Raw genomic sequence first — 57,671 nt, forward strand, 5'->3', positions numbered from 1 at the left:
AACTCATCGGGGTACTTCTTCGGTGCCGCCACAGAAACTTCCTCCCCATGGCCATCAGACCATGACTACGAAGCTCCATCAAAGCGGGTAGCTCAAACCCGGGGCGGAACAATGTCTCCATCAAACCCGGTGCGGGATAGTAGGTCGTGCGTGCGGGACGTTGGGTTGGTTGGGTTGGTTGGGTTGGTTGGGTTGGTTGTTGGGGGTGTGGTTGTGATGGGTGTTGGTGTGGGGTGTGTGGAGTTTGGGTTGGGGTGGGTGCGGGCTGGGTTGTGGGTGGGTGTGGGGGGTGCGGGGGTGCCGGGGGTGGTGGTGGATGCGCCGCGGGTGGGGGGTGTGCATCAGGTTTTTGTGGATGAGGCGGTGGATTCGTCGGTGGTGGGTGGGGTGTTGGGGGAGCAGTGGGTGGGGGTGCGGGAGCGGTTGGTGTATGTGCCGGTTTCTGGTGGTGGGTTGGGGGTGGCGTTGGGGGTGGCGTTGGGTCGTGGGCGTGAGTTTGGTGTGCCGGTGTTGGTGTCGGGTGGTGGGTTGGGGGATGTGTGGGGGGAGCGGGTGGTGGCGTTTCCTGGTGGTGGGCAGGTGGTGTTGCCGCGGGAGTTTGTGGTGGAGGGTGGGCATATGGCGCAGGTGTTGCGGGCCGCTGTTGGGGTGGGTTCGCGTGGTGGTGAGGGGGAGGTGCCGCGGGTGTTGGTGGATGCGGTGCGGGGTTTCCCGGTGTGGGGTGGGGATGGGGATTGTGTGGTGCGGGCGGGTTGGGTGTTGACGGCGTTGGGTGTGGGTGGTGCTGCCGCGGATGCTCAGGGGTCGGGGGCGGGGTGGGGGTCGGTGGCGGCGGTGGCGGCGCGTTTGGGTGGGGTGTTCGCGGCGGCGTCGATGCAAGATGTGGCGCGGTTGGCGGTGGGGCATTCGACGGTGGTGTGGGTGCGTGATGTGGTGGTGCCGCAGCATGTGGTGGTGGTGCACCGTTCGCATGAGGATGCGTGGTGGTTGGTGCAGACGCAGGTGCGCGATGTCGCGGGTCGGGTGGTGCGGTTCGATCCTCGGGGGCGCGATGGTGGGGGGTTGGGGCGGTCGATTCTGGTGCCCGTGCAGGCCTCGGGTGGGTTGTTGAGCGTCGGTGCGGGTGGGCGGGTGTTCGTGGGTGATCCGGTGGTGGGTCCGGCGGGGGTGGACGCGCTTGTGGATCCGGCGCTCACGCCTCGGGCGGGCATGATGCCCACCCCGGCCTGGTCGGCGCCGCTGGCCGAGGTCCCTGCGATCAGTAGGCGCTCTCACCGCGGTCAGGTAGGCCATCCGTGGATGGTGTATGACGCGCCGTTCGGGTACTCGCCGCAGCACCTCGATCGGATGGTGATGCAGGACTTTGCCGCGTCTCCGGACTCACCGGCTCTGGTGAACTTCGCCTTCGCCGGCGAGCAGCAGATGCAGTGGGCCCTGGACCGAGGCATGTACGTGGTGTACTTAAAATTGGACACTCTCGAGACCGTGCTCGCGCATCAGAGCATGCGGGAGCAAGTCCTGGACGCCGCTTACTTCACGAACACGCTCCTTAATCTCGACGCGGTCACCGGTTTCATCGAGAGTCAGTGGTCCACCACGGCGACAAACACCCTCGACACCACCATGACCGACCTACTGACGGGCATCGCCGCACCCCACGGATCATTCGACCCGATGATCACCACGCCGGACCCGATGATGATGAATCTGGACCCGATGATGGCGGAACCGTCCTGGCAGCAGAGCGGCCAGAGCGACCCCTACCAGATGACCCACACGCCATGGCCAGGACAGAACCTGCTCTCCGGACAGTGGGCAACGCCTTCCACCGACACCACCTGGACCAGCGCCGACACCACCGGGGCGTGGGACGACCCCAGGTGGGCGCAGCTCACGGCGAACCCACCCACGGCGACCGCGAGCACCAGCACCGCACCCGAGACCACCACGCACCACCGCACCGACACACCGAACATCACCGGCCCCATGAGCATGTTCGAACACCAACCCCCCACCCACCACCTCCCCACCCACGACAACGAGGACCACGACTCCCTCTTCGACGGTGACGAGGACCACGACTTCCTCCCCGACAGCCACTCCGAGCATGACGAGGACCACGACTCCAGGCAACAACAACCCGCCCAAGCAACCGACGAGAAACGAAAATCCACCGCGGAGGAACGCGCTAACGTCATCAAACAATGGGTGGCGATAGACCCCACCAACCACCAAAACGCAATCCCCCCTATATCGGAGAAAGTGAATATCAACGGACAGAAATACTCCATCGGAAGGATTCTTCACACTCTGACTAAAATTGGACTATATCGCGACGAGCCGGTGGTTAGGCAAGCTCTGCGAGATGCCGGATTCGAGGTCTCCAACGACGGTAAGGGGCGTATGCACATCGTCGGCTTTCGGAGAATGACCGACGATGAGACGACAGATTTCCGGGCCGCCTACTTCGAGTGGGTCACCGAGATGAACGAGGAAGGCGAACTAGTCAATATCTCGAAGATGCCCCTGGCTACGCTGAAGCTGGACATTCCGAACAAGCCTGGCGAACAGGTTTATTTCGGCCAAATAATGCACAATATGAAAACACGAGGGCATCCTGATCCAAGTGGCGAGATCGCCCGGATGCTGCAAGAGATGAGCGGCTTCGTGCTCATCCACCGAACCGGTAGGGGATTTGACGGTTTCAAGGTGCCCGGAGCGCCGAAGCGAAACACCGGGAAGCTATCGCCCCAAAAGGAACAGGCTTTTAAGGAGAGGATCGAGGCGGTCGAGCTTTGGGTGGGGAACGGCGAAAACGCGGGCAAGGTTCCTACCAAGAGTGAAACGGTGTTGAACGAGGCGGGGAAAGAACACAAAGTCGGTCAAATGTTTGCCCGTTGGCGAGTCGAGGGGCTCGTGTTCCATGAGGGGCTGTTCAAAGTCCTGGAGGATAACGATTTCAAGCCCGAGCGCGATGGCTCCAAGATGTACCTCCCTCGCGACAAGGGCATGCTTGTCTCCACAGCCGAGAAGGCGGCGGGTGTCGAGGATCTTTTCGCCGCTTATGACCTCTGGGTTGAAGGTGACCCCAAACAAAGAGCGAAAAAGATCCCTGGACAAATGGTTAAGATCACGCTCCCGGGAGGGAGTATCCGCGTCAATCTCGGCAAGCGGATGGACACTCTCGTCCAAGAGGGTCTTGTGGATCCGGGGGGGACGATCGGTGAGCGTCTGCGTGAGCGTGGACTGCACACAGACACCCGGGGCGACAAGACTTTTCTTGTGCGTCTGGAGGGTGCGCCGGCCGAGGTAGGGTCGGTGTCCGCCGCGACGCAGGAGACCGCGGGTGTGGGGCGCTCGCTGCCGGTGTGGGCGCAGGCGTCGGGCTCGGGTATGCCACCGGTCGCGGTGCAGGAGCCGGTTGTCCTGCCGCCTGGTGTCACTCAGCGCGACGGTCAGCCCGGCTTGTACTGGGTGGGTCCCCTGTCCCAGGATTCGACGGCGGGAAAATGGCTAGCGGCCGCGGGCGACACAGTGCTCGAGGCCAACCCGCAGGCTCCGGTGATCATGCTGAGTCGCGCGCCCGAGGAACACAGACGCGACGAGGATCTGCGGGCGCTGCGGCGTCTGGTGCAGCAATTCACGTTGAAACAGCAGTCCACCCTGGTCATCACCACCGACCCCGTCACGGAACCACTCAAGCAGATCGCAGCCGCCTACAGTTTCGACATCCTGCACCTCGCCGCCGGCAGCACCACCCACGCCAGCACATCCACCACGCCCCGCGCGAACCTGGACACCATCTGGCGAACCACCACCACCGCCGGCACCACCACAGACGCGACCAAGAATTTCACCCAAGACCTGCTCACCCGCACGATCGGGGCCCTGCCCATCCCAGAGCCGGTGACACCCGCGCTCGCGAAACTCCTACTCACCCCCAAAGCGAAAGACAAAATCAGCCTCCTGCACGAATACCGCGCCCACCTACACACCTCACAGGTACGCGCCGAACTCGACACCATCATCACCACCAACGACAACGATCACTGGTTCAGCAGCACCAGACCACTGCTCAATCTCCTCGACACCCCCGAACACACCCCCGTGTTCCTGGCCTACCAAACCGCACCACCAGAGAACACCACGCAACGCCACCAGATCCTGCTCAGCCAGGCCGCCCGCGACATCCCTGTCCACGAACGCGTCACACTCATCCACGACACCGGACACCCCACCAGCAGCGCCGAAGCCGCCATGACAGCAGTCAACATCCTGTTCACCCACGGCGAAGACCACGCCCTGCGATACATCCACAACCACACCGCCGACCTCAACACCACCGCACGCTACAACTGGGTCGACGCCATCGCCGCCCTCCACACCCAACACCCCGACAAAACCGACCAACTCACCAACATCAGCGCCGCGATCTACAACTGCGGACCCCACCAAAACGATCCCCACTGACGAGATAATTGACGTGATCTCCACAAGAATCCGGTAGGTATCGGTATTCGAAATGGGTGAGGTGGAGAGCGGCGCGGACGACATCGCCGACCTGCCGTGGGCTGGCTGTGCGGTGACGCAGGGTCCGCCAGCGGCCGACGAGGATCGCGAAGCCGCGTTCTCCGAGGCACCGCATGGATCGGAGGACGGCGTTGTAGGCGCGGTTGTCGACGGCGAGCCGGCGGCCGGCGGCGGGTTGCTTGTGTGGGGTGTGGATGCCCTGGCCAGCGCCTTCGTAGCCGGAGTCGGGCCCCGAGGGTGGTCTTGTCCTCGCCCTTGCCGAACCACACCAACACCAGGATCGCCTGGTAGAAGCACGTCAGCGCCCGGGATCCCGGGAGGGTGCCCACCGCCCGACGCTCGGCACGAATCAGCCGCGCCACGTGCTGAACGAGTTCCCTGGGCACGTCGAGCCTGGCAGAATAGGCGATCACGTGGAGCCCTCTCGGAGACTGGATTCTGTCGCAAGAACCTGTCTACCGATGGCTCCACATCCATATCCAACACCGTCCGGTATGAACGTTACGCCCATGTCATCCCCACTCAGCCACCGAACCTTGCTGAGATCACCTCAATAGGGGTGGGTTAACTGCCCGTTCTCCGGTGAGCCATCTCCCCCGTCCTGCTTCTTCAGGCGATGATCGAAAGATACGGAATTACGGGGCAGGCGCGCTCCGCAGATTGCGCACCTCGTTTGGCGTTCAAGTAGCTCATTAAGCATAAGCAGATTCTTGGTCTCTTGTGAGGAGTTCCGCCCGTGCGGGCGGTCATCAGCCGTAACTTCTCTCAGAGATTTAAGCGTCGGCTCCGCCTTTAGGCGCTCAAGAATCGCTTGCTCCCCGCGTGGCCATAGGAAGAAGCGTTTTCTGCAACCTTTCTCTGGAAGAAACGTTGCATATCGAAGTACTTGCTCTCAAGGTAGTATCAGCGGGCTGGCGTACCGTCGATGACACAGGATTGCCTATAGCCATCGCCGCCGCCGCGAGGTAGGAGTGAAGCGATGCCCCCACGTGCAACTACAATCGTCGACCCTCGTTTCGCAGTTGAGCTGCGGCGACTTCGCGAGGCGGGGGGCCTGTCCCTCCGGCAGCTCGCCGCCGCCGTCATGCACGGCAAGAGCCTGATACACCAGTTAGAAGCCGGACAGACGAAGCCGACCGTCGCCGTGGCAGCTCGACTTGACGAGGCGCTGAAGGCGCGCGGCGCACTGGCGGGTCTCGTCATCGACGCACCCGACGGCGACGGCCGCTTGGCGTACACGGTGGCACACCCGCGTCGGGTCGATCGGGCTACCGCAGCGGCACTCGTTGGGCTGCTCGCTGGCTACCGCAGGTTGGAGGATGCCATCGGTTCGGGGTCGATTGTGGGGCCGGTCCGCGCTCATCTCGAAACCGTGACGAGCCTGTTGAGGGACGCGCCCCCCGATGTACGCCCGTGTCTTGTCGACGTCGCGGCACAGTGGGCGCAGTTCGCGGGCTGGCTGTGCACTGCCCGTGGTGAGGAGCGCGCGGCCACGATGTGGAACGCGAGAGCCCTGCATTGGGCCACCGAGGCCGATAACACGGATCTGATCGCGACCGTCCTGTCCTTTCAGGGGCACCAAGCGGAGTTGCGGCACGACCTCCCGGCCATGATCGAGCTGTCCCAGGAGTCACGTCGGGACCAGGCGGTGAACGCGGCTCTGCGCGCCTACTCCTCAGGCCAGGAGGCCAGAGGGCTGGCCATGGCCGGAGCGACCAGCGCCGATGTACTCACCCGCCTGTCGGAGGCATCGGATCTCCAAGCTCAGGCGGCCGAGGAACCGCTGTCGCCGTGGGGCTACTGGTACACGCCATCGTTCTTCGCGGTGCAACAGGGGAGTGTCCTGCGGTATCTCGGTGCCACCGACAGTCGCGCGAACGATCGCGCGCTGGAACTGCTGACGGCTGGCGTCGCGGGCGTCAGTGAGGAGGCCAGCGGCGCGGAGTGGCACGGCCGCGACCTGGTGCACCTCGCCGTTGCGCAGGCGCAGGCCGGGGACGCGGCGGCGGCTCGCGAAACCCTCGCGGCAGCAGACGCCATCGCCCTTGCCGCAGCCTCCCGGGAACTCGCTCGTGAAGTGGCCGAGACGGTCCACCACCTTCGCCTGTCCGCTACGCCATAACGGACGCGTTTCACCTGGTACGGCACCGAATGTTGCATCGACGATGACTGTGGGTGACGGCGTTAAATGTCTGATGCCGTGCCCACTGGTTGATGGAGGTGGGCATGCGAGGCGACGAGCAGTCGAGTAAGGGTGAACAGGCTGAAGCTGCCGAGCAGGAGGCTGCCAAGCAGCGCATTCTTGCTCAGGCCGAGGCCGAGCGCGTACCCGTGGACGACACGACCCGCGCGGTCCCGGACCGGCGGTGGCGGCGTGAGCAGCGATGACCTCCCCATCGGACGACGGGTGGCCGGCTGGCGAGTGCGGCGGTCGATGACGCAGCAGATGCTTGCCGACCGGTTGCGCGGGTCGAAGAGCTGGGTGGACAAAAACGAGCCGGGCGCCGTCGGGTGAGAGCACGGTCGGCTCCACCGTGGGCGGTGATCGGATGCGGGCAGGCCGTGGTGCCATTCGACAGATACCACTCTGAAACTACCTCAATCGTCATCAGACTCAGGTGGACGTCAGCTTCCGAGTGACCCGCCCGGACTACGTCGTTTCAGGTGCTTGACCTGTCAATTTTCCGCCGGTAGTTTAAATGCACAACGACATGCATCGATCAAAGAGTGGGTGAACCGTGCTGTTGAAATCCATCGCCATCGCCATCACCGCGTCCGTCGCAGGCGCGCTGGCCACCGCCCCCGCCGCCTCGGCGGCAGCACCTGGAGTGTCGGTACAAGGCTGGGGGTCCGGGAACTGCCCGCAGGGCATGCTCTGCATCTGGCCTAACTGGAATCACCCGCCGCAGGGTCCCGTGGAGACGCCGTCTCTGACGACCAGCAGCGAGTGGACCGGCAGCATCCAGGGATTCAACTTCTACAACGGCACAGGCCGCGACGCCGTAATATCCGGGTTCACTCTCGGCTCGTCGATTCCCTTCAAGAACTGCGCTCCTGCCGGCGGGACCGGGGGCGACCTGTATATACCGGTCAACGTGACGAAGGTGACTTGGCAGCTGACCCCCTGCTGATCCTCCACTGGGCCTTTCCGAGTGGTGGCTTGGAGTAGCTGGCTCGATCAGCGGCCCGGACGCGCCCGGATACGTTGCCCGCAGAACCCCGTATGAAGGTGGTCCTTCCCGGGATCACCGTCATCGAGGTTCTGCGTCGCTATGAGTGTCGTGGGCAATCGCCGACAACGGCCTCGTCGTGGGCTCCACCACCGATTCTCGACTGCGCCCAGCGAGTTGGACCGACTGCTGACAAGGCCGGCACCAGGGTCGAGCGCGCTGAACCATCAAGCGGAGCAGCGCTCGAGCGATTTCTCATTCAATTGACAGCGTTTGTCGAGGCGCGTGGTGTATTGCCTGCGAACGACGACGAGCAACCCTCCGTGGTGATGATCGGATGCCGGTCATCGGCGGATTCGGGGGCCGTGCGGGCACCAGTACGAGGCACTCGGCTGGCTCGTTCAGGTCATCCGGCAAACCCTAGCCAACTCTGACGATTGAGTTGGGCCAAGTGGAGATGAGCCTGCGACGCCTCTCGGGGCATTTAGCGGTATCACTTGGCTGCTGTCCTGGTCCTCTACCTGGGGGTGGGCGTAGGCATGGTGATGAAGCCGGACACCATTGGGGCCAGGGACGCCGCGCAGGGCGCGCGGTCGGCCGAGCTGCTGGTGCAGGCGTACCGGATTACCTCGTCGCTGCTGGTCAAGCTCGGCGAGGCCGATCTTGCCTGGTTGGCCGCCGACCGGGCGATGGGCGCCGCCGCCGACGACCCGGCGCTCGGGTCGAATACCTTGACGACTTCTGGGTGGCGCTGGAGGCCAGCAGCTAAATGGTTACCCCGGGCCATCAGTGGAGAGGGCGGGTCAGGCCGTCTGCAAGGTAGGTCGGAGCGCGTCGGTCACGGGCGTGCATTGCCGCACCAACGCGGACGGCGACGTTGCTAGGGAGGCGGTGCTCAGCCTCGTGGCACGAGAGGAAGGCGATATCCTCCAACTCACCTCCCGGCAGTTTAAAGCCGTCAAGGCCAGCAACGGACCCGCAGTCAAACGTGAAACTGACGATCGAACGAGGGCGCGGCCCGGCGGGCGGTGCCCAGTCGACTACGAGCAGAGCGCCCACCGGCAGCATGACGCCCAGCTCTTCTCGAATCTCGCGGGCGCAGGCGTCGTGCGGGTACTCGCCCTCGTCTACGTAGCCGCCGGGAAAGGCCCATTGGTCGCGGTACGTAGGTTTGACGAGCAGCACGTTACCGGCCGGGTCGGTGATAAACGCCGCAGCGGCAGCGTAGAAGGAAGCCAGGTTCGCGTACCAGGTGGCGGGCTCCGTCCAGGTCACCTCGGTAACGCTAGCGGACATGCCCAAGTGCGCTCTCGCTCTACGTGACTGGGGACGCGGCCGTCAGGGCATGCAGGACTTCGTTGACCTGGGGCGATGACTGCGGGCGGAGATTGCTAGTGAGTTCGCGGAGGCGCTGACGAAGACGCACCGACTGGACGCTCGCAACGTGCTGCACCAGCGTCCGGCTCCAGTCACACGCCGCATCGGTCTCGCCAGCGCGTGCATGAGTCAAAGCGACGAGGGCAGTGTGCAGGGCGCGTGTTCGCGTGTTCTGGCTGCCGAGGGCAAGCGCGTCGGGCGCGTGCCGCAGGGCCTGCGGGTACAGGCGCAGGTCGCCTAGGCATCTCAGGGCGGCCCCGGCCAGGTGGGCCGGCGTGAAGTAGCCGACCCAGCGCGGGCCAGGATCGGTACCCGTTTGGCCGAGAGAGCGCTCAGCCTTGTTGAGGGCGAGTTGGCAGGCCCGCCGCTCGCCTGCCTGTCCGTAGGCAGTGGCGACAGTGGCGTATAGCCGTGCCAGGACGGTGGCGGGGGCACGGCCAGCCCCGTCAATGGCAGCTTCGGCGAGCCGAGCAGCTTCCCGAGCGTGACCCAGGAACACGGCCTGAGTGGCAAGGTTCGCCAGCAGGTGAGCGCCGTAGAGGCGGTCGTCACCAGCCTTCGCAAGCCGCAGACCGAGGGTCACGTGATGTTGCGCCATGGCGTGTTCGCCCGCGTCGTAGGACATGAAGGCGAGTTGACCGGCGAGCGTTGCCGCCGCGCGCATGAGGTCGCGTCCGACCGCATCGGTGTAGGCCCCCCGCAACATCGGCCCGACCTGGCGAACAAGAAGATCGGCCATGACGGCACGGGTATGCGGAGAGCCGCTGCCGTGACGTCGGTCCAGGTCGGTGAAGTGGTCCGCCAGCGCGTACAGCGATTGAACATCTGTTGACGTCACCTGCTGCCTGCCCTGCCGACTGACCGTCTCGTCGGGTAGGTCATACCGCCAACCGAGTGCCGCCTGTAGGGCTTTGCCGCTGTCGAAGGTCCCGTCTGCCGGCCGGCCGAGGTGCTTGGCCAGCGTCGTCCAGATCTGCTCGGTGGCATCTATCGCCGCATCGACGGAAGCGGGGTAGACGCATCTTTGCGCGTTGGCGAGAGCGCCGAAGCCCAGCTCTGACGCGGAGATGGGACGTCCGAGCTTGCGAGTGAGGGTTTCGGTCATGGCGGCTTGAACGTTCTCCCCGGGCGTTCGACCGCGCAGCCACCAGTAGACGCTGGCCGCGTCGTACCGCCAGGCACCTTGCTCTCTGCCGGCGTAGTTGAGCTGGCGTGCGAATGCGGCGTGCGCATTCCCATAACCAGCGGCAGCCAGCAGCCCTTCGAATGCTGCATTGCTCACTGGTCGCGCCACGTTCAACCTCCAGCCATCACACAACTACCAACAGTGATGAGCCTATGGCTTGGCGACGTCCTATGGGGACCCGCGCAACCCCGCGCAAGCCGCGTCCTGACCAGCGCAACCGAGCACATCGTTCGCCATCTGGCCCGCCAGTTGGCGGACGGCTTCCCTGGTCGCAGGGAGTTCTCGGGGCGGCGACAGAGGCTGACTGTCGCGCCCTGGTAGACGGAGGTGGAGATGCCAGGCGACGGGTCGACGAGCCGGGGTGAGCAGGCTGAAGCTGCCGAGCGGGAGGCTGCCAAGCAGCGCATTCTCGCTCAGGCCGAGGCGGAACGCGTACCCGTGGAGGACACGACCCGTGCGGTCCCGGACCGGCGGTGGCGGCGTGGCCAGCGATGACATCCCTATCGGGCGACGGGTGGCGAGCTGGCGGGTACGGCGGCAGATGACCCAGCAGGTGCTGGCTGACCGGCTGCGCAGGTCGAAGAGCTGGGTCGACAAGATCGAGCGGGGCGTCCGCCCCCTGGATCGGTACTCGGTGATCCAGGAGGTGGCCCACGTCCTGCGGGTGGAGCCGGAGGCGCTGCTCGGCCAGCCGCGCAGCACTCCGGGGGGCACGCCGGACGGGGTGGACGACATCCGGGCCGTGCTCGCCCGCTACGACGTCCCGCAGGCTCCACCGCAGACGGACGAGTTGCGACGGCAGGTCGGGCACGCCTGGTTGTCCTACCAGCATGCGCACTACGCGCAGTTGGTGCGCCTGGTGCCCGGTCTGCTCGACGCCGCGCAGGGCGCGCGGTCGGCCGAGCTGCTGGTGCAGGCGTACCGGATTACCTCGTCGCTGCTGGTCAAGCTCGGCGAGGCCGATCTTGCCTGGTTGGCCGCCGACCGGGCGATGAGCGCCGCCGCCGACGACCCGGCGCTCGGGTCGACGGCGGCCATCTCGGTCAGCCAGGCGCTCCGCGCTGCCGGCCGCGAACCTCTGGCCCTGGCCGCGTCCCTCGCCGCCACGAACCGTGTCCGGCCGCAGCGGTCGGCGGGGGAGTGGGCCGTGGGTGGGACGTTGCTGGTGCAGGCCGCTCTGGCCGCCGCCGGCTGCGGCGAGCACCGCCGCGCCAACGAGATGGCCGACCGGGCCGCAGGCGTCGCCGCGAACCTTCGGGGGTACGACGATCAGCATCGCACCAGCTTCGGCCCGGTCGCCGTCGAGCTGGTACGGGTGCTGCTGGCCGCCGCGCGGGACAACTCGGTGGAGGCGCTACGGCGACACTCGATCGTGGTGCGGCGCGAGGGCTGGCGGTGGCTGCCGGCCGAGTATCGGGGCGCGTACCTGCTCGACGTCGCGCGGGTCTGCGTGTACGCCGGGGACCTGCGCGGGGCGGCGCGGGCGCTGGTCGACGCGGACAGTGTCGCGCCGGCCGAGGTTCGGGGGCGGCCTCTGGCGCGTACCCTCATCGCCGATTGTGCGCGGGCGCGGCCGGCGCCGGCCGGCGTGGCGCGACTGGCGACGCTGGTCGGCCTGACCCGGTGAAGCTGACGCGGCGGCTGTAGACCTTCGCGCTGCCACCCCGACCGTGAGTGTGGTCCGTCGCTTCCTCGCAGTGCCAGGGATGTTGCGGCATCCCCGGCCCAGGAATCAGCAAAATCCGGGAAGTTGCGCGAACCTTGGCGGTCGGCGAACCGCCCGCGCACGTGTTCTCCTGAATGGACGGGCCGTGAGGTCGTCGACACCGCCGGAGGTGCACGCAGTGGGCAGATGGTTCAACCGCAGCCGTAAACGCGACGACGAGCCACCGCGCGAGCCCAAACCGACCGGCCCGGTCATCGAGATCACCGTCAGCGGCGGCGGTCGTCCACCGGTGAGGCAGACGATCGGCGGTCCCACGGCCTTCGGGTTGCAGTACCACGCCTTCCACGAGCAGTACGGCGCGTCCGACCCGCGGACGTTGGAGGCGGGGTACCGCTACGCGCAGGAGTTGATGCGCACCAACGACATCGGCGATGCCGTGACCGTGTATCAGGAGGTCGTCGGGCTGCGCAGCTCGGCGCTGGGGCCGGAGCATCCCGACACCCTGCGCACCAAACACAGCCTGGCCTTCGCGCTGTGGCAGCTCGGCTCGCACGCCGAGGCGGAACGGGTGCAGCGGGACGTCTACGAGGCGCGCCGCCGGGTGCTCGGCGACGCCGACGCCGAGACGTTGCGCAGCGGCAACAACCTCGGCTGGTTGCTGATCGAGCTGCGTCGGATGGACGAGGCCGAACCGCTGCTGCGGCGGGTCGCCGACGGTATGGCGCGGACGCTGGGCAGGGACGACGCGGACACCCTGGCCTGCCAGATGAAACTGGCCGGCCTGCAACACCTACAGGGCAACAGCCAGCAGGCCGAGCGGGCCCTGCGGGACGTGGTCCGGCGGATGACCAGGACGTTGGGCCCCACCAGCCCGGTGACGATGCAGGCCCGCAGCAATCTGCTGGTCGTCCTGCTCGACTCCGGCCGGGCGGCCGAGGCGGTCGACCCGGCCCGGGCGCTCGCCGACGACGCCCGGCGTGTGCTCAGCACCACCGACGGTGTGTCGCTGCATGCTCGGCACTCGCTGGCCAGAGCGCTCGCCGGGGCGGGGCGGCAGGCTGAGGCGATCCGGTTGCTGGCCGACACGCTGCCGGACAGTGAGCGGGGCCGGGGTGTCGACCATCCCGGAACCCTGGAGATGTGCACGCTCTTCGCCCAACTGCTCATCGAGGCGGGTGACCGGCGGGCGGGCGGTGTGGCGCGCGCCGCGCTGGCCGGGTGCGAACGCGTGCACGGCCCGGGTCACCCCGACACGGAGAGGGCCCGGGCGCTGGTCCGGCGCACCCGCTGACACCGGCGGGCCGCGTCAGCCGCCGGTGTGGATGTGCGCCGCCCACAGCGTCGGCGCGAGGGGGTAGCGGTCCCGCAGCCGGCGCACCGCCGAGTGCAGCGCGTACGCGGCCGATCGGGTCGCGTCGTCGTGCTCGTAGAAGGCGTCGGTCAGGGCGAGGGAGACCGCGTCGTCGACCTCCCACAGGGTGCCGATGACGTGCCGGAACCCGGCGAGTTGGAAAGCGCCGGTGATGTGCAGCGCCTCGTCGACGAGGGTCGGCGGGGCCTGGGCGGTCGCGCAGGCCGACAGGAAGGCGAACTCCGCGTCGAGGTCGAGCCGGGACACGTCGGCCACGGTGAGTGGGCTGTCCTGGTGGTCGTGCAGGAGCAGCCGGCCCTGCGCCGCGTCGTGCGGGTCGGCCACGGCATGGCAGGCGAAGTGCGCGTAGGCCGAGTCGACCAACCGGTCCAGGACCTGTTCCCGGGTGGCCGTCGCGTCCAGCCCGGTCCACGCTCCGGGTAGCGCCCGCGCCGCCGACGCGGCCTCACGTTCGGCGCTGGGCAGCGCGCCCGGGCCGCCGGGGGTGGCCCGCATCGCCACCACGCAGGACCGGGCATCGCGCCGGGGCTGCCGCGGCGCGGTGCGCCTGCGGGCGAGCGCGGTCACCGTCGGGGTGTAGGAGGAGACCACCCCGTCGAGGGCGGACCGGCCGGCCTCGGCCTGCGCGGCGTGCAGCGGAAAGAACGCCAGCGGACCGACCGGGCACCACCAGACGCGCGGCAACTCGCCGCCCGCCTCCGGCGCGCCGATCGCGTCCAGCACCGGCCCGACAAGGGCAGACCACAACCATTCGAGTACGCCCCGGAGTACCGACTGGGCGCGCAGCCGGCTCCGCGCGTCCGTCATCGGGTCGGACGCCGTGGTGGTGGCCTCCTGGAGCAGCCGCAGCTGCGTCATGGCGTCGGTCAGCGACAGATCCGGCAGCGGCAGCACCGTGACGCGGTGCTCCCGCAGGATCAGCGCGTCGCAGCGCAACTCGCTCGCGATCGGCACGATTACTGTCCCGTCAACCTGGTCGAGCAGTTGCCGGGCGCTGGGAGTGCGCAGGAAGTCGCCCAGGCCGGGCAGCTCCCGGATCGTCGTCAGCAGCACGTTCCACTCGGTCTCCCGGTCCCGGCCGAAGGTGGTGGGCCGGGACGATTCGGGGGCGGGCGCTTCGAAGTCCCGGCGCATCCGTTGGAAGTCGGCCGCCAGTCGCCCGTCGGCGCGTTGGAGCGCCGCCCACTCGCCGTCCGCCGTCAACCGTTGGTGCAGCAGCAGGCCCCGGCCACACTCCAGCAGCTCCACGGCCCGCTCCGGCTGCCCCGCGCCGATCGCGCAGGAAGCGGCAGTCGCCGCCAGCCCGGCCGTCGAGCCGAGGTCGGCGTACTGGTCGTGCCGGGTACGCCCTCGGGAGGCCAACCGGGGCAGCAGCGTGATGGCCTCGTCGAAGGCATCCGTCGCCTCCTCCCACCGGCCCAACGTGGTCAGCGTGTAGGCCGCCTTGTCGAAGGCTTGGATCCGGACCGGCACGGCGCCGGACTCGATGCGGCCGGCGGCGAGCGCCCGTTCGGCGGCCTCGGTCAGGAGGGCGGGCTCACCGGTACGCAGGTAGGTCGCCCGCAACGCCTGGGCGATGGACAACCCGGTCTCGACACGCTGCGGATCGCGCGCGGGCAGGGACTCCAGCGCCTCCCGCAGCAGGACGAGCGACTCCTGGAGGTAGGCGGGCTCCCCGGTGGCGTCATAGAGCAACCGCAGGCTGTAACCCAACTGGTCCAGGTACAACGCGTGGTTGGCCTCGCCGCGTACGGACAGCGCGAGCGCCCGGCGCAGCAGGCCTATCGCGATCTCCAGGGCGGAGACGTCGCCCGTCAACTGGTGCGTCTTCATGCCGACGGTGGAGAGGCTGGCGAGCGCCATCCGATGGTGCGGATGCCGCTCTCCGACGGTGCCCAGCGCGCCGGCGAACTCCTCCCAGGCCTGGCCGAGCAGTTCGGCACGGCCGGTGCGGTCGACAAGGGTGAGCAGCGTCTGTCCGAGCAGGAAACGCGCGTCGATGCTCTGTGAGGTGTGGTCCCGCAGCACCGCGACGGCCCGTTCGACATCGGCGGTGTGGGTGGTCCCGGCCGCCCTGGCCAGCAGGCACCGGGCTCGCAGCATGACGATCTGGTCCCGGTTGGGCCCAGGGATGTCCACCGAGGACAGCAGGTCCAACGCCTCGTCGACGTAGTCCTCCACACCGGTGAGCTGGTAGGCGCGTAACAGCGCCTCGGCGTGGATGCCCCGCAACGCGGGCCGGTGCTCCTCGCTGATCCAGTTCTCGGCCATCTTGGCGATGGCCGTGAGCCGGTAGAGCGTGTCGACCGAGCCGTCGAAGTCGTGCCGGACCCGATAGACCTGGCACGTCTTGAGCATCAGCACCGCGCTGTTGCCCAGGTCGGCCGAGGCGTCCTGGGCGAACTGCAGATACTGCTCGGCGATGTCCAGGAGCTGCGGCTCACTCTCGATCCGGGCTCTGGCCAGCAGCACATCGGTGTACGTGACCAGCGCGCGGACACCGTGCGTCGTACCCAACTCGTCGGCCAGAAAGGAGTCGGCCATGGTGCGGATCGCGGCCTCCAGCACGACGGTGGCCTCGATCAGGTCCTGTCGTGCCTGGTCCGCGTGGTAGCGGTCGAGCAGCGCGGCCCCCAGCTCCACCTGGGCCTCGGCCCAGCGCCGGTCGCCACGCCGCTGCCCCGCCGCGACCCGGCGCCAGTCGTTGACGGCGTCCCTTGCGTAGCCACCCACCGGCACACCTTCCCGTCGCGGTTGCCCCCAGCCTGCCAGCCGTGCGCCACATCGACAGGGGATAATCAGCCGATGAGTCAATCGGTGCCGGACAGGCGACTCGACGACGACCGGGCGGCTCGACTGGCCCGGATCTGCGCGGACATCGCGCAGGTGGGCGACCTGCTCGGGCCGGAACCGGCCCGGGCCCTCACGCGGCTGCGGGATCGGTCACTGTCCGACCAGGGCGTGGACGCGGTGCTCGCCGAGGTGACCGAGTTGATGCGCGTCGGTGGCCTGGTCGGTGGTGACACCACCGTCCGGGGCGATCGTTACCTTCCGTTGGCCGGCATCCACGGCCGCCGCCCGGAGGTGGTCCAGGTGTGCCCCGCCGACCTGTGCGACCGGGTCGAGATCCCCCGGCCGGACGTCGGCCCGTCGCCGCACTGCGCCGTGTGGGACTGCCCACTGCCGACCTTCCGGATGGACCGGTGAACGCCGTCATCGCCTCGCTCGGCGGGAAGCTGGCCGAGCGGTGGCTCGCCGGGCTGGCGCTGCCCGGTGTGGTGTTCGTGGCGATGGTCGCCGCCACCGTGCGGCTCGGCCACACCCACTGGCGGGACCTGCGGCTGCTGCGCCAGGAGGTGGACCGGCTCGCCCTCGGACCGCCGGCCCGCGGCACCGGGTCCGCGCTGCTGATCGTCCTCGGTGTCGTGCTGGGCGCTGTCGTCGCCGCGATGGCCGCCCAGAGCCTGGAACGCCTGGTCGTGGCCCTGTGGACCCAGCCCTGGGGTCGGGCCGGCGAGGCCGTGACCCGCCGGCGGCGGCGCCGGTGGAACGCCGCCATGGACCGGTACGAGAACGCCCTGCGGGACAAGGCACGCCGGTTGCGATCCGCCGACGGCGACGCCGGACCACTACCGGACACCCAGGCGCTCGCCCGCGCCTGCGACCGGATCGCGTTGACCGAGCCGGACCGCCCGACCTGGATCGGTGACCGCATGCAGGCCACGGCGGTACGGGTGCGGGCCTGCTACGGCCTGGACCTGGCCGCCGCATGGCCCCGGCTGTGGCTGCTGCTGCCCGAGGAGACCAGAGGACCGCTCGCCCTCGCGCAGGCCGACTTCGCCGCCGCCGCCCGACGGGTGGGCTGGGGGCTGCTGTATCTGGCGCTCGGCCTGCTGTGGTGGCCCGCGGCGATCCTCGGCCTCGGCCTGTGCGTGGCGGGCTGGCGACAGGGCCGCGGCACGGTGTCCGTGCTGGCCGACCTGGTGGAGGCGGTGGTCGACCTGCACGTACGCGCCCTCGGCGCCGCGCTGGGCCATCCCACCGACGGCACCTTCGGCGCGGCCGACGGAGAGGCCGTGACCCTCCTGCTTCGCAAGGACCGGTGATCCCCAGGGTCAGGTGCCGGCGGCCGGGCGGGGTTTCCGGGAACGTGAAAACCGGGCATGTATCCCGGCACTGCTGGAAGGGGAGAGACAGCGATGCTGGTAACCGGTTATCTCGGCGCGGTGCTCATCGGCGCCCTCGTCGGCCTGCTCGGTCGGCTCATCCTGCCGGGGAGGCAGCGGATCGGCATCTTCGCCACGTTCGTCCTCGGCGTCGGCTCGGCGGTGCTGGGCACCGTCGTCGCCAGGGCGCTGCACGTCGACGACGACGCCGGCGTGCGGGTGTGGGTGCTGCGCTGGGACTGGATCGTGCTCGCGATCCAGGTCGGTCTCGCGATCATCGCCGTGGCGCTGGCGAACATGCTCACCTTCACCCGGCTTGCCGGCGGTGACGACACCCCTCGTCGGCGGGTCCGGCGCCGTAAGGCCAAGAGCGAATCCTGATCCCCGCCACGCTGATCCGCTCCCCAGATCCGCACAAGATCAGGCGGCGCTGCGCGTCCGGCGCGAGGACGCCCAGGTTGAGTCCCGCCGGATTGAGGGCGACCACGGCCGCTACGTCGGACTCCGGTGCCGTGCCGGACGGTGTCAGGGCCGCCAGCATCGCCAGGTGAGCGCCGGCCGAGCTGCCGCCCAAGGCCCGCTGCGACGCTTCGAGCCCGCGCGACGCGGCCAGTCGGCCGAACCGCGCGGCGGCATGCCGTCGTCCGGCTCGACGACCAGCAGAGGCAACCCGTCGGCGGCCCGATACGAGATCGAGGACGTACGCCAGGTCCCCGGCATGACGGCATCCGATCACCGACCGCGGACGACCGCAAGCTGCTGGGGCGCGGAGCCCTCCACTGTGGCTGCCCACCGTGTCGATGTACTCGTGAGCGATATACCTCAGAGGTATGAATATGACTCTGGGGAACGCCCGGGGTGGGTCGAAGTCAGGGGCGCGACTGGCTGCTGCCGGCGTCCAACTCGGTAGAGATGCGGGCTGGGACCGCCGACGTGACACCTGCACCCGGGTGCCACGTCGGCGGTCCTTGTCATGACGAGGCCGGCTCCTTCGGAGGGCACTTGAGGACGGCCGCGGAGAGTGCCTCGAGTTGCGTGGTGTGCTGCGGGATGTCGTTCGCTAGTGTGGCGATGGCATCGACCCACTGGCCCTTCTGCTCGACGGTGATCTTGGCCCGGTTGTCGGTGATGAACCTGTTGGCGTCGGAGAATCGCCCGTCCTTGATGTCGTCGATCATGTCGAGGATCGACACGGTCACGTTGGTGGCGTCGGTGGAGCCGTCGATGGCGGTGACCATGTCGGCGAGGTTGGCGGTGCTCAGCCCGCCATCGAGGCCGGTGCCGAGGTGCCCGGCGGCCTCGAGACGTCCCACGGCGTGCAGGAGGGTCTTCGGCCGGTCGGCCTCGACGGTGGCGTCGGCGTAGTCGAAGACGACATCGACGTGCTCGGTCGAACTGAACTCCAGCGCCGGGGCGAAGACCCGCAGATCGCGTTGATCGGGGACCCGTTCGATCATCTGCTCGACGTGCGCGCGGTGGGCCGTGACGTCCTGCGTCGACCAGGTCCTGCGGATCTGGTGGAAGAGCTGACGCCGGTCGGTGACCGGTGCCCAGATGAGGGCGCCGAGGGCGTCGTCGACGCGGGTGACGGCAGCGGTCGGGCGGGCCATCTGCGTCGCCGCGGCCAAGACGCCGGCATCGAGCTGGGGCCACAGGTCTGCGGAGGTCTCGGTGCGTCCATCCGCTCGGGCGACGGTGGCCTGCCAGCTCGGTTCGAGCTGCGCGAGGCCGCCGCCGGCCCCCTGCGGGGTCTGGTGCAGCACGGTCGCGCCGTACCGCTCGGTGACCCGCAGAAGGTCGAGATCAACGGCCCCACGCCGTACGACGATGGGCAGTTGGCCGCGTTGGGCGAACTGTTCGAGGAGATGGTTCAGCGAGCTGACGTCCTGCGCCCTGTCGGCCGCCCGTGTCGGACGCGGGGTGCCGAGCAGGACGACGGGGTGCTCGGCGTCGGCCAGGGCGGCCAACTGATCGACCGTGGCACGGGATACAGCTGCGTTGTTGCTCGAGATGACGTAGACGTTCGACTGCTGCTTAACGCCGTCGTCCAACCGCAGCGGCCACGACGGCGGCTGCGTCGGCTCGGCTGTCGCTGGTTCTTCTGCCTCCGTGCCAAGTTCGAACCCGTCGTCGGACGTCCGCGGCGTGAGCGGTTGGTGCGTCTGCGCCGTGGTGCCGGTGGGTGACATGGAGTCCGACCCGGCGGCGATCTGTTCCGGGCTGATGGTGACGGTTTCGGTGCCGTGGTAGCCGCCGAGGGCGTTGGGGGGGCCCACGAGTTTGTCGAGGACGTGGAGTTGTCGGGGTTGCAGGGCGCCCTGGGCGAGGTGCGAGTCGGGGTCCAGGGATCGGCCGTCAGAAGTGAGTGTGGGTACGCCCATGGTGTTGCCCGCGACCGGGTCGTCGGGAAGGCCGAGGTTGTGCAGGAGTTCGTGGACGTACGCCTCGGCGGGTGCGTCGGGCCACCAACGGAACTGGTTCATGGTGGCCGGTCCGGCGGTGGGCCGTGGAGTGAGTTCGGCGGGTAGGTGCGCGTCGGTTCCGGATTGGACTCGTTCGACGCGGAAGACCAGCCGGTCGCCGTTGGGCAGAACGTTGGTGGGGTTGGTGCTGAGTCTGTTCGCACCGGTGTGCAGTGCGGCGAAGACCCGGTCGCCGCCGTCCGGCGTGACCAGGCGCGGGTCGGTGACGGATACGCGGGTGGTGACTTCGGTGTACCAGGTGCCGTCGAGCTGGTAGCGGCGTACGTCGAAGGCCGAGCGGGTGACCTGGTGTGAGTGCGGGTGGACGGAGACGTGCTCGCGTACACCCACGGTGGCGTCGGTACGGGCTGCTTCGACGGCCGGGTCTGGCTGCGCCAGTACGGGTTTGCTCACCTCAACCGGCCAGACAGCCGCCCCGGTCAACTCGGGAACGCGAGGGATTTGCGGCAAGGCTCGTCGCCTTCGTGCCGGCTGTTGTGGTGCGGGTGCCGAGACCGGCGTGGGCGTAACCTCAAGCGACGCCATGAATCCGGCGACAACGTCGTCGTTCACCTCGAACGGACCCGAGTCCAGGCCATTCGCAGCCATGAAGCTCCGTAGCATAGGCTGCAAAGATTCCGTTGTGTAGTGCAGGCCGGCCGCCTCAACCGCTTCCACTACCCGCCCGAGCAACTGCCGGCGCGGAGCGGCGAGCTCGTCGAACGCTGGACCCGGGTTGGGAATGTACTGTATCGCGTCCTGGAGCGTTGCCCGCGGGATTAACTGGGTGCCTGGCCCGTCGGCCACGTACCACCGGCTCTGGTTGGTGTTCGGATCGAGACCGTTTAGCACGACGCCGCGCGGAGGGCGTTCTCCGAAACTCGAGGTGGGGATCGATTGATAGACACTTCGGGCGAAGCTTTCGATAGTGGCACGTTCGCCGTGGAGCCGAAGTATCAGGATGGGCGGCTCATAGTCGTCAGTACTCCAGAACCTACGGTCGTTGGCCAGTTGCTCCGGACTGATCTTGTTGAGGCCGTCCTGGAGCCGAGGCTTCTCGGGGCCACCTTGCACCACGCCGGTGACCGCAAATGTCCCCATAAGGAGGGGGAATTCTTTGTTCTGTTCGTGGATCTTTTGGTTCAAGGAAGAATTGTCGTACGCAAGATACTCCACAATCGCGCCGAGGGGATAGTGCAATTCGTCAGGTGCTGCGCGCCCCTTGCCATGCGCCCGGCGAGTCGTGGGAGCCCGGGCCGGGCCAGTCAGAATTTCTTCCCACCGCTTGTACAGATCATCTAGGCGCGCTCCGTCGAGCAGGACGGGTCCTCCGCTCCCAGCGGGGAACAGCTGCGTCCTGCCGCTTGGATCTGTGATCGACCATCCGGTCGGAGAGCTGAGGGTTAACTGACCCGACCAGTTCGCGATCACCTCGGTGTCAAGGTGAATCGGATGGGCGAGCCACAGGCGGAAGCCCGCTGCCACTTCGCCGAGGACTCGCTCGTCCTTACTGCCGCCGCGGGCCAGTACCAGGAAACCCTTCAGCTGCGTGGTCATCTGACGGGACGCGCCGCTCACGCTGTAACGGCGCCGCATCGGTTGTTCGATCCCGCTCGGCATCACTCTTCCCGGATCAGCTATGAAGACAGTGAGCTCGTCCGCTGTGACGTAAATTTCTGTAGCGGGCGCCTTGGCAACGGCAGGCGACATGTTCCGGGCCTGCGCGGTGACCGGCGGACGTGGCAGGTCGATGTGCGCCAGACTGCCGGCGCCATGGAAGTAAAGTTCAGCTTTACCGCTTCGAGTCTCGGCGGTCAGTGGGAATGTCGACGTCCCGCCCAGGTCGACAAGCGCGATTTCGGCCGGACGGTCACCAACGACTGCTATGAAGCCGATTTTTCCTAGTCGCACGGGAGTGACGGTATTCGGAGGCAGTCTCTCCAGTTGAGCCAATGTCGTCAACTGCCACGTCGCCGGATGATTCTTGGCCCACTGCTCGAAGGTCGTCGCACCCATCGGTTTGGTTAGTGGAATGATCGCGCGGAGGAACTCGTCCAGTGTTACTGTGCCGTTCGTTGCCAGAAGATTTCGTAGGTATGTCTGGACTTGTGCCACAGCGTCGCCGCTGCCTGGCTGCGAGACCGGCTTCGGCACCGCAATGGTGCCGTCCTGATCGAGCACGGCGTGCACGTCCGCTAGTGCGTCCAGGTCGACCACGAGATAGGGCTTCCCGCCGAAGGAAATTCGGCCCACATGCTCAGATGGCACCCGTAGTTCGACGAAGTTCGTTGCGGTTTCAGGTCGCTGTGCGCTGAGCGGCATGAGACCGCTGAAGAACAACCTCGCCAGCCCCGTGTCGACGGGGCCGTAGGGCACAGGTGGGGGAAGCCTCAGCCACCCGGTGCTCTGCGACCCGATGTCACCCTTCGTATCATTGATGGCGTCGCGCACCAGCTTTGCCTGCCCGAAGGTGAGCCTATCCCCCTTCAGCATACTTCCCAGTGCGTTGATAACGAACTCGATCGATTTGATATCGGCTGGCGGTGCCACGATGTGGCGGTCAGGCCTAGCCGCTCTGGTCGGGGCGGCCGCCTCTACGTGTGGCGCTGCGACGGCGACCAACTGCGGGGTTGGCGCGTCGTACGATGTGACGGCGACGTGGGTGGGTCCGGCGGCCGTGTGCGCTGGGATTTCCCACGGATTCCGCTCATCGGCGTACGTCGGCAGCGCATTACGCTCGTACCAGATCTTGACCGAACGGCGCTGGTCCTTGGTGGATCGCGGGTCGGTGTCTCCGAGGCGCCTGGTCTGGTTCCTTCCGCGGCTGATTTCCGTGATCTGCGTGCGCTTGACAATCGTCTCGAGTCCGAAAGCGGCCAGACGATGAGGCAACTGCTGCCTTAGTACGGTTCCTACCGCCTTCGCCCGTTCCAAGCCGGTGTCCCCTATTATGCTGTTGCCCCCACCCTCGACGTACACGATGTTCCGGTAGGTGTCGTCGGCCGCCACCGCGCGGGCGGTCGCTTGCGCGAGCTGATGCGCGATGGCCGCGACCCGGGCGACCTGGGACGGCCCGAGCGTCGACTCCCCGGAGTCGAAGTCGACCTGCCAGGGATGATGGCCACCGGATGGGTCGGGATGACGCGGGAGCGCACGGACCGCCGCGTCGAGGGACCGGACCTTCTCCTCAAGCCGGCCAATGTCCCGAATGGTCTTGTTTGCGTCGATACGCCCAGGGCTGTTGTAGCCGCGCAGCTCCTGCGGCGCCAACGGCAGCCCGTCGCGGGGGGTGAGCTCCGAAAAGTGAGTGGTGATGCCGAGCGCATGGAGCTGGTTGATCGGTTGATGACCCTGAGGGCGGGAAAGAAGGGCGTCGTCAAGGTAGTCGGCGAGCGTCAATCTGTTATGGAAAGCGGTTTTGTGATGGAGGAGATTCTTATACCGGGTCTGGCGGAACCACTCGTGGATCGCCTCGTCCCCCAGGGCGTGGTCCTGCGCGATGCTCCGGATTTTTGGCGCGTTCGTGTTGAGCCAATTCTGCACGTTAGCCGGCAGATACCGACGCATGTCGCCGGGTGCCACTCTCGACGCCACCAAGAGGTATTTCTTGGCCCAATCCCGCTCGCCGCCGCGCGCCGCGCGAACCGCTTCGCTCATCACCTGGGCGTAGACCGAGGCCAGGAACCCCCGTAACGACATGGCTTCGAAGTCTCGTTTAAGAGCAGCCTCATTTTTGTGTCCGGCGTAGTCAACCGTGATGGCGTCGGCGAAGGCCCGAGCTTGGCGGGACAAATCTATGGCGACAGACAATTCCGTGTTGGCATGTCGCTCGGCGTGCTCCATAAGGTCGTACAGGCTGGGAATAGGCACGCCCGCGGTGTACTGAAGATCGAGGCTCTGGGTGCTGTGGGGTGCGGCTATTCGATAATTTCCCGCACCGGGTCCGACCTTTAAATCGTCGTCTTCCTGGACCATTTCCGCCAGCGTGACCCCTGCACGGATCTTTTGCAACCGATTTAGTTCACGATGGAAACCTTTGATCACCTCCCCTTGATCTGTGAAGGCGGTTTCGCCGTCGAGAGTGTTGAAGGGCTTGGAGACCAGCTCGACGATCCACTTCCCACGCCGGGCGTGGAGCACGGCCATGATCGTTGGTGAGGTGTAGAGGACGCCGCCCGACATCGCCCGTCCCTCCCCGCGAATCTCCACTACCGCGGATGTCGCAGCCTCGAATCCGATAGCGCCGTAGCGACGGTCGGTAGCCGGATCGATCAACGCGTCGACCAGCGAGGGAGTGCGCGGCTGTGCCACCGGCACCTCTTGGCCGGTCTCGTCGAGGACAACCGCGGACGCGTGCGCCGGATTCAGCGCCGGCTTGCCCTCCAACACCCGCTCGCCCGGCACGCGTTGTAGATCGAAGTAGACGACGTCACCATTAGCGAATCGGTGCGCACCGAGCGCGTGACCCACCGCGGGGCGGCCCGCGACATCGTCCTTCCGCAGGACGCCGGAATTGCGCTGGACCAGAATCAGTGCCGTAGTCGGTCGGGACCCGGTGCCGGCCTGCTCAAGCCGCGACTCCAGTTCGTCCCAGGACGTGAAAGGAGCCAGGTCGACACCGCCGAGCAGATGACTGGTCTGTCGCCCCGACAGCACGGAGTCGTCAACCGTACGCGCCGCTTTCGGCGGTACGTGAGTGTCCGCGTCGAGTAGTCGCCGGTGCGGGAAGAGGTGTCCCATCGCTCGGTTCAACAACACGACGCACGACTCGAGATCGGCCAACGAATCGCGTCCGGTAACCGCATCCAGTCGCTGTGACAACTGATCCGTCGTAGTGACTGCTGTCAGTGCCGAGGCCCGAGATGGGCGATCGCCGGTCAGCGCGGAGCCGGCGACGAGGGCGGCCGCCTTCTTCGACACGTCCGCATGGGCGATGCTGAGAGAAACCGGACGTCGCGGCAGGGTCGCAGCCTTCACACCTGCCGAGGTGTCGCGCAGGAGCCCGACGCCACCGGGAAACTGCAGCGCCAGCACGCTGGTCACGTTCTTCTGGTCGCCGACCGTGATCAGTCGGGCCTCGCCCGGTTCCATGGGCGCCAGAGCACGCCACAGCCCGACCACTCCACCTGCGACCGGTGCCGCCTCCTTGACCGAGGTGGTGAGTTCGTCGATGCCGGCGAAGCCGCCAACCTTGTCGACGAGGAGGTCGATGACGGGCCGTACCAAGCCCAACTCGGCGCCGTCGGCCCCGACCCACCGGACCTGACCCGGCATCGGGGGACCAGTCAGCGCCTGTCGGGGGTTGTCACCGTGGACGGCCGGATGCTCGGTGAGCAGGTGAGGTTGCGGCAGGACCAGGACGTACTCGACGTCAGCCGGACCGTGTGCCGGACGACCCAGGGCGTCGATCGGCAACATCCGTTCGGAGGGATCAGCGGTGAGCGTGGCACCCGGGACGAGCACGGGCAGGCCCAGCTCGTCGGCGCGGGCAAGGGCACCGGCTTCGTCGAGCCCAGCGACGATCGACCTGGCCGACCCGTCCACCATCCGTGCCACCACGCTTGGCGGTTGCGCCAGCAGCACGTCGCGCACCAGCGCGGGGGCGACCCCCTTCAGGTCCACGTGGAGCAGAACCGTGCCGGGCAACGGCTGGGCGTCAAACACCTGAGACGGAATCGAGCCCTGCTCCGCACCCAGATGCATGTCCGACTTCGACACCCAGGTGACCAGGAATTCGAGGCAATCAGCCGTCATGCGCCGTTCTCCACCCTCTTCGCCCGTTGCTTCGACAACCAGTCGGCCCGTGAAAATCTAGCGCGCGCCATCGAGCTGTCCACAAGGGTGGTTTGTCGCCGAGTGTCCGAGCTCTTGAGCGCTGCCGTTCCGTCAGACCAGGTTGGCTGGGATGATTCCCGGGCAACTCTAAGCAGGGTCAGTGGACGATCACTGGTTTCGTCGGCAGGCAAGTCACGTTCAGTGAGCCATTTTCATCCTGCGTAGCGGTTGGCTTCGACGTGGTGCAGGACGAGGGTGGCTTGGACGATCGCGGTGTGGCCCTTGTCGGCGAAGGTCATGACGTCCGCGCTGGTGAGGGCAGCGATGGTGCCGTGATGGCGTGCGGCGCTCAGGTCGTGTACCGAACCGGGCAGTGCCGGTGATGCCCAGACGAGCCGGCCGGCCGCGTCAGCGATGACCTGCACGTTCACGCCGTGGCGTTTGTGTTTCCCGCTGTAGTAGGGCTTCTACTCGGCGACCCGGTCGATCGGGATCAGCGTGCCGTCCAGGATCGCGTACGCCAGCAGCTGGATGCGTCGCGTCGCGGTGCCTGCCACACCCGCCCTGAGCTGCAAGATCAGCTTGAAAACGGCTCAGTAGTCCCTCGGCTGGGCAGCTGCCCATCGCCGGAGCGAACGACGCCGCTGCGAGGCCCTGGTTACGGCAGCGGTCGCCGGCAGCACCGCTCCGGGCGGGGCCGCCCCAGACGTCTGCCGGACCGCTCAGTGAGAAGTATCACGGCCACCACCTACCCGCTGACGGCGCGGACTCCGCCGGGCGCGGGCGGGGTGAATCCGGGGGTACGCGCGTCAGCAGGCGCGGCGGCCTCGACGACGAGCACCGCGACGGCGATGACGGTGGTCAGTTTGCGCAGAAGGATAGGGCTCACAGGCGTGCTCCTCGCGGCGACGGGACGGTGTGAGCCGACGGTAACGGTCCGTCATTGATCTAAATCGGTCAATGTCATGATGCTGACTGAGGGCGCAGCGTGCACTGCGGGCGTCGGTGTTCTGCGCGAACCCGGCGCACAGTCCACAACTACCGCATACCGTCACCAGGGCGGACACCGCTACCCGCCGGACCGGCGGCGCCGCCTACCGGAAGGGACCGGACATGAGCCGAGTCGAGACCGTGCTCCTGCCGGAGTTGGACGGGCCGGCGTCGCCGATACTGCCGAGGGCCCTGGGCCTGCTGAGCCTTGCCCTGGGCGTGGGCGCGCTGGCCGCGCCGCGGCCCCTCGCACGACTGGCCGGGGTGGACGACTCCCCGGCGGCGCAGGCGGTCATCGGGGCCGTCGGCGCACGCGAACTGGTGCACGGCGTCGGTCTGCTCAGCGGCCGCCGCCCCGTCGGCTGGGCCTGGACCCGCGTGGCCGGTGACGCGCTCGACCTCACCCTGCTGGGCCGGGCGATGGCCGACCGTCGGGGTGAACGACGTCGCCGCCTGGCCCTGACCACCGCCGCGATCGCCGGCGTCGCCGCCCTCGACGTCGCCACCGCCGTCGCCACCGGACGGGCGCGCCGGGCTCGGGCACGGATGATCCGGATGGAGATCGCGGTGACGGTGAACCGGTCCCCCGCCGAGGCGTACCGGTTCTGGCGCGACATGGAGAACCTGCCCCGGTTCATGGCGCACCTGGAGTCGGTACGCGCTGACGACCTGCGCCGCTCGCACTGGGTCGCCCGTGGACCCGCCGGCCGCCACGTCGAGTGGGACGCCGAGATCATCGACGATCAGCCGAACAGGTCGATCACCTGGCGGTCGCTGCCCGGCAGTCGGGTGGCGAACGCCGGCCGGGTCGCGTTCGTGCCCGCCCCGGGCGACCGGGGCACCGAGGTCCGGGTGCAACTGCGCTACGCGCCCCCGGCCGGCGCGCTCGGCCGGGCGGTGGCGAAGCTCTTCGGCGAGGAGCCCGAGCAGCAGGTCCGCGACGACCTGCGCCGGTTCAAGCAGGTGCTGGAGGTCGGCGAGGTGGTCCGCTCCGAGGGCAGCCCGAGCGGCATCTCCGTACGCCAACAGGCCATGCAGCGGCCCGCGCAGCCGCTCCCGGCGTCCCGTCGCTGACCGTTCGTCGAGAGGACGAGGAATGAAGGCCACCGCCTGGATGGGCACCGACACCGTCAAGGTGATCGACGTACCCGACCCGACGATCATGAACGCCCGCGACGCGATCGTCCGGGTCAGCACCACCGCCATCTGCGGCTCCGACCTGCACCTCTACCACGGTTACATCCCCGCGATGCGCAAGGGCGACATCCTCGGCCACGAGTTCATGGGCGAGGTGGTGGAGGTCGGTCCGCAGGTGCGCAACCTCAAACCCGGCGACCGGGTCGTGGTGCCGTTCCCGATCGCCTGCGGGCACTGCTCCTCCTGCCAACGCGGCCTCTATTCGGTGTGCGAGAACTCCAACCCCAACGCCGGAATCGCCGAGAAGATCATGGGCCACTCGCCGGCCGGCATCTTCGGCTACTCCCACCTGCTCGGCGGGTACGCGGGCGGCCAGGCCGAGTACGCGCGGGTGCCGTTCGCCGACGTCGGCCCCCTCAAGGTGCCCGACGAGATCCCCGACGACCAGGCCGTCATGCTCGCCGACGTCTTTCCGACCGGCTACATGGGCGCCGAGATGTGCGACATCAAACCCGGTCAGGTCATCGCGATCTGGGGCGCGGGACCGGTGGGGCTGCTCGCCGCGGCCAGCGCCCGGCTGCTCGGCGCGGAGCGGGTGATCGTCATCGACCGGTTCCCGTACCGTCTGCGGCTCGCCGCGGAGCACACCGACGCCGAGACGATCAACTACGAGGACGTCGACGTGCTCGACACCCTCAACGAGATGACCGCCGGCCGGGGACCGGACGCCTGCATCGACGCGGTCGGCCTGGAGGGCCACCACGGCAACACCGCGATGTACGCGTACGACCGGGCCAAACAGGCCATGCGGACCGAGACGGAACGGCCGTTCGCGCTACGGGAGGCGATCCTGGCCTGCCGCTCCGGGGGAGTCGTCTCGGTCGTCGGCGGGTACGGCGGTTTCGTCGACAAGTTCCCGATGGGGGCGTTCATGAACCGGTCACTGGTCATGCGGACCGGTCAGTGTCACGTGCAGCGGTACACGCGGCCGCTGTTGGACCGCATCCAGCGCGGCGAGATCGACCCGAGCTTCATCGTCAGTCACCGCATGTCGCTCCGCGACGCCCCCAAGGGCTACAAGATCTTCCAAAAGAAGCAGGACGACTGCACGAAGGTGCTCCTCAAGGTCTGACCGCCCCCCGTCCTCGCTGATCTTGCACTTTCTGTGGCGGCGCAAGGGACATACCACCCCATGTCGGCAACCGAAACCGCAAGATCGGCGCGAGCGGGGGGTGGCCCTGGCGGGGTGCCGTTTGTGGTCCGTGGGCTCGGGAACGCCGTCCGTTCGTCCGCCAGCCGGCCTGCGTGCCGGCGCGGAGACGGAGGGAGCGGGTCATGGAGTACGAGCAGATGATCGCCACCGTACGACAGCGTGGAGGCCTCGGAGAGAACGAGGCGGTCCGATCCGTGCAAGCCGTCCTGTCGGTGCTCGGCGAACGACTCGCCGGACAGGAAGCCGACAACCTCGCGGCGCAGTTGCCGGACCGACTGAACGGGTCCGTCACCCGCAACCCGCAGGGCCGTCGGTGGGACGTCGGCGAGTTCCTGAAACACGTCGGCGACCGGGAACAGGTCGCGAACGCGGACGTGGTGCGTCAGCACGCCCAGGTGGTGCTGAACACCGTCGCCGAGGCGCTCGACGACGACGACCGGCACGATCTGCTGGCCCAACTGCCGGGCGGCATCATCGACCTCTTCGGTGTCCCCGTACCGCGCGGTTGACCGTGCCACGTCGTCACCGAGGGCGGACCCCGGCCTCCACGGTCAGGGTCCCCGCCTCGGCGTCGATCGTGGCCCGCGGGCCGAGCGGAACGGTGAGCTGCCCGTTGCCATGCCCCAGGCGCAGCCCGCCCAGGACGGGCACGCCCAGGTCGTACAGGCGGTCCCGCAACACCGCCGCCGCGTCCCACTCGCCGACCCGGGTCGTTGAGCGCGGCGTTCAGGTCTGCCAGTCGCTGCGCGTCGGTGCCGGCCAGGTAGCCGTACTTCGCGTAGACATGCTCGCCCAGCTCCACCTCCAGACCCCAGCTCCGCAGGATCTCGATGCCACGCGCCATGTTCGTCGGGTTGGGTGTGCCTCCCGGCGACACCACTCGCACCCGGTCGCCGGGTGCCAGCGCCGGTGCCCGCAGCACCCGCTTCGCGCCGGGCGGCGGCGCACTCGGCGCACTCGGGGCGGCGGATGCGGCATCCGGCCGGCCAGCGAGCGCCACTGCGCCGGCCGCCGCCGCTCCCACGCCGAGCATGCGACGACGCGACAGGGACGGCGGTACGGATGCGCGGGGCGGAACGGGATCGCCCCCAGAGCTGGCCACAGTCGTGCCTCCATCGTCATCGACGTGCGACGTCAGAGCCGCTACAGCCTATGACGATGGTCGATGTCGCGGGGGATCCACAAAGGACGAGGAGAGGTCACGGAATCGGCCACTCGTGCACCGGCCGGTTGCTGTGCATCAGCTCCACGTAGTGCCGCACCACCTCGCGCAGCGCCTCCGGCCGGTCCAGGTGATCGGCGGACTCCAACCGGTGCAGCGTCTCCACCTGCCAGGTCGCGCCGTTGCGGCTGGTCAGGCAGCGCTGCTCGATGATGCCCAACAGTCGGTCGCGCTCGGCCGGGTCGAGCCCCCACCGGTCCAGACCGTGGTGTGCCATCGGCAGCAGCCGGCGCAGCACCAGCTCGGTGACCGGCAGGTAGCCGAGGCCGGGCCAGAACACCTGTGCATCGATGCCGTGCCGGGCACAACTGGTGAAGTTCTCCTCGGCGGCGCTGAACGACATCTGTGACCACAGTGGCCGATCCGACTCGGCCAGGGCGCGGACGAGTCCGAAGTAGAATGCTCCGTTGGCGATGGTGTCCAACACGGTCGGGCCGGCTGGCAGCACCCGGTTCTCCACGCGCAGGTGCGGCCGGCCGCGCGACACGTCGTACACCGGGCGGTTCCAGCGGTAGATCGTGCCGTTGTGCAGCCGCAACTCGGCGAGGTTGGGCACCTCGCCGGCCGCCAGCGCCTGCGCCGGGTCCTGCGGGTCGCACACCGGCAGCAGCGCCGGGAAGTAGCGGACGTTCTCCTCGAACAGGTCGAAGACGCTGGTGATCCAGCGTTCGCCGAACCAGACTCTGGGGCGTACCCCCTGGGCTTTTATCTCTTCCGGCCTGGTGTCGGTGGCCTGCTGGAACAGCGGGATGCGGGTCTCGCGCCACAGCTCCCGGCCGAACAGCAGCGGCGCGTTCGCGCCGAGCGCCACCTGGATGCCGGCGACCACCTGGGCGGCGTTCCAGTAGTCGGCGAACTGCGCCGGGCTGACCTGGAGGTGGAACTGGGTGCTGGTGCACGCCGCCTCCGGGGTGATCGTGTCGGCGGTGACCGCCAGGCGCTCCACTCCGGAGATGGCGATCGGCAGGTCCTCGCCACGGGCCGCGAAAATCTGCTCGTTGAGCAGCTTGTAGCGCGGGTTGGCCGAGAGCGTCTCGGCCGTCAGGTGCTCGGGACGCAACGTCGGCAGAATGCCGATCATGACCATGTGCGCGCCCACCGTGCGCGCCTTCTCCTCGGCGGCGTTGAGGCTGGCCCGCACGTGCTCCTCGAAGTCGAGGGTGCCGGTGCCGGTGAGCCGGCGCGGCGGCACGTTGATCTCGATGTTGAACTGACCCAGCTCCGTCTGGAAACTCGGATCCTCGATGGCCGCCAACACGTCGGCGTTGCGCATCGCCGGATTCGACGCCTCGTCGACAAGGTTCAGCTCGATTTCCAGCCCGGTCATCGGCCGGTCGATGTCGAACCGCGACTCCCGTAACATCTCGGCGAAGACGTCCAGGCAGTTACGCACCTTCTCGCGGTAACGGGCCCTGTCCTCACGACTGAAGGTCCGTACGCCGACGTCTTCGCCCATGGTCACCACCCTGTCACCGCTGGTCCCCCCAAACCTCGCACGGGACCGGCGGGCGGGGAAGACCCGAGAGTTCCTTCCTACCCAGTTGAGGGCTCCGTGACCCCTGTCGCACGCTGCGTGGTCGGCGCGAGCCCCGGTCGGTGCCCGCACGCCCCGGGCGGACAGCTCAGGTCAGCGCCGAGCAGGCCACCACACCGGCGAGCAGCAACGCGCCCAGGGTCGCCTGCAACAGCAGCGGCGGGCCGAGATGCGACCAGAGCGTCGCCGTACGCGGGGTCAGCAACTGGCCGGTGGTCAGGTTGACGATCCGCTCGATACGGGGCGGCAACTCCGGGTCGCGCTGCGGACGAAGGGTGAGCTGCACCTGGTCGGCCGGGTGCAGGGCGCTCTGCGGCAGGTGCCCGTGCAACTCCACCTCACAGAGCTGACCGGCGGTGTTCCGCAGGCGTACCGGGGTGACCAGGTACTCCGGGCCCTGCTTCAGCTCCTTCCAGCGCCGACGGGTGCCACCGCCGCCGAAGGAGAACAGTGCGCGCAGCAACAGAGCTGGCAGGCGGGCGAACGCGGCCGCGGTGAGCACCGCGACCAGCACCGGCTGGCCGACGCGTATCTCCCGGGTGTAGCCGTCCAGCAGCCGGACCAGCCGGCCGGTGACGATCCGCTCCGTCGGGTGCACGATCCGTCGGGTATCGAATCCGCTGTCCATCTCCACCACCGAGAGTCCGCATGTGTTCACTGATCGTATCGATGTCCTCGGTTGAACGACGTGAATGAAACCTGGTCACGGGCTCACGCCCGCGAGGTGACATCCCGGGAGACCCGGGTAAGCGGGGGGCCGAGCTGGAAAGGGGTCGAGCATGCAGCTGTCCTTCCTGCGCCCGCTCTACGACCGACCCGGGCCGTGGTGCTCGGTGTACCTGGACGCCTCCGCGGACACGGAGGACGCCCACCCGGCGCTGGACCTGCGCTGGCGCGCCCTGAAACGTCGCCTGGCCGAACAGGGCGCGGACGAGGCGAGCGTCGCCGCGCTGGACCGGGTTATCCGGGGCCACGACCCCATGGTCGGGGACTACGGCCTGGCGGTCTTCGCGAGCCACGGCCGGGTGGTGCTCTCCGAGTACCTGTCCGCGCCACCGCTGCGCGACCTGGCGAGCTTCGGGCCGTTGCCGCACGTCATGCCGCTGCTGGCTCAGCGCGGCGAACAGGTGGCGTGGGTCCGGGTGGTGGCCGACCGCACCGGGGGCGACGCCGTGGCGGTCAGCGCGGGCGGGGTGCCCCGACGGGCGCACGTGGCCGGCCGGGAGAGCTTCCCGCTGCGCCGCGTCCAGCCCGGAGGGTGGTCCCAGTCGCGCTACCAACGGGCCGCCATGGAGGCGTGGCACCAGAACGCCGGCGACGTCACCGCCGCCACCGTGGAGCTGGCCGACCGGGTCGGCGCCGACGTCGTGGTGGTGGCCGGTGACGTCCGGGCCACCGGGATGATCGCCGCCCAGATGCCGGAGCGCTGGCAGGACCTGGTCGTCCGCACGGACGCGGGGTCCCGGGCCGGCGGCGCCGACCAGACGATGCTGGACGACCTCACCGTGCAGACCATCGCGGAGGTCGCCGACCAGCGGATCACTGCCGCGCTCGACCGGTTCGGCGTGCAGGAAGATGTCGGTGCCGGCCTCGACGCGGTCGTGTCGGCCCTGCAACGCAACCAGGTCGACACCATGCTCATCGTCGACGACCCGTCGGCCAACGGGGAGCTGTGGATCGGCCCCGAGCCGACCGAGATCGCCGTCGACCCGGCGCAGCTGAGCGCGATGTCGGTCGGCGACCCGCAGCGGGTACGCGCCGACGCGGCGCTGGTCCGGGCGCTGGTCGGCACTGACGCGGCGCTGACGGTGCTCGGCGCGGACGAGGCGCCGCAGCTCACCGACGGCGTGGGCGCGGTCCTGCGCTACGTCGACGAGGGCACCCCGGGACGCGGCAATGGCTGAGCGCCGTGTCGCGGACCTGGTGGTCGACCGGCTGCGGGCCTGGCGGGTTCCGCGCGTCTTCGGCTACCCCGGCGAGGCGATCGCCCCGCTGATCGAGGCGCTGGAACGCTCCGGGGGCGACCCGGCGTTCGTTCCGGCCCGGCACGAGGAGACCGCCTCGTTCATGGCCACCGGGCACGCCAAGTTCACCGGCGGCATCGGGGTCTGCCTGGCTACCCAGGGGCCGAGCGCGGTGCAACTGCTCAACGGCCTGTACGACGCCAAGCTCGACAGCAAGCCGGTCGTGGCGATCGTCGGTGAGGACATCACCGGGCCGCTCGGCGGCGCGCACCAGCAGATCGGGTTGAGCCGGCTCTTCGGTGACGTGTGCAACCAGTTCGTCCAGTACGGCCGCAGTCCCCGGTCCGTAGCCGCGCTGCTCGACCAGGCGTTCCGCACCGCGGCGGCGACCCGCAGTCCGACCTGCGTGGTGCTGCCCCGGTATCTGCAGGAGTCCCTGGTGCCCGACCTGGGCACGCACGCGGCGGGCGTGATCACGGCGACTCCCGGTGAGCCGCTGGCCCGGGTGCTGCCCCACGAGGCGGACCTCGACGCCGCCGCGCAGGTGCTCGGCAACGGTCAGCGGACCGCGATCCTGGTGGGCCAGGGCGGCCGGGGCGCCGCCGCCGAGATCGTCGAGCTGGCTGACCGGCTCGGCGCCGGGGTGGCGACGTCGCTGCTGGGCAAACCGATCCTGGACGAGCGTCTGCCGTTCCACGCCGGGGTGCTCGGCGAGGTCGGTACACCCGCGGCGGCCGAGCTGATGGGCGGATGCGACACGCTGCTGCTGGTCGGCACGAACGACCCGTGGACCGACTATTTTCCGATGCCGGACCAGGCCCGTACGGTGCAGATCGACATCGACGGCACCCGTATCGGCAGCCGGTACCCGGCCGACGTGCCGCTGGTCGGTGACGCCACCGAGACGCTGCGGGCCCTGCTGGCCCGGGTGCCCGCCCGGCCCCACCAGCGGTGGCGGGCGACGGTGGAGAGCACCGTCGACCGCTGGCGTGCCACCGCGGCCGATCGGGCCGCCGCGCCGGCCGAACCGATCAACCCCCAGCTCGTGCTCCAGGAACTGTCCACGCGGGTGCCGCACGCCGGGTCGGTCGCGGTCGACGTCGGCTCGGTCCTCTACTGGTACGCCCGGCACCTGGTCCTGCCGCCCGGAGTGAACGCCCAACTGTGCGGCACGCTCGGCTCGATGGGCTGCGCCCTGCCGTACGCGGTGGCCGCCAAGCTCGCCGCGCCCGACGCGCCGGTGGTCGCGCTGCTCGGCGACGGGGCCATGCAGCTCAACGGTCTCGCCGAGCTGATCACGGTGTCGCACCACTGGCAGGACTGGGCCGACCCACGGTTGGTGGTGCTCGTACTCAACAACCGTGACCACAACGGCATGGGCGGTGGACGGGAGCCGTCGGCGGACCCGATGCGTCGCCGCCCCGACGTGCCGTACGCGGGCTGGGCCCGGCTGCTCGGGCTGCACGGCGTCCGGGTGGACCGCCCGGAGCTGGTGGGCGCGGCCTGGGACGAGGCGCTCGCCGCGGACCGCCCCTGCGTCCTGGAGGCGGTCGTCGATCCGTCGGTGTCGCTGGCACCGCCGGAGCCCGCCTTCGCCGACCTGCGTGGCCTGTACGACGAGGGCGAGCCGGCCCGGCGCGTCCGCGAGCAGGTCGAGCTGGCCGTGGCCGTGGAGGATCTCGTTTAGGCAGGTGCCGCCAGGGCATCAGTAGCGGCCCGACGACGCTGGAGGACACATGCCGGAGCCCGCTGACCGTCCCTACGGTCCCGCGCCCCTGCCGCAGCCGCGCGGCCCGTTGTCGGCGGCGCTGACCGACGCGCTGCGCCGTGCGCCGCACGACCTGCCGTCGGACCTCGGCCTCGGCGTCGACCTCGATGCCGACCCGGCGGGGGCGCTGACCGACGAGGACCTCCAGTTGACCCTGTTTCTCTGCTACGAGCTGCACTACCGGGGCTGGCAGGGCATCGACGAGAGCTGGGAGTGGCAGCCCTCCCTGCTGGCCCTGCGGGCCCGCGCCGAACGACCCTTCGAGGAGGCGCTGCGCCGCCTGGCCGGTGTGCAGGCAGTGCCGACCGGAGGCGTCGCGGTCGGGCTGGCCGAACTGGTCGCGGCCGACGACGGACCGCCGCTGGCCGCCACGCTCCAACGGCGCGCCGACCTCACCCAGTTCCGCGAGTTCGTCGCGCACCGCTCCGTCTACCACCTGCGCGAGGCGGACCCGCACAGCTGGGCGTTGCCGCGCCTGGGCGGTCCCGCCAAGGCCGCCCTGGTGGAGATCCAGACCGACGAGTACGGCAACGGCCGGCTGGACCGGATGCACGCCGAACTGTTCCGGCGCACCCTCGACCGGCTGGGCATGGGCACCGGCTACGGGGCGTACCTCGACGCGGTGCCCGCCGTGACGCTGGCGACCAACAACCTGATGTCGCTGTTCGGGCTGCACCGACGGCTGCGCGGGGCGCTGCTCGGGCACCTGGCGGCCTTCGAGATGACCTCGTCCCTGCCGAACCGCCGCTACGGCAACGGGCTGCGCCGCCTCGGCCTGGACGAGGAGGCCACCCGCTTCTACGACGAGCACGTGGAGGCCGACGCGGTGCACGAGCAGATCGCCGCGCACGACCTGTGCGGCGGCCTGGTCCGGACCGAGCCGGCCCTCGCCCCCGACGTGCTCTTCGGCGCGGCGGCGGCCCTCGCGGTCGACCGGCTCTTCGCGGGTCATCTGCTGGACAGTTGGGCCGCCGGCCACAGCTCGCTGCGAGCACCCGCCCCGCCGACGCCACCGACCCCACCGCTCACCGTCCCGGTCGTCGGGTCGAGCGCGGTGGCCGCTGCGGCCCCGGTGGTTGCGCGGGAGCCGATCGCGCTCGCCTGACCCGAAAGGCTCGGCGCAGCCGCTGGACCGCCCGGTGCGATGTTGTCCTTTGCTCTGCTTCAACCGAGGCGACAGTGACGGGCCGTCCGTGTTGCGTCCGTTGAAGCAGAGCAAAGGGAGCGAACCTGGTGCGGCCCCGTCGAGGCCGCCGCGCCCGTCGTGGGTCGGTGGGAGGGCCGCCGCGCTCGTGGCGGGGCTCGACGGCGTCGGCTCACCCCTCGCGGGTGGTGCCCGCGCGGAAGTCGATCGCCTTGTGGGTGCCGTCGCAGAACGGCTTGAGGGCCGACTTGCCGCAACGGCAGAGCGCCACCGTGCCCCGGCGGGCGTCGATCCGCTCGCCGTCCGGGGTCACCAGCTCGAAGTCGCCGCGGACGAGCAGCGGACCGTCCTCGTACGGGGTGATCGTGGCGGCAGCGGGCTCGCTGGTGTCGTCGGTGCGCATGCGCCCGGATGTGCCCGCCGCAGCCCCGGTGAAACCTGCGCGACCGATCGCCGGTGATGACCCACCCACCCTGCTGACCAGGCGGATTGTGCCGCCGGGTGGGTGATGCCCCGTTTGAACCCCATCGGGACGGGAAGCCGGGCCGCGTGGTGAGCGAACGAGGCAAGGTGGGGCCGGTGCACAAGGTGCGCAAGGGGCTCACGGCCGATGGCGCCGGTCTGGCCGGCGACCGGGTCGTGGCTCAGGGCAGCGCCGCCCGTGTGCTGGTCGCCGCCACCGCCCGGGCGCTGCGTGGCGTGGACTGCGCCGACCTCGGACAGACCGGGCCGATCTCGCGGTTCCCGGCGGCGCCCGAGCCGGTACGCCGGGCCGCGGCGACGCGGGCCGCCGGCCGGGTCGCCCTCACCGCCGACCAGGTCGGTGAGGTGGACGCCGCCCGGGTGGCCCGCTGGTTCGTCGACCAGTACCCGCGCCGGAGCTACCCCGGTGTGGTCATCGGCTCGCCGCACGGGGCGGCGGCACACCTCGCGGTGGCCCTCGGCGTGCCGTGGTTGCCCGTCGGCTTCGAGATGACCGCGCACTGGAGCGACGGGGCCGTGGACCGTCCCCGCGAGGCGCTGGAGCACGGGCACTCTCTCGCCGAGCGGCTGCTCGCCGGCAACCCCGACGTGCACGTGCGTCAGGTGCACTGCCCGGCCAGCCGGGGGCCTCTGACCGGCGTGACGGTGTCGTTGGCCGCGCGCTGGCGGGCGCTGCCGGCCGCGTACGCGCAGTTTCTGGGCGGCCGGCTGAGCGCCGACGCCCCGGTGCTGCTGGTGCGTGACGCGCGTACCTGGCCGGTGCTGGAACGCGGCCCCGGGCACAGCTTCCAGGTCGGCTGCCCGGCCAGCGGGCTGGACCCGGTGGACTTCCACCCCGACAGCCACGCCCTGCGGCAGGTGCTGCGCGCGATGGGCGGGGACGCCGCCCGGTGGGCGCCGCCGGAGGTGTCGGTGCCGTCGGGCGACGCCGAGCACGGCATGGACCCCGGCTTCGAGGAGGCCGCGCAGGACTTCGCGGCCCGTCACGGACACCCGGTGCGCCGGATACTGGTGCCCCGGCCGGCGGCGTTGAGCGCCGCTGTGGCCGACCTCTACCGGCGGTGGCTGCGAGCCGCCGGCAAGACCGGTGACCGGTTGGTGGTCGAATGCGGCCGGTTGCTCGATCCGTGGCAGGTGGTGCGGGCGGGGCTGGTGCCGTACTGGTGTGAGAACGCGACCCGCCGCAGCGTGGACGAGGCCGAGTGGTGGCTGGCCGGCAGCGAGGCGTTCAGCTCGGTGGACGTCCTGCCCGAGCCGCCCGGCATGCGCTCGCCCGCCCTGGCGGGCCTTCCGCAGTGGTTGGCGGTCGCCGGCTTCGGTCGGCGGCGGCGTGCGCTGGACCGGACCTCCGCGCGGGGCTACCCGGTGACGTCCGTGCCGACGCGCCGGGCCACCGAGGTGCTGCGGGCGCAGCCGTACGACCTGCCCGCGCCGCCTCCGCTGGGGGTCACCGAGGCCCTGTCGGTGCTGCGTGACACCGGCGGCCACCAGGGGTTGGTCGTCTCCTGAGGGGAGGACGCCGAAACTTCCTCGCGAACCCGGGGTCTCGTGATTGAGTACCTACGGAGCGGGAACATCGCTGGCTGCGACGAACTGATCGCGCTGCGTAGAGATGTTGTCGCCCGCTGGCATCCCAGTCACTGACCCACTTTCCGGCCCGGTGCGTGGCTCGACCACGCGCACGACCGGTTTCCCGATCCGGGCGGGGGACCTTCCTGAGGGAGGCGCGGATGTTCGGACAGACGAGCACGACCACGACCACACCACCACCCACCGAACGCGGTCTCGAGGACCTCGACGCGGCGGCGCTGGCGTACGCGGCCCGGATCGAAGGGCTGCCGCCGGAGCGGCGACAGGAGGCACGGGACGACCTGGTCCGGTTCGCGCTGCCGTTCGCCGGCCGGCTGGCCCGCCGGTACCGGGGGCGGGGCGAACCGCTGGAGGACCTGGAGCAGGTAGCCCGGCTCGGCCTGGTCAACGCCGTCGACCGGTACGACCCGGAACGGGGTTCGTTCACCGCGTACGCGGCGATCACCATCGTCGGGGAGATCAAGCGCCACTTCCGGGACCGCACCTGGGGCGTGCACGTGCCCCGGCGGCTGCGCGACCTGATCCTCGAGGTGGGGCAGGCCACCGCGGCGCTGACCAGTGAGCTGTCCCGGGCGCCGTCGGTGGCCGAGCTGTCGGCCCGGCTGGAGACGCCGGAGGAGGAGATCCTGGCGGCGTTGGAGTCGGCGGCCGGCTACAGTCCGGCGTCGCTGAACGCGCCGGTGGGCGGTGAGAGCTCGGCCGAGTTCGGCGACCTGGTCGGCGAATCGGACAACGCCCTGGAATCGGTCGACGACCGGGTGACGGTGAGCGGTCTGCTGCACCGGCTGCCCTGGCGCGAGCGCCGCATTCTCGCCATGCGCTTCTACGGCAACCAGACCCAGGCGGAGATCGCCGCCCGCTTCGGCATCTCCCAGATGCACGTGTCCCGACTGCTGTCGCGGGCACTGACCTGGCTGCGGCAGGCCATGCTCGCGGACGCTCCGCCGCCCTGGCAGAACGGCGCCGCCGAACCGGACCCGGGCAAGACCCGCATCTCGGTACGGCAGAACGGCGACCGGGTGGTCGTCGAGGTCGGCGGCGAGGTCGACCGCGACGGCGCGGACCAGTTGCGCCGGGCGATGCTGGAGGCCGTCACCGGCCAGCCGAGCGAGGTCGTCGTCGACCTGGTCGGCGCGGGCGGCTTCGACGCCGGCGGGATCGCCGCGCTCGTGGCGGGGCGAGAGGCGGCGGAGCGCACCGGTGTGCCGCTGCGGCTGACCCGGGTGCAGCCGGCGGTGCGCCGCTCGATCACCGCCGCCGGGCTGTCGCCCACGCGGGACTGACCGGCCGACGACGACGACGGGGCCCACACCCTCGCGGTGTGGGCCCCTTTGACGCGTACCGACGCTCAGTGCTTTTCGCCCTCGTCCTCGCCGTGCGGGTGCCGCCAGCGTTCGTGCGGCTTCGGCGCGTCCTGCGCGTCCTTCGGCGCGTCGCTCTGCTCGAAGCTCGGGCGGCGCACGCCCTCGGGCTCGGGCACGTCCACCGGCCGGGCACCGGACTCGGGGGCCGGCTGGTATTTGGCGGCTTCCGTGGCGCCGTGCGCGCCCTCGGCGGCGGGCGACTCCGGCGCGTGGTGTTCCAGGTGGATCTCGTCGCCGAAGTGCTGCGGCGGCTTCGTCGTGCGTTGCGGCAGGTCGCGGCCCAGGTCGGCGACGAGAGGGCCGTACTTGAGGTCGAACGCCGGACGCTCCGAGCGGATGCGGGGCATCTTGTCGAAGTTGCGCAGCGGTGGCGGGCAGGTGGTCGCCCACTCGAGGGAGTTGCCGAAGCCCCACGGGTCGTCCACCGTGACCATCGCCCCGTACCGCCAGGACTTCCAGGCGTTGTAGATGAAGAACAGCGTGGACAGGCCGAGAATGAAGGCGAAGATGCTGGAGATGGTGTTCAGCGTGGTGAAGCCGTCGGTGGGCAGGTAGTCGGCGTACCGGCGGGGCATGCCCTCGGCACCCAGCCAGTGGTGCACCAGGAAGGTGCCGTGGAAGCCGATGAACATCGTCCAGAAGTGCGCCTTGCCGAGCCGCTCGTCGAGCAGCCGCCCGGTCATCTTCGGCCACCAGAAGTAGTAGCCGCCGAAGAGCGCGAAGACGACCGTGCCGAACACGACGTAGTGGAAGTGCGCCACCACGAAGTAGCTGTCGTGGGTGTGGAAGTCGGCCGGCGGGCTGGCCAGCAGCACCCCGGTAAGGCCACCGAGCAGGAAGGTGACCAGGAAGCCGATGGCGAACAGCATCGGCGTCTCGAAGGTGAGCTGCCCCTTCCACATGGTGCCGATCCAGTTGAAGAACTTCACGCCGGTGGGCACCGCGATCAGGTAGCTCAGGATGCTGAAGAACGGCAACAGCACCTGGCCGGTGGCGAACATGTGGTGCGCCCACACCGTCATGGACAGCACGGTGATGGCGATGGTGGCCAGCACGATCCCGGTGTAGCCGAACAGCGGCTTGCGGGAGAACACCGGGATGATCTCGGTGATGATGCCGAAGAACGGCAACGCGATGATGTACACCTCGGGGTGGCCGAAGAACCAGAACAGGTGCTGCCAGAGCATCGGACCGCCGGTAGCCGCGTCGTACACGTGCGCGTTGAGCAGCCGGTCGGCCGAGAGCGCCAGCAGCGCGGCGGCCAGCAGCGGGAACACGAGGATCACCAGCACGCTGGTGAACAGCATGTTCCAGGTGAAGATCGGCATCCGGAACAGGGTCATGCCGGGCGCGCGCAGGGTGAGGATCGTGGTGATCAGGTTGACCGCGCCGAGGATGGTGCCCAGCCCGGAGACGACCAGGCCGAGTACCCACATGTTCGCGCCCACCCCGGGGGTGTTCTCGACGCTGCTCAGGGGGTTGTACGCGGTCCAGCCGAAGTCCGCCGAACCCCCCGGGGTTAGGAACCCGCCGATGACCATGAGCCCGCCGAACAGGTACAGCCAGTAGGCCAGCGCGTTGAGCCGGGGGAACGACACGTCCGGCGCGCCGATCTGGATCGGCACGATGAAGTTGGCGAATCCGAAGGCGGCGGGCGTGGCGAACAGCAGGAGCATCACCGCGCCGTGCGAGGTGAAGAGCTGGTTGTACTGCTCGGAGGAGAGGAACTGCAGGCCCGGTCGGGCCAGCTCGGCGCGCATCACCATCGCCTGCAGGCCGGCCACCAGGAAGAATCCGAAGGAGGTCAGCAGGTACAGCAGACCGATCTGCTTGTGGTCGGTGGTGGCGAGGAACTTGATCAGGGAGTTGCCGGGGACCGGCGTCCGCAGGGATCCGGGGAAGCCCCCGAAGCGGGCCGGTGCCAGGATCGCCGGGCCCCGATCGCGAACGGGTTCCGTGGTTACCCGCTTGGGCATGGCTGCTCACCCCGTCGTGACGGCAGAAAGGACGGGCGTGCCTACCCGACCCTCGCACCATGTAACCAGGCTTAAGCGGTAAATTCGGTCAGATCGCCGGTACCCGTCGAAGCGCCCCGAGCCGTCAGGCCGCCGGCAGTATCGCCCAGATGGCCTTGCCCTGGCCCGCAGGGACGCTGCCCCAGCGCTGCGCCAGCTCGCGCACCAGGAGCAGTCCACGGCCGCCCTCGGCCCGCAGATCGAGGCCGGCGAGTTCGGCCTCCGCCGGGCTGCCATCCACCACGGCCAGGTGCAGGTACGGCCGCCGCAGGGTCACCGTCACCTGCATGGGGGTGCCCACGTGCCGAACCACGTTGCCGACCAGTTCGGTCAGCACGAGCGCGGCCGGGCCGGCCGCCTCGGGCAGGTTCCACCGGGCGCACGCGTCACCGACCATCTCCCGGGCTCGCCGGCAGGCCTCCGCCACCGGCTCCAACCGGGCCCGGATCCGCAGTGCGCCCTCCGCGCCGGCCACCCTCGTCGCCTCCGCGCAGTCCCGCGAGACCGGGACCACCCGGCACGTCGTCGACTCGGCCAGCCACCGGGCGGCGTCCGGCGGCGGCGCGCACAACACCACTGGCACGGCCGGCCACTCCTCGGCACGCCGGGCCGTCGCCGCGAAGACCGACAGCGCGAGCCGGTCCCGCACGGTCACCTGCGCGAGGTCGACGATCAAGGCCTCGGGTTGGGCGGCCAGAGCGCCGTCCAGTGCCTGGTGCACCGAGCGCATGGTGCCCAGGTCCAGGGCGCCGGTGAGCCGGACGACCGCCACCGGCGCGGACTCGCGCACCTCGCAGGTGATCCGGCTTGCCATCCGGGCGCCCTCGATTCGCTGGTCGGTCGGACCTGCCAACTACCCGAGGCCCCACGGCACCAAACAGGATCGATCGGTCGGCGCGACGGGAATCACCCTGATCCGGCAGGTCAGCGCCGGGGTCGCGCGGTCAGCAGACCCAGCGCGATCAGGCCGAGACCCAGGCCGAGATGCAGCCAGTCGTCGGCGGGGTTGACCGGCAGCACGTTCGCGCCGTTGTCATGGTCCACCGCCAGGCCGTAGAGCCAGAGCACCAGGTAGACCGCGCCGCCACCGACGAGGAAGGTCCGCGCGCCGCCGACGGTCCGCGCCAGCGCCAGGCCGACAACCCCGAACAGCAGGTGTACGAGGTTGTGCAGCACCGACACCTGGAACGCGCCGAACAGGAACGCGCCCGAGGAGTGCCCGGCGAAGCGCAGGTCGTCCGTACCACTGGTGATCCCGGGGACGAATCCGAGCACACCGACCAGGAGGAACAGCACGGACGCGGCGCTCGCCGCCCGGCGTACCGGGGGCTTGCCGTCGGCCGGGTTGGCCCGCGCCCGGGAGTGCGCCATCGGTCCGACCATCACCGGCTCCCTCGCTGCGCGGCAGGCGTGAGCGGTGCGCCTACCCGTCGCCGCCAGCGGCAAACGCGCCGGCGGCGACGGGATGTGACTCAGACCGGTTGCAGGCGGGGCGCGGCGGACAGCTCGCGGACCCGCTGGTACAGCTCGACGTAGCGCTGGGCCATCACCGCGGGCGTGAACCGCTGCGCGGCCACCCGCCGGCACTCCTGCGGGTCGAGCAGGTCGGCGGCCAGCACCAGATCGGCCAGCTCGTCCTCGTCGACGGTGAGCAGGCCGGTACGACCGTGCTCGATCAACTCGGGCAGGCAACCCCGGGCGGTGGCGACCACCGGCGTACCCAGGGCCAGCGACTCGACCACGGCCGTGCCGCCGGGCTCCTCCCAGCGCAGCGGGAACAGCGACGCGCGGGCGGTGGCCAGCAGGTCGTCGCGCTCCTGCCCGGCCACGGTGCCGATCCAGCGCACGAGCTCGCCGTCGACGTGCGGCGCCACCTCGTCGAGGAAGAACCGCACGTCCGGGTTCTGCCGGGCCTCGTCACCCGCGGCGGCGAGGTCGGCCGGGCGGTGGTACGGACCCACGGGACCGGCCAGCACCAGCGGTACGCCGATCCGCTGCGCGAGCCGCGCGCCGACGTCCTGCCCCTTGCCGGGGTTGATCCGACCGAGGATGAGCAGGTGCTCGCCCTTGCTCGGTCCCGGCTGCCGGTCGGCGTCCACGGCCAGCGGCGTGGACAGGTGCACGTGACCCACCGAGTGCTCGCGCAGCGCCAGTGGCGCCCGGGCGAGCTGGGACGCCGAGACCCCGTTGACCCGGACCCGGTCGCCGCCGTCCAGGTTGCCGTACAGCGCGGGGTGCTTGGCCAGGTCCCAGTGCAGGGTGTGCAGGACAGGTGGCCCGGACGGCCCCATCGCGGTGAGGGTGGCCAGCCCGACCGCCTCCACGTGGTCGTGCACCAGGTCGATGTCGTCGCGGGAGTGCAACTCGCGGACCACCCCGGCCAGGTGCGCCTGTGCGATGCCGCAGACCTGGTTGTACGGCCGTTGCAGCGCGGCGAACTGCCCGTCGGCGAAGACCGACACCTTCTCGTCCACCGGCAGGTCGCTGGACTCCACCGAGGCGAGGACCACCCGCACGCCGAGCCGCCGCAACTCCGGCACCAGGGTGGCGATCACGTTCTCGATGCCGCCGTACCCCGGTGGGGGCACCGACAGCCACGGGCCGGCGTTCATCAGCACGGTGAGGCTCATCGGTGGTCCTTCCGTACGACGCCCGGCCGTCGCGCCACGGCCCTCACGCCGCGGCCACCCGTCGGCGGGGGACCCGGTGGCGCAGTTCGGCCAGCGGCGGTCGCTCGTCGATGGAGACGTCGCTGACCACGATCTCCCGGTCGAGGTTCGGCAGCGCGTCGGAGCCACCCCGGCGGAACTGGGTCAGCAGCGCCTCCGGCATCAGGCCGGGGGTCGCCCAGCCGCGTTTCTGCAACCGGGACCACGCGGTCAGCATGATCTGCGCGGACATCCGGCCCAGAGCCGCCGTGTCCTGGTGACGGTGCTTGCGCTCGCCCAGGTCGACCTGCGCCAGCGCGTCCAGACCGACCAGGTCCAGCAGGTCGATCATCATGGCGGTCTCCACGCCGTACCCGGAGACGAACGGCACCCGGGCCAGCACGTCGCGGCGGCCGGCGTACTCGCCGGCGAGCGGCTGCACGAAACCGGCCAGCTCGGGCCAGAAGAGGTTGAGCAGCGGTCGAGCCATCAGCTCGGTCACCCGCCCACCGCCGTCCTGTTCCACAGTGGCGCTCCCCACCAGGGGCCGGTGATAGAAGCCCTTCACGAAGTCCACCGACGGGTCGGTGAGCAGCGGGCCGATCAGGCCGGTGATGAAGTGCGGACGGAACTCCCGCAGGTCGGCGTCGACGAACGCCACCACGTCCCCCTCGGCGGCGGCGAGTCCTGCCCAGAGCGCGTCGCCCTTGCCGGTGAGCCGGGGCAGATCCCGGGTCATCGCGTCCTGGCTGACCACCTCCGCGCCGGCGGCCCGAGCCACCTGCGCGGTGCGGTCGGTCGACCGTGAATCCACCACGATCAACTCGTCGACGAGAGGCACCCGGTCCATCAGATGCTCCCGGATGGTCGACACGATCGCGCCGACCGTCGCCTCCTCGTTGCGCGCCGGCAGCACCACGCTGACCCGGCTTCCCCTCTTGGCTCGGAGCAGCCGGCGCGTCGGCCAGTCCGCCGCCGACGTGGTCCGGTACGTGGCCCACGCCTCCACCACCGGTGACACGGTCGTATCCCGCACGGGCACCCCCTCCGTTCGTGCGTGGAATAAGCAGAGGGTGTAGTTCCCACTCGCCACCACGCGCTAACCGTTCCCAGGGCAACAGCTTGATCACGACGGTGACATCGGTGCGTTCCCGGGGGATGAACGTTTGATTGCGCGCACCTGAGGGGACTGCTCCCATCGGAGTCGAAACGTTCTCGGAAGAGGTTGTGATGGTGAGATGCCGGGTGGGCCTGGTGGGGGCCGGCGGGGTGGCACAGCGCCACGCGCGCGTGCTGTCCGGATTCGACGACGTCGAACTCGTCGGGGTGACCGACGTGGTGCCGGAGGCGGCGTCGGCGCTGGTCGCGCAGCACGGAGGCCAGCACTTCGGTGACGTCGCCGAGCTGCTGGCCGCCGCCCCCGACGCGGTGTACGTGTGCGTGCCGCCCTTCGCGCACGGGCCCGCCGAGGAAGCCGTGATCGACGCCGGAGTTCCGATGTTCGTGGAGAAGCCCGTCGCCGTCGACCTGGGCACGGCCGAGCGCATCGCCGACCTCGTCGCCCGGCGAGGGCTGCGCACCGCCGTCGGGCATCACTGGCGCTACCTGAGCGTGCTCGACCAGGCTCGTGACCTGCTCGCCGACCGTCCGGTGCGGATGGTCAGCGGCGCCTGGCTGGACAAGGTGCCGCCGGTCGCCTGGTGGGCGCGGCGGGACCGCTCCGGCGGTCCGGTCGTCGAGCAGGCCGCCCACGTGCTGGACCTCATCCGGGTGCTGGCCGGCGAGGTGACCGAGGTCACCGCGTACGGCAACGGCACGCCACCGCCCGTCGACGGCGCCGACATCGACTCGGTGACCACCGCCACGCTGCGCTTCGCCACCGGCGCGGTCGGCACCCTCAGCGCGGCCTGTGTGCTGGGCTGGAAGCACCGTGCCGGCCTGGAGATCCTCGCCGACGGGCTGGCTCTGTCGCTGGGCGAGGACGGTCTGCTGATCCGCGACTCCGACGGTGAGCGGCACGTTCCCGCCGATCCGGAGGCCGCCCGGGTGGCGGTGGACCGCGCGTTCGTCGACGCGGTCCGCGGTGTCGGCGACGACGTGCGCGTCCCGTACGCCGAGGCGCTGAACACCCAGCGGCTGGCCCTGGCGGTGGCCGACTCGGCCCGCAGTGGCCGGACGATCCGACTCACCACGCCCGTCGACTCGGGCGCGCTGAGCACCGGGGTGACCGTCGATGCGTGATCGGGTGGTCGCGGTCACCGCCCCCGGTCGGGTGGAACTCGTCGAGCAGGAGGCCGCAGCGCTGCGACCCGGCACCTTCCGCGTCGAGACGCTGTTCAGCGGCGTCTCCGCCGGCACCGAGCTGAGCTACGTCAAGGGCACGAACCCCTACCTGAACGTCACCTGGAACGCCGACCTGGGGCTCTTCGAACCCGGCACGGCGAGCACCCCGTACCCGGTGACCCGGCTCGGTTACATGCAGGTGGGCCGCGTCCTGGAGAGCGCCACCGCGGCGGTCGCCGTCGGGGCTGTCGGCGCGATGACGTACGGGCATCGCACGGGCTGGCTGGCCGACCCGGTCGCCGAGCGCTTCGTGCCGCTGCCCGAGGACCTGGACCCGCTGCTCGGCGTCTACGTCGCGCACATGGGCCCGATCTGCGCCAACGGCCTGCTGCACGCCGCCGCCGACCTGAACGGCGCGGACGTCCGCTCGCTCGGCGACGGCGTACGCGGCCGGCGGGTCGCGGTGGTCGGCGCCGGCGTGGTGGGCCTGCTGACCGCGCTGCTGGCCCGGCGACACGGCGCCGCCTCGGTGGTCGTGCTCGATCCCACCCCACAGCGCCGCCAGGTCGCCGACGCGCTCGGTCTGGAGACCCTCGACCCGGACGCGGACGACCCGGCCGTGGTGCTCAAGACCCGGTGGGCGCACGTCGCCGGTGACCGGGGCGCCGACGTGGTGTTCCAGTGCCGGGGGCAGGCGTGGGCGTTGCAGCTCGCGCTGCGGTTGCTGCGCCCCCAGGGCACCGTCATCGACCTGGCCTTCTATCAGGGCGGTGCGGACGAGGTCCGGCTCGGCGAGGAGTTCCACCACAACGGGCTGGCCCTGCGCTGCGCCCAGATCGGGCGGGTGCCGCGCGGGCTCGCGCCCACCTGGGACCGGGAACGGCTCTCCGCCGAGACCATCGACCTCCTGCGGGCCTACGGGGACGCGATCCGCAAGCACCTCGTCTCGGCGGTGGTGCCCTTCGACGAGGCGCCCACCCTGCTCACCGACCTGGCCGAGCGCCGCCGGCAGGAGCTACAGGTGGTCCTTGCCCCCTGAGGCGCCCGCACGGGGTGACCCGGCCGGCTACCGTTCGCCCCATGAGCACCACGAGGGAGCGGCCGGTCGACAGCCCGACCGAGAGCCGACCGGTCGGTCTGACCGCGCTGCTGCCGTACCTGCGGGAGCACCGGAGCACCCTCGTCGTGGTGGGCGTGCTGTCGCTGCTCGGATCGGCGGTGTCCCTGGCCCAGCCGCTGCTCACCCGGTCGGTGCTCGACCGGATCGGCGCCGAGCACCCGGTGTCGGCGCTGGTGGCGGTGCTGGTGGGGCTCGTGGTGCTCGCCGCGGCCATCGGCGGACTGCGCGACTACCTGCTGCAACGCACCGCCGAAGGCCTGGTGCTGGGCACCCGGCGACGGCTGGCGAACCACCTGCTGCGGCTACCCATCGCCGAGTACGACAAGCGGCGCACCGGCGACCTGCTCTCCCGGGTGGGCTCGGACACCACACTGCTGCGGGCGGTGGTCACCTCCGGCCTGTTCGAGACGGTCACCGGGTCCGTGATGGTGGTCGGCGCGGGCACCGCGATGGTGCTGCTCGACCCGCTCCTGTTCGGCGTCACCCTGCTCGGGGTGGCGCTCGGGCTGGGCTTCGCCGCCACCTTCGCCCGCCGGGTCCGGGCGCTGGCCCGCCTCGCCCAGGAGCGGATCGGCGAGATGACGTCGGCGGTGGAGCGGGCCATCGCGGGGGCCCGGACCATCCGGGCCAGCCGCGCCGAGAGCCGGGAGGCGGAGACCGTCACCGGCAGCGCCCGCCAGGCGTACGCGGCGGGACTGCGGGTCGCCCGGGTGCAGGCGCTCATCGGTCCGATCGGCTCGGTCACCGTGCAGGGAGCGTTCCTGCTGGTGCTCGGGATCGGCGGGGCCCGGGTCGCCGCCGGGGCGATCTCCGTCGGCGACCTGGTCGCCTTCGTCATGTACCTGTTCCTCCTGGCGCTACCCCTGGGCCAGGTGCTGCGCGCGTACACCCAGTTGCAGTCCGGCCTGGGGGCGTTGCAGCGGATCGAGGAGATCCTGGCCGTCCCGGCGGAGGGCGCGGCGGACGCGCCGACGACCGCCACGCCGATTCCGCGCCAGCCCGCGTCGATGATCGAGTTCGATCGGGTCGGGTTCGGCTATCCGGGCGGTGCGCCGGTGCTGGACGACGTCAGCTTCGCGGTGCCGGCCGGCACCCGTACCGCCCTGGTCGGCCCCTCGGGCGCCGGCAAGTCGACGTTGCTGGCCCTGGTCGAACGCTTCTACGAGGTGAGCGCCGGCGCGGTCCGGGTGGACGGCGTCGACGTGCGGGAGTTGCCCCGCGACGCGCTGCGGGCCCGGCTCGGCTACGTGGAGCAGGAGGCCCCCGTGCTCGCCGGCACGCTGCGCGAGAACCTGCTGATCACGGCCCCCGACGCCACCGACGACCGGCTGCGCGAGGTGCTCGACGAGGTCAACCTGCGCCACCTGGAGCAGCGCACCCCGCAGGGCCTCGACGTGCAGGTGGGGGAGGGCGGGGTGCTGCTCTCCGGCGGCGAGCGGCAGCGGCTGGCCATCGGGCGGGCGCTGCTGGCCGGCCCGCCGGTCCTGCTGCTGGACGAGCCGACCAGCAACCTCGACGCGCGCAACGAGGCCGCGCTGCGCCGCGCCATCGACGCGGTGGCCGTCCGCCGGACGCTGTTGATCGTGGCGCACCGACTCGCCACCGTGGTGGACGCCGACCAGATCGTCGTCCTCGACGGCGGCCGGGTGGTGGCCGTGGGCACCCACGCCGAGCTGACCGCCACCGACCCGCTCTACCGGGAGTTGGCGGCCCACCAACTGCTGGTCGCCTGACCGCGCCCCGGCGGGACCAACTTGCCGGGCGGCCGGGCCGCCCGTGTCGGGCCAGAATCGCGTACCGTTGCCGCTCATGGGTGTGTCGCAACGGTTCAAGAGCAAGTTCCGGCGTTTCCTCCAGCGCCCGGGATCAACCGTGGATCTTGCTCCGCTGGAAAAGCTGCTGCCGGCGATCGAGGCGCGCGAGGATGACCTCGCGGCGCTTGACGACGCCGAGCTGACCGAGGCCGCCGGTGCCGCCACCGGCTACGAGGAGATCTGCGCCGTCGGCCGCGAGGCCGCCCGCCGGGGCCTCGACCAGCGGCCGTACGACGTGCAGCTGCTCGGCGCGATGGCGCTGCTCTCCGGCAAGGTCGCCGAGATGGCCACCGGTGAGGGCAAGACCCTGACCGCCACCATCGCCGCGTACGGGCACGTCCGGCTCGGCAACGGGCCGGTGCACGTGCTCACCGTCAACGACTACCTGGCCCGCCGTGACGCCCAGTGGATGGAGCCCGTCTACCGGCTGCTCGGCCTGACCGTCGGCTGGGTCAACGAGGCGTCCACCCCGCAGGAGCGGCGCGACGCGTACTCCTGCGACGTCACCTATGTCTCGGTCAGCGAGGCGGGCTTCGACTACCTGCGCGACCAGCTCGTCACCGACGTGGCCGACCGCGTGCAGCCGGTGCTGACCACCGCGATCATCGACGAGGCCGACTCGATCATGATCGACGAGGCCCGGGTGCCGATGGTCCTCGCCGGCGCGGTGCCGGGCGAGCAGGACCCGGTGCACGCCGCCGCCGGGCTGGTGCGCGGCCTGCGCAAGGGCCGGCACTACACGATCGCCGAGGACGGGCGCAGCGTGGCGTTCACCTCCGCCGGCCTGGCCGCCGTCGAGGCCAAGCTCGGCATCGACCTGTACGACGAGGAGCACGTCGAGCAGCTCTCCGCGGTCCACGTGGCGTTGCACGCCCAGACCCTGCTGCACCGGGACGTGGATTACATCGTCCGGGACGGCTCCGTCGAGCTGATCGACGAGATGCGCGGCCGGGTGGCCCAGCGCCGCCGCTGGCCCGACGGGCTCCAGGCGGCGGTCGAGGCCAAGGAGGGCCTGGACGCCACCGCCGAGGGCGAGGTGCTGGGCACCATCGCCGTGCAGGCGTTCATCGCGCTCTACCCGAAGGTCTGCGGCATGACCGCCACCGCGGTGCTCGTCGGCGACCAGTTGCGGGAGTTCTTCAACCTCGAGGTCGCGGTGATCCCGCCGAACACCCCGTGCGTCCGCGAGGACGAGCAGGACCGGATCTACGCCACCCGTGCCGAGAAGGACGAGGCGCTGATCGACGAGATCCGCCGCTGCCACGACGCCGGGCGGCCGGTGCTGGTCGGCACCCTGGACGTCAAGGAGTCCGAGGCGCTGGCCGCCGGTCTCAACGCGGCCGGCGTGTCCTGCGTGGTGCTGAACGCCAAGAACGACGACGAGGAAGCGGCGATCATCGCCGAGGCCGGCGCGTACGGCGCGGTGACGGTCTCCACCCAGATGGCCGGCCGGGGCGTCGACATCCGCCTCGGCGGCAGCGACCAGGCCGACCGCGACCGGGTGGCCGAGCTGGGTGGCCTCTACGTGATCGGCAGCGGGCGGCACGACAGCCGCCGCGTCGACGACCAGCTGCGCGGTCGCGCCGGCCGCCAGGGCGACCCGGGCGGCTCGGTCTTCTTCGTCAGCCTGGAGGACGACCTGGTCGTGCGGCACGCCGCCGACGCGGTCCCCCCGTCGCCGCGGATGAACGCGGACGGCCTGGTCACCGACGAGCAGGTCGACTACGCGGTCGAGCACGCCCAGCGGGTCGCCGAGGGCGTCAACCACGAGATCCACCGCAACACCTGGCGCTACAGCGTGGTGATCGAGCAGCAGCGCAACGCCCTCGCCGCCCGGCGGGAGCGGCTGCTGACCAGTGACGTGGCCGCGCTGATGCTGCTGGACAAGGTGCCCGAGAAGGCCGGCGAGATGGACGAGGACCTGCTCGCCCGGGCAGCCCGGTCGATCGCGTTGTTCCACCTGGACCGGCTCTGGGCCGAGCACCTGGCCGAGCTGTCCGAGGTCCGCGAGGGCGTACACCTGCGTGCCCTGGGGCGGCTCGACCCGCTGGACGAGTTCCACCGCGCGGCGGTACCGGCGTTCAACAACCTCGTCCCGGAGATCGAGGCGCGCACCATCGCCACGTTCACCGAGACCGAGTTCGACGAGGATTGGGAGCCCGAGGACGGCACCCTGGTGCGTCCGACGGCCACCTGGACGTACCTGGTGCACGACAACCCGTTCGGTTCGGAGCTCGACCGGCTGATCGCCTCGATCGGTCGGCGGCTCAGCGGCGCGTCGCGCTGACCTGGCTCGCGGGGCCTCTGCCGCTACCTCCGGGTAGGGCAGAGGCCCCTCCTTGCGCCGTTTCGATCGCGGTTTGCGAGGGTAGTAGGGCGGGTCGGTCAAACGGGAGAGAGCAGACGATGGCATACGTGACGATGTCGGCGGGATGCGCGCGAGGGTCTACGAGGGCAGTGCGACGGTGAACCTGGACACGCGGGAGCCGGTGGTAGAGCGACTCGGTGTGCTGGAGACTGCCGCGCTGTTGCGGGAGCTGACCGCAGGCCTGATCGGGCTGACCGATTTCGATGAGGCGCTGCTGGCGCTGGTCCGGGTCACCCGCGACGCGGTGGCCGGGGTGCGCTGGTGCGGATTCACGGCGCTGCGGGCCGGCGAGCCTGCCGGCGTTGCCGCCTCCGACGAGCAGATGGCCGGCCTGGACGACCTGCGCCACGGGCCCGACTCGCCGGCGATGAGCGCGATCCGACGGCGCGAGATGATCCTCGCGGTCGACCTCGGCGGTGAGTCGCGGTGGCCGGCCTGGACGCCCCACGCCCGCGACCTCGGTGTGCGCGGGGTGATCTCCGCGCCGGTGGACATCGACGACCAGGTGGTCGGGGCGATCAACCTGTACGCTGCCGCGCCCGACGTCCTCACCCCGCAGCACCAGCTCACCGCGATGCTGCTCGCCGAGCACGCCAGCCTGCTGCTGGCCGCCGTCCGCGACCGGGCCCGCCAGCAGGCGCTCGCCGGCGAGCGGGACGCCTCGCTCCTGCACGACGGCGTCGTCGGCCAGGCGATCGGCGTGATCATGACGCAGCGCGGGTGCCCGCCGGCAGAGGCCCTCGACGTGCTGCGCACCGCTGCCTCGTCGCTGGACATCCCGCTGCGTGAGGTGGCCGAACGCCTCGTCCGGACGGTCTCCCGCCCCCGCGAGAGCTGACTGTCGCGTCGGTGCGGGCGGATGCCCGTTCTCCCGATCGGCGGCGAGTCGGACGCTGTCGTTTCGCCCGACGAGGGCTCGGGTAGCACTCTGCTACTGGTGGAGTGTGCTCGACCCTGGGGAGGACCGATGCAGAGCCGGCTGCGGGTGCAGGGGCACCCCATCCAACCGATGTTGGTGACGTTCCCGCTCGGGCTCTTCGTCAGCGCCACGGTCTTCGACCTCACCGACGTCGCGGGCGGACCGGTCTTCCTCGGCGAGGTCGGCTACTGGACCGGCGTCGCGGCCCTCTTCGCCGCCGCCATGACGGCGATCGCGGGCATGGTCGACCTGTGGGACGTGCCGGTCGACGGGACCCGCCGTACCGCCATCGCCTTCAACGTCGTCAACGCGGCCATGGCGGGTCTGTTCCTGATCAGCAGCCTGGTCCGTGCCCACTCGCCGGATCGGGGCGCTACGGCGGCGATCCTGGCCACCGAGCTGGTCGCGCTGGCCGCCGGCGGGGTCGGTGTGCATCTGGGCGCACGACTCATGCGCCAGTTCGACGCCGGTCGCGCCGAGACCGGCAGCCTGGACGCGCTCGCCGGAGGCACTGTCGAGGTCGTCCGCCCCCACCCGTGACCGGGCCCGTGCCGCGTCGCCCTCTCCGGTTCGCGTGATCGACGCGGTCTCTGCAAAGACGGGGCGTCGGCGGCTCGATGACAGAACGCGAGTGGATCACGCGCTGGGTAAATGGATTGCCGCTCCGGTGGCGGGCCGGCGAGGCTGATCGCTGTGACCGATGCGCGTACCGCCGAGGAACTGATCGCGGAGGCCGCCGCCGCGCCCGTCGACGGCTGGGGTTTCGGGTGGCTGGCCGGCCGGGCCACCGAGGAACGTCCACCCTGGGGGTACGCCCGGCTGGTCGGTGAGCGGATGGCCGGCGCCCACTCGGCCCTGGACGTGGACACCGGCGGCGGCGAGGTCCTCGCCGAGACTCCGCACCCGCCGAAGGTGCTGGTGGCCACCGAGGCGTGGCCGCCGAACGTCCTGGTGGCACGACGCAACCTGCGCCCGCTCGGTGCGACCGTGGTGGCCGTCGCACCGGACTCGACTCTGCCGTTCCGGGACGGTTCCTTCGACCTGGTGGTGGGCCGCCACCCGGTACGCACCGACTGGGCGGACACGGCCCGGGTGCTGCGTCCCGGAGGGACGTACCTGTCGCAGCAGATCGGGCCGGGCACCATGCGTGAGCTGAGCGAGGCGATCCTCGGCCCGCTGCCCCCACCGGACAGCCGGCACCCCGAGGACGCGGTGGCTTCCGCCGAGGCGGCGGGCCTGCGGGTGGTGGACCTGCGCCGGGCCACGCTGCGCGCGGTCTTCCACGACATCGGCGCGGTGGTCTGGTTCCTGCGCAAGGTGGTCTGGACCGCGCCCGGGTTCACCGTCGACCGCCACCGCGAGCCCCTGCTCGCCCTGCACCGCCGCATCGTCGATGAGGGCCCCTTCGTCGCCCAAGCCCAACGCTTCCTCATCGAAGCAACCCACCCCTAACCACCCACCCACCCCACCCCACTGCGCTCCTCTCCGCCCCCCAATCCCGCGTCGATCTTGCACTTACTGTCGCCGTTTTGCTCCATCGACGCCTTTAGTCGCCACAGAAACCGCAAGATCGACGCGGGGGGAGCGGGGACGCCCGGGGGTTAGTGGGGGTGGGTTTGGTGGTGGGTGGCCAGGATGTCGGCGCCGAAGTCGCTGGCGGGGCGGCGTAGCACGGTGTGCGCGTGGTTGCCGTCGTCGCTGGTGTTGTCGTACTCGATCAGCAGGTCGTCGCCCTGCACCCGGTAGTAGTGCCGCTGGCCGGGGCGGGTCGGGCCGGCCCAGGCGAAGTGCAGTTGGCCACCGGCGAGGCGGGTGGCCTCGCGTACGGCCAGCTCGGGTGGCAGCCGGTCCAGGTAGAGCGCGACGACCTGGTCGAGTAGTGCCCGGCCGGTGGGGCCGAGCCGGTCGGCCGGTACGCCGAGCGGTTCGAGCGGGCCGTCGACCCGGGCGCGGGTGGCGCTGATGATGTCCGTCGGCGCCTCGTCGGCGACGATGGCGGCGGTTCGCCCGCCCGGCCCCAGCGCGTCCAGCAGGGCCCGGCCCAGGTCTTCCTCGACGCCGAGCGGTCGGGAGACGGCGCGCCCGGCGTAGCGCACCGCGGCCGGGTTGGCGCCGAAGAAGACCGGCGCGGGGGAGACCTGATCGTCCACGATGGTCATGGTGACCGACAGGTGGTGCCCCTCGAGCCGCCATGCCCAGCGGTCGTCGCGCGCCGGGTCGCCGAACACGGCGATCCAGTAGTCGCCGCTGTGTCGTCCGCGGCGCCACCCCTCGGCCCGGTCCAGGACCTCCTCGAGCGCGACGATCGCCATCGCCTGGGCGTACGCCGACGGGCTGAGCGCGGTGGCCAGCAGCCGGTGTGCGGCCTTGCGCCCGGCGATGTCCAGGTCGGCGAGGCAGGCGCCGGGGCGGGGGCGGGGCCGGTACTCGAGCCAGCGCCGGGACGGCTCGTCGTCGAACGGGTACGCGGCGGCGACGCGGGTCGTGGGGTCGAGCGCGGTCAGCAGGGCGGTGGCGGCGGCACGCATCTGTTCGGGCAGGGGATCTTCCACCGTCCCTGTATACCGTCAGCCGGCCCGCAGCAGCCGTACCATCTCCGGCAGGTCGAAGAACTGCGCGGTCTCGAGCGCCGAGGGGTTGCCGTACGCCGGGTCGGCCCCGGCGGCGAGGAGCGCGCGGACGGAGTCGGTGCTGCTGCGGAAGACCGCGGCGGCGAGGGCGCTCTGACCCCGGTCGTTGGTGCGGGTGTGGTCCGCGTCGCGGGCCAGCAGCGCGGCCACCGTGTCGGGGTGGGAGTGGTAGGCGGCCAGGATCAGCAGGGTGTCGCCCTTGTCGTTGGTCAGGTTGACCGGCAGGCCGGCGTCCACCTGGGCGGCCAGTTCCTCGGCCTCGCCCGCGCGTGCGAGGTCGAACATCCGGTGCGCGAACGCCAGGGTCTCGGCGTCGAGGTCGTCGGTCACCGGTTCAGGCTAGTCGCCGCAGCCTTGATAGGTTGCTCGGCCGGCACGTGGGGGAGGCCCGATGGGTGAGACGGTCTACGTGGGCAACGCGGACGTCGACGGGATCGGCGACGGCGGCTGGCTGCTCGGGCACTTCGCGCCGCCGGGCGAGATCCGGCACAGCAGCGACGTCGAGGTGAAGTGGAGCGTGCACCCGCCCGGGGAGGCCCGGTCGCGGTGGGCGACCGGTGAGCGCCGGACGACCCTGCTGGTGCTCGTCGACGGGTGCTTCCGGGTGGAGTTGCCGGTCCTGCGCTGAGGGGGCACGACTGGAGTCCCGGCATGTGGAATTACCTACTAAACCTATAGGCTTTGCCGGCTAGAGTACGGGGGCACCCCACGCAACGATCCGCGAGGAACCACCGATGACTCACGATCACCCGGCCACCGACCTGCTCGCCGTCGCCGCCCGGTGGGCCGACCCGAGCGGCTGGCCGGTCCCGCTGCGCTTCGACCCGAGCGAGCGCTGGTACGCCCGGCTCGCCAGCGCCGACGACCACGAGGTGTGGGCGCTGAGCTGGCTGCCCGGCCAGGGCACCGACCTGCACGACCACGGCGGCTCCGCCGGCGCGTTCCGGGTGGTGGCCGGTGCCCTCACCGAGGAGACGGTCAGCCGTGGACGGCTGCTGCCGCACGTGCTGCCCGCCGGCGTCGGCCGTCGCTTCGGCGCGCGGCACGTGCACCGGGTCACCAACCGTGGCGCGGAGCCGGCCGTCAGCGTGCACGTCTACCGGCCGGCGTTGCGCCGGATGACCCGCTACGACCTCCTCGACGGGCGGCTGCGCGCCGCCGCGGTCGCCGAGGCCGGCCGGTCCTGGTGAATCGCCCCGACCCTCTCGTCACCGGAAGGAATCGATAATGCAGCTCACCGCCGAGCACTGTCCGGCGCCCGTGCCACCGCCGGGCTCCCGGGGTATCGACGAGATCCTGGCCGCCGCGCGAGCCCGGCTCGACCGGCTGGACCCCGAGCGGGCGCACCTGGCGTACCGTGCCGGGGCCCTGCTGGTCGACATCCGGCCGGCGGCCCAGCGCGCCGCGCACGGCGTCGTGCCCGGCGCGCTCACGGTCGAGCGCAACGTGCTGGAGTGGCGCTTCGACCCGCGCTGCCCGGCCCGGCTGCCGGAGGCGGTCGACTACGACGTGCCGGTGGTGGTCCTCTGCCAGGAGGGCTACACCTCCTCGCTGGCCGCCGCCGCGTTGCAGGACATCGGCCTGCACCGGGCCACCGACGTCGACGGGGGCTTCGCCGCCTGGCGCATCGCCGGCCTGCCGGCGCTCGGCCCGACCCCGCTGCACCGCGCAACCCCCCTCGCGCCCCCGGTCACCGCCGGCCGGGCGCGCCGCTGACCCCCACGCCGCACCGGGCGTGGCGGGCGTACCGCCATCTCAGGA

General features: G+C 70.2%; 43 protein-coding genes and 3 pseudogenes. 28 read left to right on the top strand and 18 right to left on the bottom strand.

Features of this window, described 5'->3' with window-relative positions:
* The first annotated feature begins 297 nt into the window (after positions 1-297).
* A complete protein-coding gene (locus ACGFH9_RS22880; RefSeq protein WP_393222611.1) occupies positions 298-4,470 on the top strand; it encodes a hypothetical protein in 4,173 nt (1,390 codons plus the stop codon).
* On the opposite strand, the gene ACGFH9_RS22885 is transcribed toward ACGFH9_RS22880, so the two are convergent.
* Positions 4,421-4,726: a transposase family protein gene (locus ACGFH9_RS22885; RefSeq protein WP_393222786.1), complete on the bottom strand. Its 306-nt coding sequence runs from the start codon at positions 4,724-4,726 to the stop codon at positions 4,421-4,423. The genes ACGFH9_RS22880 and ACGFH9_RS22885 overlap by 50 nt on opposite strands.
* 783 nt (positions 4,727-5,509) lie before the next feature.
* Between ACGFH9_RS22885 and ACGFH9_RS22890 the strand changes: the two genes are divergently transcribed.
* The 4 genes and pseudogenes from ACGFH9_RS22890 to ACGFH9_RS22905 all read left to right on the top strand — a co-directional run bounded on the left by ACGFH9_RS22890 (position 5,510) and on the right by ACGFH9_RS22905 (position 7,661).
* The gene (locus ACGFH9_RS22890; RefSeq protein ID WP_393222614.1) at positions 5,510-6,652 is read left to right on the top strand and encodes a multiprotein-bridging factor 1 family protein; all 1,143 of its coding nucleotides are present in this window, start codon (positions 5,510-5,512) and stop codon (positions 6,650-6,652) included.
* A gap of 104 nt (positions 6,653-6,756) precedes the next feature.
* Positions 6,757-6,918, top strand: coding sequence for a hypothetical protein (locus ACGFH9_RS22895; RefSeq protein ID WP_393222616.1), 162 nt, complete (start codon positions 6,757-6,759; stop codon positions 6,916-6,918).
* Positions 6,905-7,033: pseudogene (locus ACGFH9_RS22900) on the top strand (XRE family transcriptional regulator); the annotation flags it as partial. The gene ACGFH9_RS22895 and the pseudogene ACGFH9_RS22900, both read left to right, overlap by 14 nt.
* Positions 7,034-7,268: 235 nt before the next feature.
* Positions 7,269-7,661 (top strand): hypothetical protein, encoded by a 393-nt coding sequence (locus ACGFH9_RS22905; RefSeq protein WP_393222619.1) that lies wholly within the window; start codon positions 7,269-7,271, stop codon positions 7,659-7,661.
* Positions 7,662-8,486: 825 nt separating this feature from the next.
* Here the strand turns inward: ACGFH9_RS22905 and ACGFH9_RS22910 are convergent.
* Both ACGFH9_RS22910 and ACGFH9_RS22915 read right to left on the bottom strand, forming a co-directional pair.
* Positions 8,487-8,975, bottom strand: a complete 489-nt coding sequence (locus ACGFH9_RS22910) for an NUDIX domain-containing protein (protein ID WP_393222622.1) — start codon at positions 8,973-8,975, stop codon at positions 8,487-8,489.
* Between the two features lie 40 nt (positions 8,976-9,015).
* Entirely contained in the window at positions 9,016-10,371 is a 1,356-nt protein-coding gene (locus tag ACGFH9_RS22915; protein ID WP_393222624.1) for a hypothetical protein, read from the bottom strand.
* Between the two features lie 346 nt (positions 10,372-10,717).
* On the opposite strand from ACGFH9_RS22915, the gene ACGFH9_RS22920 reads away from it, so the two are divergent.
* Together ACGFH9_RS22920 and ACGFH9_RS22925 are read left to right on the top strand one after the other, a co-directional pair.
* Positions 10,718-11,890 (top strand): helix-turn-helix domain-containing protein, encoded by a 1,173-nt coding sequence (locus ACGFH9_RS22920; protein WP_393222627.1) that lies wholly within the window; start codon positions 10,718-10,720, stop codon positions 11,888-11,890.
* Between the two features lie 217 nt (positions 11,891-12,107).
* Positions 12,108-13,220: a tetratricopeptide repeat protein gene (locus ACGFH9_RS22925; protein WP_393222630.1), complete on the top strand. Its 1,113-nt coding sequence runs from the start codon at positions 12,108-12,110 to the stop codon at positions 13,218-13,220.
* 15 nt (positions 13,221-13,235) lie between these two features.
* Here ACGFH9_RS22925 and ACGFH9_RS22930 read toward each other — a convergent pair whose 3' ends face one another.
* A complete protein-coding gene (locus tag ACGFH9_RS22930) occupies positions 13,236-16,034 on the bottom strand; it encodes a CHAT domain-containing protein (RefSeq protein ID WP_393222632.1) in 2,799 nt (932 codons plus the stop codon).
* A 72-nt stretch (positions 16,035-16,106) separates the two neighbouring features.
* On the opposite strand from ACGFH9_RS22930, the gene ACGFH9_RS22935 reads away from it, so the two are divergent.
* The 3 genes from ACGFH9_RS22935 to ACGFH9_RS22945 all read left to right on the top strand — a co-directional run bounded on the left by ACGFH9_RS22935 (position 16,107) and on the right by ACGFH9_RS22945 (position 17,848).
* Positions 16,107-16,508, top strand: coding sequence for a hypothetical protein (locus ACGFH9_RS22935; protein ID WP_393222635.1), 402 nt, complete (start codon positions 16,107-16,109; stop codon positions 16,506-16,508).
* Positions 16,505-17,407 carry a hypothetical protein gene (locus ACGFH9_RS22940; RefSeq protein ID WP_393222638.1) on the top strand — a complete coding sequence of 301 codons (903 nt, stop codon included), beginning with the start codon at positions 16,505-16,507 and terminating at the stop codon, positions 17,405-17,407. Before ACGFH9_RS22935 ends, ACGFH9_RS22940 begins: the two co-directional genes overlap by 4 nt.
* A gap of 93 nt (positions 17,408-17,500) precedes the next feature.
* Positions 17,501-17,848, top strand: coding sequence for a GlsB/YeaQ/YmgE family stress response membrane protein (locus ACGFH9_RS22945; protein ID WP_355621311.1), 348 nt, complete (start codon positions 17,501-17,503; stop codon positions 17,846-17,848).
* Between the two features lie 590 nt (positions 17,849-18,438).
* Here ACGFH9_RS22945 and ACGFH9_RS22950 read toward each other — a convergent pair.
* The 3 genes and pseudogenes from ACGFH9_RS22950 to ACGFH9_RS22960 form a co-directional block, all read right to left on the bottom strand.
* Positions 18,439-25,683: a hypothetical protein gene (locus tag ACGFH9_RS22950; protein ID WP_393222641.1), complete on the bottom strand. Its 7,245-nt coding sequence runs from the start codon at positions 25,681-25,683 to the stop codon at positions 18,439-18,441.
* 233 nt (positions 25,684-25,916) lie between these two features.
* Positions 25,917-26,234 (bottom strand): annotated as a pseudogene (locus ACGFH9_RS22955) (transposase family protein); the annotation flags it as partial.
* A gap of 218 nt (positions 26,235-26,452) precedes the next feature.
* Positions 26,453-26,593, bottom strand: coding sequence for a hypothetical protein (locus ACGFH9_RS22960; protein WP_393222643.1), 141 nt, complete (start codon positions 26,591-26,593; stop codon positions 26,453-26,455).
* Positions 26,594-26,817: 224 nt separating this feature from the next.
* On the opposite strand from ACGFH9_RS22960, the gene ACGFH9_RS22965 reads away from it, so the two are divergent.
* From ACGFH9_RS22965 to ACGFH9_RS22975, 3 genes are all read left to right on the top strand, one after another.
* Positions 26,818-27,768 (top strand): SRPBCC family protein, encoded by a 951-nt coding sequence (locus tag ACGFH9_RS22965; protein WP_393222646.1) that lies wholly within the window; start codon positions 26,818-26,820, stop codon positions 27,766-27,768.
* 22 nt (positions 27,769-27,790) lie between these two features.
* On the top strand, positions 27,791-28,963 hold the full coding sequence (locus tag ACGFH9_RS22970) for a zinc-dependent alcohol dehydrogenase (protein ID WP_393222649.1): 1,173 nt from the start codon (positions 27,791-27,793) through the stop codon (positions 28,961-28,963).
* Between the two features lie 203 nt (positions 28,964-29,166).
* The gene (locus ACGFH9_RS22975) at positions 29,167-29,553 is read left to right on the top strand and encodes a DUF2267 domain-containing protein (RefSeq protein WP_393222652.1); all 387 of its coding nucleotides are present in this window, start codon (positions 29,167-29,169) and stop codon (positions 29,551-29,553) included.
* A 13-nt stretch (positions 29,554-29,566) separates the two neighbouring features.
* Here ACGFH9_RS22975 and ACGFH9_RS22980 read toward each other — a convergent pair.
* From ACGFH9_RS22980 to ACGFH9_RS22990, 3 genes and pseudogenes are all read right to left on the bottom strand, one after another.
* Positions 29,567-29,966, bottom strand: a pseudogene (locus ACGFH9_RS22980) (LD-carboxypeptidase).
* A gap of 277 nt (positions 29,967-30,243) precedes the next feature.
* On the bottom strand, positions 30,244-31,722 hold the full coding sequence (locus tag ACGFH9_RS22985) for a glutamate--cysteine ligase (protein ID WP_393222654.1): 1,479 nt from the start codon (positions 31,720-31,722) through the stop codon (positions 30,244-30,246).
* Positions 31,723-31,888: 166 nt separating this feature from the next.
* A complete protein-coding gene (locus tag ACGFH9_RS22990; RefSeq protein WP_393222657.1) occupies positions 31,889-32,428 on the bottom strand; it encodes a hypothetical protein in 540 nt (179 codons plus the stop codon).
* A gap of 151 nt (positions 32,429-32,579) precedes the next feature.
* Here ACGFH9_RS22990 and ACGFH9_RS22995 point away from each other — a divergent pair, with 151 nt between their 5' ends.
* Genes ACGFH9_RS22995 through ACGFH9_RS23005 form a run of 3 tightly spaced genes read left to right on the top strand, consistent with a single transcriptional unit; the run spans position 32,580 to position 36,637 of the window.
* A complete protein-coding gene (locus tag ACGFH9_RS22995; protein WP_393222659.1) occupies positions 32,580-33,704 on the top strand; it encodes a Vms1/Ankzf1 family peptidyl-tRNA hydrolase in 1,125 nt (374 codons plus the stop codon).
* A complete protein-coding gene (locus ACGFH9_RS23000) occupies positions 33,697-35,451 on the top strand; it encodes a thiamine pyrophosphate-binding protein (protein ID WP_393222662.1) in 1,755 nt (584 codons plus the stop codon). The genes ACGFH9_RS22995 and ACGFH9_RS23000 overlap by 8 nt, the downstream gene beginning before the upstream one ends.
* A 49-nt stretch (positions 35,452-35,500) precedes the next feature.
* Positions 35,501-36,637: an iron-containing redox enzyme family protein gene (locus tag ACGFH9_RS23005; protein WP_393222664.1), complete on the top strand. Its 1,137-nt coding sequence runs from the start codon at positions 35,501-35,503 to the stop codon at positions 36,635-36,637.
* Positions 36,638-36,848: 211 nt separating this feature from the next.
* Here the strand turns inward: ACGFH9_RS23005 and ACGFH9_RS23010 are convergent, their stop codons facing one another.
* On the bottom strand, positions 36,849-37,079 hold the full coding sequence (locus ACGFH9_RS23010) for a CDGSH iron-sulfur domain-containing protein (protein ID WP_393222666.1): 231 nt from the start codon (positions 37,077-37,079) through the stop codon (positions 36,849-36,851).
* A 185-nt stretch (positions 37,080-37,264) separates the two neighbouring features.
* Here ACGFH9_RS23010 and ACGFH9_RS23015 point away from each other — a divergent pair, with 185 nt between their 5' ends.
* On the top strand, positions 37,265-38,668 hold the full coding sequence (locus ACGFH9_RS23015; protein WP_393222789.1) for a hypothetical protein: 1,404 nt from the start codon (positions 37,265-37,267) through the stop codon (positions 38,666-38,668).
* Positions 38,669-38,889: 221 nt separating this feature from the next.
* Complete coding sequence (locus tag ACGFH9_RS23020; protein WP_393222669.1) at positions 38,890-40,032, top strand: SigB/SigF/SigG family RNA polymerase sigma factor; 1,143 nt, start codon at positions 38,890-38,892, stop codon at positions 40,030-40,032.
* Between the two features lie 65 nt (positions 40,033-40,097).
* Here the strand turns inward: ACGFH9_RS23020 and ctaD are convergent, their stop codons facing one another.
* The 5 genes from ctaD to ACGFH9_RS23045 form a co-directional block, all read right to left on the bottom strand.
* Entirely contained in the window at positions 40,098-42,089 is a 1,992-nt protein-coding gene (gene ctaD, locus ACGFH9_RS23025) for a cytochrome c oxidase subunit I (protein WP_393222672.1), read from the bottom strand.
* Positions 42,090-42,213: 124 nt separating this feature from the next.
* Positions 42,214-42,942: an STAS domain-containing protein gene (locus tag ACGFH9_RS23030; protein ID WP_393222674.1), complete on the bottom strand. Its 729-nt coding sequence runs from the start codon at positions 42,940-42,942 to the stop codon at positions 42,214-42,216.
* A 110-nt stretch (positions 42,943-43,052) separates the two neighbouring features.
* A complete protein-coding gene (locus ACGFH9_RS23035) occupies positions 43,053-43,511 on the bottom strand; it encodes a DUF4383 domain-containing protein (RefSeq protein ID WP_393222677.1) in 459 nt (152 codons plus the stop codon).
* Between the two features lie 89 nt (positions 43,512-43,600).
* A complete protein-coding gene (locus ACGFH9_RS23040) occupies positions 43,601-44,758 on the bottom strand; it encodes a glycosyltransferase (RefSeq protein WP_393222679.1) in 1,158 nt (385 codons plus the stop codon).
* A gap of 43 nt (positions 44,759-44,801) precedes the next feature.
* On the bottom strand, positions 44,802-45,812 hold the full coding sequence (locus ACGFH9_RS23045; RefSeq protein ID WP_393222681.1) for a glucosyl-3-phosphoglycerate synthase: 1,011 nt from the start codon (positions 45,810-45,812) through the stop codon (positions 44,802-44,804).
* 194 nt (positions 45,813-46,006) lie between these two features.
* Between ACGFH9_RS23045 and ACGFH9_RS23050 the strand changes: the two genes are divergently transcribed.
* From ACGFH9_RS23050 to ACGFH9_RS23080, 7 genes are all read left to right on the top strand, one after another.
* The gene (locus ACGFH9_RS23050) at positions 46,007-47,017 is read left to right on the top strand and encodes a Gfo/Idh/MocA family protein (RefSeq protein WP_393222684.1); all 1,011 of its coding nucleotides are present in this window, start codon (positions 46,007-46,009) and stop codon (positions 47,015-47,017) included.
* Entirely contained in the window at positions 47,010-48,098 is a 1,089-nt protein-coding gene (locus ACGFH9_RS23055) for a zinc-binding alcohol dehydrogenase (protein ID WP_393222685.1), read from the top strand. Before ACGFH9_RS23050 ends, ACGFH9_RS23055 begins: the two co-directional genes overlap by 8 nt.
* Positions 48,099-48,139: 41 nt before the next feature.
* Entirely contained in the window at positions 48,140-49,912 is a 1,773-nt protein-coding gene (locus ACGFH9_RS23060) for an ABC transporter ATP-binding protein (protein ID WP_393222687.1), read from the top strand.
* A 76-nt stretch (positions 49,913-49,988) separates the two neighbouring features.
* Positions 49,989-52,280 carry an accessory Sec system translocase SecA2 gene (gene secA2, locus ACGFH9_RS23065; protein ID WP_393222690.1) on the top strand — a complete coding sequence of 764 codons (2,292 nt, stop codon included), beginning with the start codon at positions 49,989-49,991 and terminating at the stop codon, positions 52,278-52,280.
* Positions 52,281-52,458: 178 nt separating this feature from the next.
* On the top strand, positions 52,459-53,199 hold the full coding sequence (locus tag ACGFH9_RS23070) for a GAF and ANTAR domain-containing protein (RefSeq protein WP_393222791.1): 741 nt from the start codon (positions 52,459-52,461) through the stop codon (positions 53,197-53,199).
* Positions 53,200-53,328: 129 nt separating this feature from the next.
* Complete coding sequence (locus ACGFH9_RS23075) at positions 53,329-53,820, top strand: DUF2231 domain-containing protein (protein WP_393222693.1); 492 nt, start codon at positions 53,329-53,331, stop codon at positions 53,818-53,820.
* Between the two features lie 153 nt (positions 53,821-53,973).
* Positions 53,974-54,732, top strand: a complete 759-nt coding sequence (locus ACGFH9_RS23080) for a methyltransferase domain-containing protein (protein ID WP_393222695.1) — start codon at positions 53,974-53,976, stop codon at positions 54,730-54,732.
* Between the two features lie 149 nt (positions 54,733-54,881).
* On the opposite strand, the gene ACGFH9_RS23085 is transcribed toward ACGFH9_RS23080, so the two are convergent.
* Both ACGFH9_RS23085 and ACGFH9_RS23090 read right to left on the bottom strand, forming a co-directional pair.
* Positions 54,882-55,832, bottom strand: coding sequence for a DUF3500 domain-containing protein (locus tag ACGFH9_RS23085; protein ID WP_393222697.1), 951 nt, complete (start codon positions 55,830-55,832; stop codon positions 54,882-54,884).
* Between the two features lie 15 nt (positions 55,833-55,847).
* On the bottom strand, positions 55,848-56,240 hold the full coding sequence (locus ACGFH9_RS23090; protein ID WP_393222700.1) for an ankyrin repeat domain-containing protein: 393 nt from the start codon (positions 56,238-56,240) through the stop codon (positions 55,848-55,850).
* A gap of 61 nt (positions 56,241-56,301) precedes the next feature.
* Here ACGFH9_RS23090 and ACGFH9_RS23095 point away from each other — a divergent pair, with 61 nt between their 5' ends.
* The 3 genes from ACGFH9_RS23095 to ACGFH9_RS23105 all read left to right on the top strand — a co-directional run bounded on the left by ACGFH9_RS23095 (position 56,302) and on the right by ACGFH9_RS23105 (position 57,626).
* Positions 56,302-56,538: a hypothetical protein gene (locus tag ACGFH9_RS23095; RefSeq protein ID WP_393222703.1), complete on the top strand. Its 237-nt coding sequence runs from the start codon at positions 56,302-56,304 to the stop codon at positions 56,536-56,538.
* 106 nt (positions 56,539-56,644) lie between these two features.
* Positions 56,645-57,100: a cysteine dioxygenase gene (locus ACGFH9_RS23100; RefSeq protein ID WP_393222705.1), complete on the top strand. Its 456-nt coding sequence runs from the start codon at positions 56,645-56,647 to the stop codon at positions 57,098-57,100.
* A gap of 37 nt (positions 57,101-57,137) precedes the next feature.
* On the top strand, positions 57,138-57,626 hold the full coding sequence (locus ACGFH9_RS23105; protein ID WP_393222707.1) for a rhodanese-like domain-containing protein: 489 nt from the start codon (positions 57,138-57,140) through the stop codon (positions 57,624-57,626).
* The last annotated feature ends 45 nt before the right edge of the window (positions 57,627-57,671 follow it).

It is taken from the genome of Micromonospora sp. NPDC049102 (assembly GCF_043197485.1).
GTDB lineage: Bacteria > Actinomycetota > Actinomycetes > Mycobacteriales > Micromonosporaceae > Micromonospora.

Excerpts from the sequence above, each read along its gene's own strand:
- ACGFH9_RS22890 (WP_393222614.1), top strand. The coding sequence starts at position 5,510 with ATGCCCCCACGTGCAACTACAATCGTCGACCCTCGTTTCGCAGTTGAG.
- ACGFH9_RS22895 (WP_393222616.1), top strand. The coding sequence starts at position 6,757 with ATGCGAGGCGACGAGCAGTCGAGTAAGGGTGAACAGGCTGAAGCTGCC.
- ACGFH9_RS22935 (WP_393222635.1), top strand. The coding sequence starts at position 16,107 with ATGAGTCAATCGGTGCCGGACAGGCGACTCGACGACGACCGGGCGGCT.
- ACGFH9_RS22945 (WP_355621311.1), top strand. The coding sequence starts at position 17,501 with ATGCTGGTAACCGGTTATCTCGGCGCGGTGCTCATCGGCGCCCTCGTC.
- ACGFH9_RS22950 (WP_393222641.1), bottom strand. The coding sequence starts at position 25,683 with ATGACGGCTGATTGCCTCGAATTCCTGGTCACCTGGGTGTCGAAGTCG.
- ACGFH9_RS22965 (WP_393222646.1), top strand. The coding sequence starts at position 26,818 with ATGAGCCGAGTCGAGACCGTGCTCCTGCCGGAGTTGGACGGGCCGGCG.
- ACGFH9_RS22970 (WP_393222649.1), top strand. The coding sequence starts at position 27,791 with ATGAAGGCCACCGCCTGGATGGGCACCGACACCGTCAAGGTGATCGAC.
- ACGFH9_RS22975 (WP_393222652.1), top strand. The coding sequence starts at position 29,167 with ATGGAGTACGAGCAGATGATCGCCACCGTACGACAGCGTGGAGGCCTC.
- ACGFH9_RS22985 (WP_393222654.1), bottom strand. The coding sequence starts at position 31,722 with ATGGGCGAAGACGTCGGCGTACGGACCTTCAGTCGTGAGGACAGGGCC.
- ACGFH9_RS22990 (WP_393222657.1), bottom strand. The coding sequence starts at position 32,428 with ATGGACAGCGGATTCGATACCCGACGGATCGTGCACCCGACGGAGCGG.
- ACGFH9_RS22995 (WP_393222659.1), top strand. The coding sequence starts at position 32,580 with ATGCAGCTGTCCTTCCTGCGCCCGCTCTACGACCGACCCGGGCCGTGG.
- ACGFH9_RS23000 (WP_393222662.1), top strand. The coding sequence starts at position 33,697 with ATGGCTGAGCGCCGTGTCGCGGACCTGGTGGTCGACCGGCTGCGGGCC.
- ACGFH9_RS23005 (WP_393222664.1), top strand. The coding sequence starts at position 35,501 with ATGCCGGAGCCCGCTGACCGTCCCTACGGTCCCGCGCCCCTGCCGCAG.
- ACGFH9_RS23010 (WP_393222666.1), bottom strand. The coding sequence starts at position 37,079 with ATGCGCACCGACGACACCAGCGAGCCCGCTGCCGCCACGATCACCCCG.
- ACGFH9_RS23020 (WP_393222669.1), top strand. The coding sequence starts at position 38,890 with ATGTTCGGACAGACGAGCACGACCACGACCACACCACCACCCACCGAA.
- ctaD (WP_393222672.1), bottom strand. The coding sequence starts at position 42,089 with ATGCCCAAGCGGGTAACCACGGAACCCGTTCGCGATCGGGGCCCGGCG.
- ACGFH9_RS23030 (WP_393222674.1), bottom strand. The coding sequence starts at position 42,942 with ATGGCAAGCCGGATCACCTGCGAGGTGCGCGAGTCCGCGCCGGTGGCG.
- ACGFH9_RS23035 (WP_393222677.1), bottom strand. The coding sequence starts at position 43,511 with ATGGTCGGACCGATGGCGCACTCCCGGGCGCGGGCCAACCCGGCCGAC.
- ACGFH9_RS23040 (WP_393222679.1), bottom strand. The coding sequence starts at position 44,758 with ATGAGCCTCACCGTGCTGATGAACGCCGGCCCGTGGCTGTCGGTGCCC.
- ACGFH9_RS23050 (WP_393222684.1), top strand. The coding sequence starts at position 46,007 with ATGGTGAGATGCCGGGTGGGCCTGGTGGGGGCCGGCGGGGTGGCACAG.
- ACGFH9_RS23055 (WP_393222685.1), top strand. The coding sequence starts at position 47,010 with ATGCGTGATCGGGTGGTCGCGGTCACCGCCCCCGGTCGGGTGGAACTC.
- ACGFH9_RS23060 (WP_393222687.1), top strand. The coding sequence starts at position 48,140 with ATGAGCACCACGAGGGAGCGGCCGGTCGACAGCCCGACCGAGAGCCGA.
- secA2 (WP_393222690.1), top strand. The coding sequence starts at position 49,989 with ATGGGTGTGTCGCAACGGTTCAAGAGCAAGTTCCGGCGTTTCCTCCAG.
- ACGFH9_RS23075 (WP_393222693.1), top strand. The coding sequence starts at position 53,329 with ATGCAGAGCCGGCTGCGGGTGCAGGGGCACCCCATCCAACCGATGTTG.
- ACGFH9_RS23095 (WP_393222703.1), top strand. The coding sequence starts at position 56,302 with ATGGGTGAGACGGTCTACGTGGGCAACGCGGACGTCGACGGGATCGGC.
- ACGFH9_RS23100 (WP_393222705.1), top strand. The coding sequence starts at position 56,645 with ATGACTCACGATCACCCGGCCACCGACCTGCTCGCCGTCGCCGCCCGG.
- ACGFH9_RS23105 (WP_393222707.1), top strand. The coding sequence starts at position 57,138 with ATGCAGCTCACCGCCGAGCACTGTCCGGCGCCCGTGCCACCGCCGGGC.